General features: G+C 39.4%; 52 protein-coding genes (1 of these 52 running past the window's edge). 17 read left to right on the forward strand and 35 right to left on the reverse strand.

Annotated features, from left to right (window positions below; translation table 11 throughout):
* Nucleotides 1-29: 29 nt before the first annotated feature.
* Complete coding sequence (locus O0V13_RS16705) at nucleotides 30-368, reverse strand: nucleotide pyrophosphohydrolase (RefSeq protein WP_268036117.1); 339 nt, start codon at nucleotides 366-368, stop codon at nucleotides 30-32.
* Between the two features lie 120 nt (nucleotides 369-488).
* Here O0V13_RS16705 and O0V13_RS16710 point away from each other — a divergent pair, with 120 nt between their 5' ends.
* The 3 genes from O0V13_RS16710 to O0V13_RS16720 are packed head-to-tail and all read left to right on the forward strand — an operon-like array spanning nucleotide 489 to nucleotide 2006.
* A complete protein-coding gene (locus O0V13_RS16710; RefSeq protein ID WP_268036118.1) occupies nucleotides 489-1115 on the forward strand; it encodes a MarC family protein in 627 nt (208 codons plus the stop codon).
* Between the two features lie 14 nt (nucleotides 1116-1129).
* The gene (locus O0V13_RS16715) at nucleotides 1130-1618 is read left to right on the forward strand and encodes a hypothetical protein (protein WP_268036119.1); all 489 of its coding nucleotides are present in this window, start codon (nucleotides 1130-1132) and stop codon (nucleotides 1616-1618) included.
* Nucleotides 1619-1631: 13 nt separating this feature from the next.
* Entirely contained in the window at nucleotides 1632-2006 is a 375-nt protein-coding gene (locus O0V13_RS16720; protein WP_268036120.1) for an iron chaperone, read from the forward strand.
* Here the strand turns inward: O0V13_RS16720 and O0V13_RS16725 are convergent.
* The 7 genes from O0V13_RS16725 to O0V13_RS16755 form a co-directional block, all read right to left on the reverse strand.
* Complete coding sequence (locus O0V13_RS16725) at nucleotides 1987-3255, reverse strand: aminotransferase class V-fold PLP-dependent enzyme (RefSeq protein WP_268036121.1); 1269 nt, start codon at nucleotides 3253-3255, stop codon at nucleotides 1987-1989. The genes O0V13_RS16720 and O0V13_RS16725 overlap by 20 nt on opposite strands.
* A gap of 172 nt (nucleotides 3256-3427) precedes the next feature.
* On the reverse strand, nucleotides 3428-4903 hold the full coding sequence (locus O0V13_RS16730) for an ATP-binding cassette domain-containing protein (RefSeq protein ID WP_268036122.1): 1476 nt from the start codon (nucleotides 4901-4903) through the stop codon (nucleotides 3428-3430).
* Nucleotides 4904-4941: 38 nt separating this feature from the next.
* Nucleotides 4942-5394 carry a D-aminoacyl-tRNA deacylase gene (gene dtd / locus O0V13_RS16735; protein WP_268036123.1) on the reverse strand — a complete coding sequence of 151 codons (453 nt, stop codon included), beginning with the start codon at nucleotides 5392-5394 and terminating at the stop codon, nucleotides 4942-4944.
* Nucleotides 5391-6110, reverse strand: a complete 720-nt coding sequence (locus tag O0V13_RS16740; RefSeq protein WP_268036124.1) for an oxidoreductase — start codon at nucleotides 6108-6110, stop codon at nucleotides 5391-5393. The genes dtd and O0V13_RS16740 overlap by 4 nt, the downstream gene beginning before the upstream one ends.
* Nucleotides 6107-6730, reverse strand: coding sequence for a thioredoxin family protein (locus O0V13_RS16745; protein ID WP_268036125.1), 624 nt, complete (start codon nucleotides 6728-6730; stop codon nucleotides 6107-6109). Before O0V13_RS16745 ends, O0V13_RS16740 begins: the two co-directional genes overlap by 4 nt.
* A gap of 32 nt (nucleotides 6731-6762) precedes the next feature.
* A complete protein-coding gene (locus O0V13_RS16750; RefSeq protein WP_268036126.1) occupies nucleotides 6763-7176 on the reverse strand; it encodes a YkvA family protein in 414 nt (137 codons plus the stop codon).
* A 4-nt stretch (nucleotides 7177-7180) separates the two neighbouring features.
* Nucleotides 7181-7702 (reverse strand): DUF7935 family protein, encoded by a 522-nt coding sequence (locus tag O0V13_RS16755; protein ID WP_268036127.1) that lies wholly within the window; start codon nucleotides 7700-7702, stop codon nucleotides 7181-7183.
* A 110-nt stretch (nucleotides 7703-7812) separates the two neighbouring features.
* Between O0V13_RS16755 and O0V13_RS16760 the strand changes: the two genes are divergently transcribed.
* On the forward strand, nucleotides 7813-8127 hold the full coding sequence (locus O0V13_RS16760) for a HesB/IscA family protein (RefSeq protein WP_268036128.1): 315 nt from the start codon (nucleotides 7813-7815) through the stop codon (nucleotides 8125-8127).
* A gap of 32 nt (nucleotides 8128-8159) precedes the next feature.
* Entirely contained in the window at nucleotides 8160-8666 is a 507-nt protein-coding gene (locus O0V13_RS16765) for a DUF6265 family protein (protein ID WP_268036129.1), read from the forward strand.
* A gap of 105 nt (nucleotides 8667-8771) precedes the next feature.
* Here O0V13_RS16765 and O0V13_RS16770 read toward each other — a convergent pair whose 3' ends face one another.
* The 8 genes from O0V13_RS16770 to O0V13_RS16805 form a co-directional block, all read right to left on the reverse strand.
* A complete protein-coding gene (locus tag O0V13_RS16770) occupies nucleotides 8772-9113 on the reverse strand; it encodes a HepT-like ribonuclease domain-containing protein (protein WP_268036130.1) in 342 nt (113 codons plus the stop codon).
* On the reverse strand, nucleotides 9106-9405 hold the full coding sequence (locus O0V13_RS16775) for a nucleotidyltransferase family protein (RefSeq protein ID WP_268036131.1): 300 nt from the start codon (nucleotides 9403-9405) through the stop codon (nucleotides 9106-9108). Before O0V13_RS16775 ends, O0V13_RS16770 begins: the two co-directional genes overlap by 8 nt.
* A 641-nt stretch (nucleotides 9406-10046) precedes the next feature.
* Nucleotides 10047-10964, reverse strand: coding sequence for a transposase (locus O0V13_RS16780; protein ID WP_268036132.1), 918 nt, complete (start codon nucleotides 10962-10964; stop codon nucleotides 10047-10049).
* 122 nt (nucleotides 10965-11086) lie between these two features.
* Nucleotides 11087-11578 carry a transposase gene (locus O0V13_RS16785; protein WP_268036133.1) on the reverse strand — a complete coding sequence of 164 codons (492 nt, stop codon included), beginning with the start codon at nucleotides 11576-11578 and terminating at the stop codon, nucleotides 11087-11089.
* Between the two features lie 246 nt (nucleotides 11579-11824).
* On the reverse strand, nucleotides 11825-12283 hold the full coding sequence (locus O0V13_RS16790) for a DUF4268 domain-containing protein (RefSeq protein ID WP_268036134.1): 459 nt from the start codon (nucleotides 12281-12283) through the stop codon (nucleotides 11825-11827).
* Nucleotides 12284-12286: 3 nt separating this feature from the next.
* Nucleotides 12287-12652, reverse strand: a complete 366-nt coding sequence (gene folB, locus O0V13_RS16795) for a dihydroneopterin aldolase (protein ID WP_268036135.1) — start codon at nucleotides 12650-12652, stop codon at nucleotides 12287-12289.
* Entirely contained in the window at nucleotides 12652-13629 is a 978-nt protein-coding gene (locus O0V13_RS16800) for a DivIVA domain-containing protein (protein ID WP_268036136.1), read from the reverse strand. Before O0V13_RS16800 ends, folB begins: the two co-directional genes overlap by 1 nt.
* The gene (locus O0V13_RS16805; protein WP_268036137.1) at nucleotides 13626-14549 is read right to left on the reverse strand and encodes a WD40 repeat domain-containing protein; all 924 of its coding nucleotides are present in this window, start codon (nucleotides 14547-14549) and stop codon (nucleotides 13626-13628) included. The genes O0V13_RS16800 and O0V13_RS16805 overlap by 4 nt, the downstream gene beginning before the upstream one ends.
* Before the next feature lie 35 nt (nucleotides 14550-14584).
* Here O0V13_RS16805 and O0V13_RS16810 point away from each other — a divergent pair, with 35 nt between their 5' ends.
* Nucleotides 14585-15214 (forward strand): 4'-phosphopantetheinyl transferase family protein, encoded by a 630-nt coding sequence (locus O0V13_RS16810; RefSeq protein WP_268036138.1) that lies wholly within the window; start codon nucleotides 14585-14587, stop codon nucleotides 15212-15214.
* A 1-nt stretch (nucleotide 15215) separates the two neighbouring features.
* Entirely contained in the window at nucleotides 15216-15785 is a 570-nt protein-coding gene (locus tag O0V13_RS16815; RefSeq protein ID WP_268036139.1) for a redoxin domain-containing protein, read from the forward strand.
* Here O0V13_RS16815 and O0V13_RS16820 read toward each other — a convergent pair.
* The 5 genes from O0V13_RS16820 to O0V13_RS16840 all read right to left on the reverse strand — a co-directional run bounded on the left by O0V13_RS16820 (nucleotide 15782) and on the right by O0V13_RS16840 (nucleotide 21119).
* Nucleotides 15782-16624 (reverse strand): transglutaminase-like domain-containing protein, encoded by an 843-nt coding sequence (locus O0V13_RS16820; RefSeq protein ID WP_268036140.1) that lies wholly within the window; start codon nucleotides 16622-16624, stop codon nucleotides 15782-15784. The genes O0V13_RS16815 and O0V13_RS16820 overlap by 4 nt on opposite strands.
* Nucleotides 16625-16701: 77 nt before the next feature.
* Complete coding sequence (locus O0V13_RS16825; RefSeq protein WP_268036141.1) at nucleotides 16702-17169, reverse strand: hypothetical protein; 468 nt, start codon at nucleotides 17167-17169, stop codon at nucleotides 16702-16704.
* 1 nt (nucleotide 17170) lies between these two features.
* Nucleotides 17171-18436: a sulfite oxidase gene (locus O0V13_RS16830; protein WP_268036142.1), complete on the reverse strand. Its 1266-nt coding sequence runs from the start codon at nucleotides 18434-18436 to the stop codon at nucleotides 17171-17173.
* 91 nt (nucleotides 18437-18527) lie between these two features.
* The gene (locus tag O0V13_RS16835; protein WP_268036143.1) at nucleotides 18528-20144 is read right to left on the reverse strand and encodes an acyl-CoA carboxylase subunit beta; all 1617 of its coding nucleotides are present in this window, start codon (nucleotides 20142-20144) and stop codon (nucleotides 18528-18530) included.
* A 171-nt stretch (nucleotides 20145-20315) separates the two neighbouring features.
* The gene (locus O0V13_RS16840) at nucleotides 20316-21119 is read right to left on the reverse strand and encodes an N-acetylmuramoyl-L-alanine amidase family protein (protein WP_268036144.1); all 804 of its coding nucleotides are present in this window, start codon (nucleotides 21117-21119) and stop codon (nucleotides 20316-20318) included.
* Between the two features lie 109 nt (nucleotides 21120-21228).
* On the opposite strand from O0V13_RS16840, the gene O0V13_RS16845 reads away from it, so the two are divergent.
* Entirely contained in the window at nucleotides 21229-23907 is a 2679-nt protein-coding gene (locus tag O0V13_RS16845; protein WP_268036219.1) for a putative LPS assembly protein LptD, read from the forward strand.
* Between the two features lie 40 nt (nucleotides 23908-23947).
* On the opposite strand, the gene kdsB is transcribed toward O0V13_RS16845, so the two are convergent.
* From kdsB to O0V13_RS16860, 3 genes are read right to left on the reverse strand one after another with little or no spacing between them, the layout of a single operon-like run.
* Nucleotides 23948-24670 carry a 3-deoxy-manno-octulosonate cytidylyltransferase gene (gene kdsB, locus O0V13_RS16850; protein ID WP_268036145.1) on the reverse strand — a complete coding sequence of 241 codons (723 nt, stop codon included), beginning with the start codon at nucleotides 24668-24670 and terminating at the stop codon, nucleotides 23948-23950.
* A 9-nt stretch (nucleotides 24671-24679) separates the two neighbouring features.
* On the reverse strand, nucleotides 24680-27139 hold the full coding sequence (locus O0V13_RS16855) for a GumC family protein (protein ID WP_268036146.1): 2460 nt from the start codon (nucleotides 27137-27139) through the stop codon (nucleotides 24680-24682).
* Between the two features lie 5 nt (nucleotides 27140-27144).
* Nucleotides 27145-27966 (reverse strand): polysaccharide biosynthesis/export family protein, encoded by an 822-nt coding sequence (locus O0V13_RS16860; RefSeq protein ID WP_268036147.1) that lies wholly within the window; start codon nucleotides 27964-27966, stop codon nucleotides 27145-27147.
* Between the two features lie 254 nt (nucleotides 27967-28220).
* Between O0V13_RS16860 and O0V13_RS16865 the strand changes: the two genes are divergently transcribed.
* The gene (locus O0V13_RS16865) at nucleotides 28221-29153 is read left to right on the forward strand and encodes a GNAT family N-acetyltransferase (protein WP_268036148.1); all 933 of its coding nucleotides are present in this window, start codon (nucleotides 28221-28223) and stop codon (nucleotides 29151-29153) included.
* A 68-nt stretch (nucleotides 29154-29221) separates the two neighbouring features.
* Here O0V13_RS16865 and O0V13_RS16870 read toward each other — a convergent pair whose 3' ends face one another.
* The 6 genes from O0V13_RS16870 to O0V13_RS16895 all read right to left on the reverse strand — a co-directional run bounded on the left by O0V13_RS16870 (nucleotide 29222) and on the right by O0V13_RS16895 (nucleotide 38550).
* Nucleotides 29222-30907, reverse strand: a complete 1686-nt coding sequence (locus O0V13_RS16870; protein ID WP_268036149.1) for a SusD/RagB family nutrient-binding outer membrane lipoprotein — start codon at nucleotides 30905-30907, stop codon at nucleotides 29222-29224.
* 19 nt (nucleotides 30908-30926) lie between these two features.
* A complete protein-coding gene (locus tag O0V13_RS16875) occupies nucleotides 30927-34322 on the reverse strand; it encodes a SusC/RagA family TonB-linked outer membrane protein (protein ID WP_268036150.1) in 3396 nt (1131 codons plus the stop codon).
* A 31-nt stretch (nucleotides 34323-34353) separates the two neighbouring features.
* A complete protein-coding gene (locus tag O0V13_RS16880; RefSeq protein WP_268036151.1) occupies nucleotides 34354-34551 on the reverse strand; it encodes a hypothetical protein in 198 nt (65 codons plus the stop codon).
* A gap of 197 nt (nucleotides 34552-34748) precedes the next feature.
* Nucleotides 34749-36035, reverse strand: a complete 1287-nt coding sequence (locus tag O0V13_RS16885) for a hypothetical protein (protein ID WP_268036152.1) — start codon at nucleotides 36033-36035, stop codon at nucleotides 34749-34751.
* 63 nt (nucleotides 36036-36098) lie between these two features.
* Nucleotides 36099-37268: an AraC family transcriptional regulator gene (locus O0V13_RS16890; protein ID WP_268036153.1), complete on the reverse strand. Its 1170-nt coding sequence runs from the start codon at nucleotides 37266-37268 to the stop codon at nucleotides 36099-36101.
* 4 nt (nucleotides 37269-37272) lie between these two features.
* Nucleotides 37273-38550 carry an MFS transporter gene (locus O0V13_RS16895; protein WP_268036154.1) on the reverse strand — a complete coding sequence of 426 codons (1278 nt, stop codon included), beginning with the start codon at nucleotides 38548-38550 and terminating at the stop codon, nucleotides 37273-37275.
* A 168-nt stretch (nucleotides 38551-38718) separates the two neighbouring features.
* Between O0V13_RS16895 and O0V13_RS16900 the strand changes: the two genes are divergently transcribed.
* From O0V13_RS16900 to O0V13_RS16915, 4 genes are all read left to right on the forward strand, one after another.
* Nucleotides 38719-39780 (forward strand): polysaccharide deacetylase family protein, encoded by a 1062-nt coding sequence (locus tag O0V13_RS16900; RefSeq protein ID WP_268036155.1) that lies wholly within the window; start codon nucleotides 38719-38721, stop codon nucleotides 39778-39780.
* Nucleotides 39780-40976, forward strand: a complete 1197-nt coding sequence (locus O0V13_RS16905; RefSeq protein WP_268036156.1) for a sialidase family protein — start codon at nucleotides 39780-39782, stop codon at nucleotides 40974-40976. Before O0V13_RS16900 ends, O0V13_RS16905 begins: the two co-directional genes overlap by 1 nt.
* Nucleotides 40976-43189 (forward strand): hypothetical protein, encoded by a 2214-nt coding sequence (locus tag O0V13_RS16910; protein WP_268036157.1) that lies wholly within the window; start codon nucleotides 40976-40978, stop codon nucleotides 43187-43189. Before O0V13_RS16905 ends, O0V13_RS16910 begins: the two co-directional genes overlap by 1 nt.
* A gap of 220 nt (nucleotides 43190-43409) precedes the next feature.
* Nucleotides 43410-43937, forward strand: coding sequence for an RNA polymerase sigma factor (locus tag O0V13_RS16915; RefSeq protein ID WP_268036158.1), 528 nt, complete (start codon nucleotides 43410-43412; stop codon nucleotides 43935-43937).
* A 108-nt stretch (nucleotides 43938-44045) separates the two neighbouring features.
* Here the strand turns inward: O0V13_RS16915 and O0V13_RS16920 are convergent, their stop codons facing one another.
* A complete protein-coding gene (locus O0V13_RS16920; protein WP_268036160.1) occupies nucleotides 44046-44978 on the reverse strand; it encodes a glycerophosphodiester phosphodiesterase family protein in 933 nt (310 codons plus the stop codon).
* 181 nt (nucleotides 44979-45159) lie between these two features.
* Here O0V13_RS16920 and O0V13_RS16925 point away from each other — a divergent pair, with 181 nt between their 5' ends.
* Together O0V13_RS16925 and O0V13_RS16930 are read left to right on the forward strand one after the other, a co-directional pair.
* Nucleotides 45160-46470, forward strand: coding sequence for a purple acid phosphatase family protein (locus tag O0V13_RS16925; protein WP_268036161.1), 1311 nt, complete (start codon nucleotides 45160-45162; stop codon nucleotides 46468-46470).
* Nucleotides 46448-48076, forward strand: a complete 1629-nt coding sequence (locus O0V13_RS16930; protein WP_268036162.1) for a calcineurin-like phosphoesterase C-terminal domain-containing protein — start codon at nucleotides 46448-46450, stop codon at nucleotides 48074-48076. Before O0V13_RS16925 ends, O0V13_RS16930 begins: the two co-directional genes overlap by 23 nt.
* A 3-nt stretch (nucleotides 48077-48079) precedes the next feature.
* Here the strand turns inward: O0V13_RS16930 and O0V13_RS16935 are convergent, their stop codons facing one another.
* A complete protein-coding gene (locus O0V13_RS16935; protein ID WP_268036163.1) occupies nucleotides 48080-49480 on the reverse strand; it encodes a sulfatase family protein in 1401 nt (466 codons plus the stop codon).
* 217 nt (nucleotides 49481-49697) lie between these two features.
* Between O0V13_RS16935 and O0V13_RS16940 the strand changes: the two genes are divergently transcribed.
* Entirely contained in the window at nucleotides 49698-50528 is an 831-nt protein-coding gene (locus O0V13_RS16940; protein WP_268036164.1) for a VOC family protein, read from the forward strand.
* A gap of 53 nt (nucleotides 50529-50581) precedes the next feature.
* Here O0V13_RS16940 and O0V13_RS16945 read toward each other — a convergent pair whose 3' ends face one another.
* The 3 genes from O0V13_RS16945 to O0V13_RS16955 all read right to left on the reverse strand — a co-directional run bounded on the left by O0V13_RS16945 (nucleotide 50582) and on the right by O0V13_RS16955 (nucleotide 57046).
* Nucleotides 50582-52342, reverse strand: coding sequence for a RagB/SusD family nutrient uptake outer membrane protein (locus O0V13_RS16945; RefSeq protein ID WP_268036165.1), 1761 nt, complete (start codon nucleotides 52340-52342; stop codon nucleotides 50582-50584).
* 13 nt (nucleotides 52343-52355) lie between these two features.
* Entirely contained in the window at nucleotides 52356-55868 is a 3513-nt protein-coding gene (locus tag O0V13_RS16950; protein WP_268036166.1) for a SusC/RagA family TonB-linked outer membrane protein, read from the reverse strand.
* Nucleotides 55869-55999: 131 nt separating this feature from the next.
* Nucleotides 56000-57046: a FecR family protein gene (locus O0V13_RS16955; RefSeq protein ID WP_268036167.1), complete on the reverse strand. Its 1047-nt coding sequence runs from the start codon at nucleotides 57044-57046 to the stop codon at nucleotides 56000-56002.
* A 201-nt stretch (nucleotides 57047-57247) separates the two neighbouring features.
* Between O0V13_RS16955 and O0V13_RS16960 the strand changes: the two genes are divergently transcribed.
* Nucleotides 57248-57671 carry the 5' portion of an RNA polymerase sigma-70 factor gene (locus tag O0V13_RS16960; protein WP_268036168.1) on the forward strand. Its footprint extends 167 nt past the window's final position, so only the first 424 of its 591 coding nucleotides appear in the window; it begins with the start codon at nucleotides 57248-57250; its stop codon lies beyond the right edge, outside the window.

Genomic DNA, 57671 nt, shown 5'->3' on the forward strand with positions numbered 1-57671 from the left:
CAAAATGCCCGGTTTAGACCGGGCATTTTTTATTTCAGCTTTTCATTGTCTTTATGTCGGGTGGCATCTCTGATATTTTTCTTATCCATATTATTTCTTAGAGCTTCTGTTAAATCCACTCCTGTCTGATTTGCCAAACAAATCAATACCCATAGGATATCGGCCATCTCATCTCCTAAGTCCTTTCCTTTATCGGACTCTTTGAAGGATTGCTCACCGTAAGTTCTTGCCATCAATCTAGCCAACTCTCCCACTTCCTCCATCAAAATGGTCATATTGGTCAACTCATTGAAATAGCGAACTCCCACGGTTTTGATCCAACGATCTACCAATTCTTGAGCTTCAGATATAGTGATTTCATTTTTCATTTGAGCTTTTGTTAGCTTTTTAGCATTTTGGAAATGCAATTATTCTAGTTTCTAAAAATCTATTGTAAACTTATTAAAATTGATTGCGGATAAACAAGTTTTTATTCTAATTCCAACCATTTGAGTCCAGACTTACTACCATTTGCTCTCTCTGTTTTTACGGGCTTTTTTGCCATCATGAACCCCATAGCGAATATTCCAATATTTTCTTCTTTAGTAGAAGACGCAGATAAACAGACTAAAAGAGAGATCAGCCGCAAGGCTACCTGGGTGGCTTTCTTGATTGTCACTGTTTTTGTGATTTTGGGAAAATTCATTTTTGAACTCTTTGGAATCACTATTCCTGCATTCAAAATCACAGGAGGTATCCTAATCTTTTTTGTAGGTTTTGAAATGCTTCAATCCAAAAAGTCAAAGGTCAAAACAATTGAAAAACCTGTCTTCGATGAGGACATTGCCATTTCACCATTGGCGATCCCAATCTTAGCTGGACCCGGTACTATTGTAACAGCCATGAACTTCGCAACGGGTTCCTATATCCATATTGGTATTGTAGTCTTTACTTTCGCTTTGATGTGTATTTTGACTCACTGGGCTTTTCGTATCAGTGATCGAGTCATTCAAAAACTAGGGAACAATGTCATAACCGTCGTCGGTAAAATCATGGGATTGATCATTGCTATTATCGGGACCTCAATGATTATTGACGGGATCAAGCTTGCTTTTGATATTAGCCCTAAAAGTTAAATTCTAGTTGTATAATGAAACCTCCATTTTTCAAAATAACGCTAATTCTCTGTTTACTTTTTATCTCTATAAAGGGTTTTGCCTGCCATTGTACTCTAAAAGGAGAATTTACTATCAAAGAAGTCGATAATTTTGATTATGTCGCTTTGGTAAAAATAAACAACAGCTCTCCAATGGATACTACCGGTGGAATTTCACATGAAAGGCCTTGGTTTTTTACAGCCGAGATCCAGGAGCTCCAAGTATTCAAAGGTTCCTCTGTTACAAGTCTTAAAATCATACAGGGAAAAAGGAAGTTTGGATACTTCACCTCCTGCGACCAAGGAATTGATACAGGAGAAGAGTGGTTGATTTTTGGAAATATAAATAATGACCAGGACCAGATAGAAGTTAATAGTTGCACACCAACTTCTCAGTTTAAGATAGCTGGTGGTAGAATGGATTGGCAATACGATGGTACTCTAAAGAAAATAAAGGTTTTAGAAAGTTTACTTGAAGAATAAATAACCTAAACGCATGAACCCAAAACCATCCTCAATCGAAGAATATTTCAGCTGGTTTAGTCCGGAAGTACAATCAAAGCTTCAGGAGATTAGAAGAATTCTTCAAAAGGCATTACCAGACGCAAAAGAGGTGATCAGTTATCATATGCCTGCATTTAAGACTTCTGAAGTTCTGGTGTATTATGCAGCTATGAAAAATCACCTAGGCTTCTATCCGACCAATTCGGGAGTCAGCGAATTCAAAGAAGAATTAAAGGATTACGTAACCAGCAAAGGGGCTATTCAAATTCCATATGATTCTCCTTTGCCTGAAAAGCTAATCAGTGATATTGCTCAATTCAGAAAAGCTGAAGCGGAGGATCGAAAGGCTAAGAAATCGAAGAAATAATCTTTTTGACCTCAGAGACGAACTTATCTATCTCCTTTTTGGAATTATAAATATGGGTAGAAACCCGAACAGCATCCAGTCCAGCCTCATAGATCCCTCGCGTTCTAAATCTAGCAGTGCCGAGTTTTCTTTGTAGCTCTAAATAATCTATCCCATTCACCTTAAAAGTCACTACAGAGATTCTAGACTCTTCTTCTTTAGGTGTCAGAATTTCAACCTCCTTGAATGAATCCAATCCTTTCCATAAGTAGGAAGACAATTCTCGGACTCTTTTTTCAACCCTCTCCTTGCCTATTGCCAAATGAAAATCCACTGCTGCGCCCATCCCCAATCGTTGTGGTGTACTCTGAGTACCATAATCGTAGCGATGAGCTGAATTTACTAAGGGTTCCAAATGTTGATAATTGGGTTCTAAAGTCCATCCATCGCTCGAATGCGCTCCGATTTGAATTGCCTGGACTTTATCAATCATATTTTCTCTTACATAGAGAAAACCTGTCCCAGCAGGACCCAACATCCATTTATGAAAGCATCCAGCATACATATCACAACCTAAATCATGTAAATCCAAATCAAATGTACCTGCTCCATGGGCCCCGTCTATGGCTGTAATAATTCCTTTGCTTTTTGCAAATTCTGCTATTTCTTTAATGGGAAAAACTAACCCCGTTGTGCAGGTTATATGAGGAATAGCGATCACTTTGGTCCTTTTGCTGACTAAGCTTTTGATCAGTTTTAAATTCTCTTTTGCAGTTAGTTTAGGATCAAAAACCACCAATTTTATCCCATCAAGCTTCTCTCTATTCAACCATGGGAACGCATTTCCGGAATGATCATGAGAACATAAAATCACCTCATCTCCTTGCTTCAAGTCTATCCCCCAAGCCATGATATTAATCCCTTCGGTGGTATTATGTGTAAGACAAAGCTCCTTCTCTTCAATACCCAAAAATTCTGCAATTTTAGGCCTTACTGCATCATAGTTTCCGTATTCACCACTTGCGCAAGTTTTTTGAAGTCCCTCACTTACAGCATCGATAACTACCTGAGGACAAGGCCCAAAAGTTCCATTATTCATATAAACTCTATTATGAGTTAAGGGGAATAATTTGCGGATATCATCCCAAGATTTATCTGCTAAAGAATCTTTCGAAAAATTCAATGATTCAGAATCATTGGCAAGTTTAATAAGTGATGGTGATAAAGCCCCAAGTCCTAACTTTTGAATAAAAGACCTTCTAGAAGTCATGCATTAACAAAATTCAAATTCCTAACTGATTTCGAAATACGAAAATTAAGGCTTTGTGAATAATTTTAGACATAAAATGGAAAAAATTTAAAAAATCTATGATGAATATTAAATTCATTCAATTGATAAATAAAATTTTATAAAGATTCCACTATCTTTTTTCTTAAAATCATCAATTAACCAAAGAGAACTTCTGGTTAACCTCATCTGGGACATCTTCATCGTAATGACTCACATAAATCAGCGAAATCGCAGAATTTTCACAGATTTTTTGTACGGTATCCTTAAAAAGTGTTCTCTGAATTTCATCCATTCCTTGCGAGGCCTCATCCAAAATCAATAATTGAGGCTTTTTAATCATTGCCCTAGCCAAAAGTGCCCATCGTTGCTTTTCCATGGATACTCTAGAAAGTAATTGATTTGCTTCCCTTTCCAATTCGAACAATTCAATCCATTTATCAGCTAACTCATCTTGTTCTGTATTGACCTTCTTGAACAAACCCATCGTATCAAACAATCCTGATAAAATCACCTTTCTTACTGTCTGATTTGCAGGAAAGAAACGAGCTAATTCAGGGGCCACAAAGCCAGTAGGACGCTTCACATCCCAAATACTTTCCCCTGTCCCCCTTTTCCTTCCAAAAAGCCAGAAGTTTTGGGAATATGCCTGAGGATTTTCCCCAATCAATAAGGAAATCAAAGTAGACTTACCAGAACCATTTGGCCCCTTTAGCTGCCATTTTTCACCTGCCTTCACCTCCCAGTTCACTTGATTCAAGATTGGCTTATGATCATAGGTAATGGTCACCTTTTCCAAGCGAACCGGTGAAACCACTGGCAAGTCGCCATTTGACAAGAGGCTTATCAACAAGTCCCATTTCCATTCTTTTTTGACAATTACCTCCTGCTGATCAGAAAAAGATGTTGAAGAAAAAGTCTTTTCAACCCCTTGGGAATTAAGTAAAGCCACATCTGTAATCCCTTCTGGAACCTCACCTGCCGCACAGGTCAAAATTACATGGACTCCTTGGGAAATGATTTCTTTGAGAACTTTGCCAAAATTGATTCTACTAGCCACATCCAAACCTGTAGTGGGATGATCCATCAAAAACAATTTGGGCTGTCTTAGAAGGCCTGAAGCTATAGCAAGACGGCGGGTTTCTCCATTGGACAACTTCAGGAGGGATTCTTCTTTCAACCTTTTCAAATCCAATAAATCCATCACTCCAGACACCGTCCATGGACCTGGAATCTTGGATTCAATTGCCTGAAGGTATTCTTCCACGGTCAATGTTTCACCGGACTCCGAAGAATTAAAGCGCTGCTGAAAGTAAAAATTCTGTTGATTGAATTTATTTCTAAACTCGTACTTCTGAGAAACGTAGGCAATCAAGTCACGAAAGCTATGCATCTCTTTTTGAGCACTTTTTTCTTGAATATATGTAGATGCGAAAGGTCTTTCTACATGGCCTTCTGGAATGACGGTATTGCCTCGAATCGTCTCCAAAAAAGCAGTTTGCAACCAACCTGACTCAGCAATGATAGCCCAATTCTCGTTTTGATTCAGTGAAAAATTAAGATTTTCAAAGGCATGATTTCCTTTGAACAATACTTTTGAATTCTGGATTAGTAAGAGGTTTTGAGGCATTCGACAAAAATAAAAGGAAAATTAGGAGCGCAAATGTCCTACACCTTATTCTTCGAATCAATTATTATGGTTACCGGGCCATCATTGACCAAGGAGACTTTCATATCCGCTCCAAACTCGCCGGTTCCAATGCTTTTTCCCAATTCTTTTTCAAGACTTGAGATCATTTGATTGTACAGAGGGATTGCCGTTTCTGGCCTTGCTGCTTTAATATAGGATGGACGGTTTCCCTTTTTGGTACTGGCATGCAGTGTAAACTGAGAAATCAACAAAATCTCTCCATCAGCATCCAAAAGGCTTTTATTCATCACACCGGCCTCGTCTGGAAAAATTCGCAAATTGATGATTTTACGGGTCAGCCAATCAATATCTTCTTGCCCATCTGCTTCCTCAATTCCCAATAAAATCATCAATCCATTACCGATTAAAGCTTTGATTTTTCCTTCGATTTTTACTGAAGCTTCAGAAGCTCTTTGAATTACTACTATCATTTACTTAAATCTTGCATTTCTCCAGAGGAGATTATTTCAATCCCTTTTCTGCCTTGATCTAAAGCTACAGAAACCATGGCTTTCGCCACCTGATAATCATAGATTGGCCGAAGATTCTTAAACAATTTCAACCAGACCAAAGGCTTCATCACAATAGTGGCTACCTTTTCTCCAAAACGGAATTCGTGGCGGTTTCCAAGCAATAAAGAAGGTCTAAAAATCCCCAAATGATCAAAACCCAAGGATTTTAAATCCTCTTCAGTTTGACCTTTTACTTTGGAATAAAAGACATTGGAGCTAGTGCTTGCTCCCATCGAGGAAACATAGAAAAACCCAGATGCACCCATTTTTTTGACTGATTTGGCAAAATAGAGAACCAAGTCATGATCCACTGCAAAAAACTTCTCTTGGGAACCAGCCTGTTTGATGGTAGTCCCTAAGCTTGAAAAAGCATGAATGGTAGCATTTCCATTTTCCAGATTTTCTACCAAGCTATAATATTCTCCTCCCAACGACTGCTCATTGATCAATTCGGAATAATTCCAGAACTCCAATTGAGTCATATCTCCTGAAAGTTGAATTAATTTTGGATGTTTCAGAGCCAGCTTTCTTCGACCGATACTCAATACATACTCATATCTATCGGCTTGAAGTAATTGGTGGAGAAGTTGCATCCCCACCAATCCTGAGGTACCTGAGATCAGGGCTATTTTCATCCTACGAATGCTTCGTTGATTTTATCTTTCATTTCTTTCTCTAAAGATTGGTTTTTATCACGAGCATACCAAAGCTGAACACTTTCATTGTATTCTTTCGAAGTTTGACCTTGAGGATCTGCTTTGAAAGCTTTGAATTTATCGATCAGAAACTGTGGTTTTGGTCCCCAAACAAAATACTCAGTTTCCAAATCTGGACTCAATGAGATTAATTTAGGGATAGATCTTGCACCATTTGTCAAGTATCGATCCATTACGTCAAGATTTTCATCTCGAAGGATAATTCGTAATTGAATTCCGGGATTTAGCTCAGCTAATTTATTGATATAGGGAAGACTTTGTCCTGCATCTCCACACCAGGCTTCGGTGATTACAAGCCAAGTTTGAGATGGAAGGCTTTGTACTAGCTCTTTCATTTCCTCTGAAACTTGAGCTGTTTTATCCCAACGGTTCATTCGCTGGTTGGCCATTTTTGTATATTCCAGATATGCATCAGTTTGAAATGGTCCTGTCGTTTTTCCTTCTTGGACAAACGTTTGCACCATTTCTCGATATTCAGTATAAGTCTGGGAAATGGCAATGATCTGGGGGGTGATAGTTTGGTTTAAATTTTCTGTCATTACTCGGAAACTTTGGGCAACAACAGTCTAACCTACAATTGAGTTCGTTCCCAATCTAAAAAATCGTCAATTTCATCTTTCACTTTGGCATAAACAGCCAAAATCACAGACAAATCATCCGCAAAACCAAAAAAACCAAGGAAGTCTGGAATGAAATCTATAGGTGAAAGAAAATAAAACAGAGCTAATAGAATCAAGCCTAAGGTTGTATTGGCCATCTTATGTTTTCCAGAAAAATGGGCCTTGACCATCCTAATGAAAATGGTAATGGGTTCTATGAGCTTTTGAATTCTAGAATTTGTTTTCAGACTTGAAAGCTTGTTCACCACGCCGGAAAGAAGTTCCTTCACCTTGCTTTCCTGTCTGGAAATAGCCTCTACTTTTTCACCATAGAACTCTTTGGCTCGATCTAGAATTTTGGCACTTTTGGATTTCTCTTTTCCCATATTCTTAGAAATAAATTTGAATCTCAGACTTGACCTTTTTTAAGGCAAAAGCTAATGCATCGTTTTTTCTTTCCAAGGACTGAGTGAATATAGCTTTAGCCAATTCCAAACCAGAAGCCTCTTCTCCCAAAGTCTGCCTACTGAGATTTATAATTGTAGTTACTTCTTCTACTGCACGTTTTACTGCCTCCCAGGTTTCATCTGAGAAATAAACTTGCTGAGAAAAATTGTGATTGAACTCCTCTCTAACTTCGTGAAGAAGAATCCCGTGAAGTTCATTCGCACTTATTCCACCTGCATTGGATCTCCTCACCAAATTGTTTGGAGTAATTCTTTCCAGCAAAAGACAAAGTCTCTCTCCTGCCTGAAGTCTAACAGGCAGAATTGTTTTGGAATTTTGGGTCTTAAGTTCCACTAGCATTTTTTCACGCTCTTTGGAAATAAAAGAAACTACCACCAGATACATCCCATATAATACTGCTGCAGCAGGAAGTAAGATTTTCAATAAGTCAACTATGTAGTCCATAAAATTTAAATAAAGCCGAATATCTAAAATTTATCCATCCCTCGAAACGGAAGATGATGTAAATTTGGTTTCAAAACGAACCAATTTCCTGCCAAATTCATTCGAATTGCATGCTAGTACCAATTACTATTACAGAAAAAGCTGAAGCTGAGATCAAAAACATCATCGCTCACAAAAATATTCCTCAAGAATATCATCTTAGAGTGGGTGTCAAAGGTGGTGGCTGCGGTGGAATGTCTTATGCTTTGGGATTTGATAAACCCAAAGAAGACGATCAGCAATTTGAAGTAGCGGGAATCCCTGTCTTGATTGAAAAAAGACATTTCATGTTTCTGATGGGGATGCAGATAGATTTTTTTGAGGGGGATGAGGCCAGAGGATTTACCTTCATCAATCCTGACCTTCCCAAAAGACATGATCAGTGATTTTTTCTTAGCTTAGGATAAATTCCCAAGCCATGAAGAAACTGATGCTTTTAACACTATTCCTCCTAAATGGAGCGTTCCTGTTTTCTCAGGAAGTTAAAACCCTAAAACAGGATGAAAAACCTGGAAATGGAAACATTGAAGACCTTGCTTGGATCCCAGGCTATTGGGCAGGACCCGGATTAGGAGGAGAATGCGAGGAAGTCTGGTTACCGGCCAAAGACGGGCAGATGATGGGAACCTTCCGTTTTTGGAACCAAGGAAAATTACTCTTTTCCGAATTCTTCCATTTGATTCAGGATGGAGAAAGCCTGACGCTTAAACTCAAACACTTTAGCGGAGATCTTTCAGCCTGGGAAGAAAAAGATGAATGGGTTGAATTCAGACTTGTGGAGATGGGCGAAAACATCCTGTATCTGGATGGATTGACGATGGAAAGAATAGGGGACAAAATGAATGTCTATGTCAATTTAGGCGAGGATGGGCAGACTCAAATCGAAAAATTCGCCTACACGAAAATGACCATGCCTTCCCATTAAATTTCGACTAGGTTTTGATGGGCTATTGACGAAGAAAGCAGAAAAGCCAAAACCTAGCGGATTTCCGTCAGCCCTCCTGAAGCATAGTTTTTGCCAGGCAACGTGTTATTTTAAGAGTAAATCCACTTCCGCTTTTAATTTCGGTAGATGATTGATCAAAATCGACCAAATGTTTTCATCAGATATACTATCGTAAGCGTGAATCACTTGATTTCTTAACCCCACAATTGCACGAGCATCTTTTATTTTCTCTTCAAATGAATCATCCCTTTTTAAGATTCGATTAACTGCTTCTCCAATGATTTCAAGGTTACGTTCAACCGCCCTTTTCAACATTGTATTTTCCTTATAATCGAAAAAGTTAAACTCTTCTTCTGGAAAAAATGATTCAATTTCCTCAATTGAAAGTTTGATGTCAAACAACCACTTTTCAATTCTCTCATCCATAGATCAATTGTTTTGTTCTTTCTATAGAGCGGATCAAAACAGGGTTTTTTAAAGTTTGTTCTTCAACTAAATCGACTTTCCGTTTCAATAAGCCCTCAAGCTTATTTTTAAAGTCCATGTAGTTTTCAAAATAACGACCTAAATCAAATTTACGGAAGCTAACAAGCAAGTCCACATCACTTGATTCTGTAAAAGCATCAGTTTCAGCAGAACCAAAAAGGTATAGCTTATCCACTTCGTGCGAAGAGCACAATTGGATAATTTTATCAATATTGTTTTTTACTATACCCATATCTCAAAAATACGAAAATGATTGAAAAAGGAAGCTAAGGCTAAGATAATGTTGCCTAACCTCGCTAAACCCAAGACCTGACTTCTTATTGCGTTTATATTTGCATAGTCCACAAGTCTTTCGGAGGTCCTCGATACCAAATTTAGGATTTCGTCCATCCTATAATGGTTAATTGGAACATATTTTTTTTTAAAGACCCTCATATAGGACAAAAACCTTCGGTTAATCACCTAAAATATTAGGATCAAGTAACTTTGAAATGCTGGTTGAGAAAATCTTTCCTAAAGGGAAAGCAAAAAGGCAAAAAACTAAACGACCCAAGCAAGGGAAACAAAACCTAGGAACAACAAAATGAGGCCTAGTTATTCTCATCAACTCAGAACCAGAATCACAGCAATAAGAAAAACCTCTAGCAAGGAGTTCCATCCCAAAGAGGTAATAATCTACTCCCTACAAATCCCAACTCTTACGTTTGACAAGCTCAAATATGAGATAGTCTCAGAAACCTAAACACCTAGAACCCTAATTTTAAAGCTGATTGTGGAGTATTATGAGATTTTACGGCAGTTTCATCTACCCGTTTCAGCGGAAAAAGAATCTTACCCGCGCAAAGAAAACCTAGTTAGGGTCTGCTGAAAAACTCAGGCAATTTTCATTGAAAAAACCAGTCCATATTCGATTATTGGACTGGTTTTATGTTTTAGAGGTTGTATGAATGACTTCAAGATGCATTTTAGGCATTCATTCCACTTCTCCCATGCTGAAAAACTTAGGCACACCGGTGCCATCCCGGCCAATTTGACCAGGTTCAGCACTAGGATAATGGAGGCGATCCACGATTGACTGGTATTCTTAAGTCTTGCTCTGATCCGGTTCATTCCGTATCCGTTTTTGGCCTGACCAAATTTCCCTTCAATCGGGTTCCTCTCTCCGGGTCTTACGTGGTTTGCCACTGCCTTTGCCGATGGACGTCCCAAAGGTTTGGCTGCCAGTTTGATCCCGTGGTCTGTAAGCCACTTCCTGTTCTCTCTGGTGCAGTAGATCTGGTCTGCCAATACTTTTGCAGGGTAGAAACCAAAGCGTTTTCTGTAGTTCTCCACGTATTCCTTCAGATGGCTTCCTTCATTGAAGGCATCCCAGGAAATGGTGTCCAGAAACGAAAACCCATCCACCAGGCTCAGATGGATCTTGGCCCCAAACTCGGTCTTTGCCCGGGCTTTTCCCCTGACGATGGGACGGACATGAGGTTGGTCAATACTGACGATCCGATCCTCGACCTGGTGGGTTCTGGCTTTATACATGGTCTGCTGCTGGTCATAAACCGTCTGGATGATCCAATACTTGCGCTGCAGTCGGTGAGCGAGAGGAAAAACGCTGAAACCATTGAGTTGTTTTTCAATCGTTTTGAAGTTCCTTCTCAGGTATTGAAGCTGGGACTTGATGCCCTTCCGGATGGTTTTTCTGGATGGATTCTTGTTTTGGGCTACCTTCAGGTAGCGTTTTCGGGCTACTTTTCGGTAAGTCCTTGGCTTCTTCCCCTGAGGGCTCTTCGCATGCAATTCATCAATGATTGCTTCTGTGATCTCTCTGGATTTATTCAGTAAACCGATATCGGTGGGATAAGCGATGTCCTGGGGACAAGCCGTGGCATCATAGATCACTTCTCCCTGGTTAGGGACTGCTACCAGATCTCCAGAGGAATCGGAAGTGGTTTTATCTTTTTTTTTGATGGTGCCGATTTGGAGAACTCATGGATCTTCTCATTCATCTCATGGATCAATTCCTCTCCCAGTCGTTTGCGGATATCCACGAAAAGAGAGGCATCGAAAGGAGCTCTTTTGATATAGGAACTGTAGCCCAAAAAATATTGAAGATACATGTTCTCTCCAATCTGCAAGACTGTTTCCCGATCATCCAGATTCAGTAGATGCTTGATGATCACTGCTCCGATCAACACCCGAGGATTCAGCCCGGGCCTCCCCGTTTTTTTGGGAGGATTTCGTTTGTTGAACAACAGGACCAGTTCATCCCAGGGAATCTGAGAGCTGAGGACAACCCAACGGTTCTCCGGATCCAGACCATTATAAAAAGGAGTCTCAAATCCGGTAAAGGATAACTGATTTTGAGAGGTATATTCGGTGCGTGGTGCACGCCTTTTGGAAGTCTTTTGCATAGTTCCTTGCACTTGGCTCCCTATAATTTCTGAATTTTAACTACTACTTGTATCTATTTCAATGTTTTTTATTTTCTAAGCAGGCCCTAGTTATCTCGTATCGTGTTTCCTTTTTATCTTTTGTTTATTACTCATAAAATGGTCTTCTTTCCCTGTCTTTGACAGGAGTTATTTTCGAATTTATCAGAAAGAAATGTCTAATGGAAAAAAATTGAAATAGAGCTATCCTATCATCTCCTAAGTAAACTACAGATCCTCAAATCCTGGTTTAACCAAGTCCCAAAATTGATCCAGGGCAATAATTCTAGGTTTCAAAAATGAAATAATGGAGGCCCAGTCCTTTTCTTCCATCACATTGAGACCCTTCTTCACTTTTTCAATCTTGGAGACAATTTGCCCTACTTCATTTTCATGATGCAATACCCAATCCCATTCTTCTTGGGTACAGGACTCCAAAATCTTTGTGAGCTGGGTAAAATGATCAAAAATCAGTTCTTGATATTCGGCATCTTTATGAGCTATTTCGATCCCTACTGAAACAAAACCTCTTTCAGCTTTCATCCGAAAGTAAATATCCTTAATCCCTGTTTTATAATTGGGCCAATTGATTTTTCTTCCTTCTGCATTCGGAACGGGCTTCATAAATTGGCCAAACTTGATCCAAAATTCCTTGCGAATCCTTGCCGTCTCAGCTCTTGAATACATGTTTTATTGATAATCTTCGGGATACTGGATCTGCACAGCAGAATATTTCACCAAACCACCTAAGGCCGGCCCGTGTTTTTTTAGAGTAAGTCTAATTTGTTTGGTATCTGGATATACTTCCAAGATGTCAGAAACAATCATATGCCCCAAATGTTCCAACAGTTTGACTTTGACGTCCATTCGAGCTTTGATGATTTGATACAATCTTGAGTAATCAACAGTCGCATTCAAATCATCATGAATCATGGCATCCTTGAAATCGGTTTCCAATTCCAGATCCAAGGTAAACCTATTTCCTAAAATGCTTTCTTCTGGATAAGCTCCATGGTAAGCATGAAACTCAATTCCTTCAAGTGCTACTTTGCCCATTAGTCAAACTGGTCAAAAAAGGATCCTGATTGCTTCTTCGGGTCTTCTTCTTTAGAAGGCTCAGGATGAGAAGCTGCAGGCGTTTCAGGAACCTCCGGTTTGATATTCTCTTCTTCGGCTACTACCTCTTCCTGTTTCTCTTCGAAAGGAGGTTCTTCTGCAATTATTTCCTCTTGAACTTCCTCCTGTACCTCTTCTTGTATATCAGGTGTGGAATCATGAACTTCCAGCTCGATATCCTCTTCAATCACTTCCATCTCTGCCATAGGATCTTCAGCCGCTGGCTCTGGAGCAAATTCTTCTTGCAATTGAGGAGCTGGTACCTCTCCAACCTCCTCTGCCAACGCAGCTAAATTTGCAAAGGTGAATTTTTGTGATCTACTCAATTCTTCAATGGCCCGCTGATGGGATTTTGCATCGATTCTGGCAAAATGGGCATCTGAGAGATCTATTTGATTCAAGGTATCCTGAGAAATCCTCCTCAGACTTTTCACCAAAGCTTCTCTTTGTTCCACAAGGCTTTCATAAGACCTAACCAATCCTTGCATACTTTCCCTCAACTCAACGATAGTGTCTTTAGCTTTTGCCTCAGCAGCTCCAATGATAATAGCTGCTTCAGATTCAGCTTTTTGCTTCGCTTCAGCCATCAATTTATCGGCATGGGCAGTTGCATTTTCAGCAGTCTGGTTTGCCTCAGAAATAATCTGATCTGCTGCTTCATTCGCTTCTTCAATGATACTCGCTCCCGTATCTTCAGCAGTTTTTAATGTTCTAAACAATGAATCCTCTACATCTTTGAGCCTTTTTGCCTCATCTCCTACCTGCTGAAGCTTGCTTTTCAATTCAAGGTTTTCCTGATTCAATGCCTCCACGACCTGGCTTACCTCATCCAGAAAAGCGGTTACATCTTTTTTTTCATAACCACGAAAAGCGGTTTCAAATGACTGGGAACGAATAGCTGCAGGTGTTAATTTCATGTATGTTGAGGTTCGGTTATTTTCCAAATTGAAATAGTTCGGTCGTCTGAAACAGAGATCACTTCTTGTGAATAACTACTCCAAACAACCTTGTTGATGCTGGTACCATGCCCGGCATTTCTCGCTTTGTCGATGACTTTAAGCAATTTTTTGTTTTCTACATCCCAAATCTTGATGGATTTGTCCATGGAGCAAGAAACGAGGTATTTTCCATCCTCCTTGAAAGATATATAATTGATGGCATACATATGCGCCACCACATCTTCTTCCAGTTCATAATTTTCAGTATTCCAGAATTTCAAGTGGGCATCTCTGGAGCCACTGGAGAGAACGCTTTCATCAGGTGAATAGGCCAACCCAAAAACTGAATTGCGGTGTCCAACCAAATTAGCTATTGGCTGAAAATCATTGTTCAAATCCAAAATTTTGATCGAATGATCAGATAGTCCAATCGCAAGGTGCATTTTCTGTAAAGCAATATCCATCACCCGGATACTTTTGGAAGATAATTTCACATGTTTCTTGATGGATTGGGTAGGAATATCGATCACAATCAGCACTCCATCTCCAGTCCCAACGAATAATTGATCTCCCCAAACTTTAATATCAAATATGGCCTGATCAGTCACTTTCAAAGACCAAATTTCTTTATTGTCATGCAAATCGATGACATGAACTCCTTCAAAATTATGACCGATGATCAATAGATTACGAAGACTGTCCACAGCCAGTGCATAGACTGAATGAGGCAATTTTGCGATTAATTTACCGTCTTTGGGAGCATCTAAGTCCCATTCTACTACCATACCATCCCCAGCACCTGTATAAAAGAACCGAGGGTCCGATCCTTCGGTCAGTGCATATATGCAATCATTATGACCTGTGAGCGTATGAGATTTATTTACTTGGATTTTTACCATATATTGCCATTTGCTTAAGGATGCACTTTTGGCCCATGCAAACAAAAATAGAAAAAATTGACTCTTCATCGGCTTTAGCCATAAAGATAATTAGTAACCAGTCCCGGCAGAATCTTGATTTCTTGAGCTTTAGAGAAAAACTCTCTTTAGCAAATATTTCTCACCCCGAGAAAAAACAAGAATGGATTACGGCAAGATTGGCAATCAAAGAAACTCTGGACTCTTTATCCATCCCCTACCCAGGATTTTTCAAAGACGAGCATGGCAAATCTCATTCAATGAATGGTAACGGATATGTATCCTTGAGTCATACCATGGGTTATGCTGGTGCCATTTACCATAGAGAAAACCCCGTAGGCATGGACATGGATTTGATCAGAGAAAAAATCCTGAGAATAGGCTTTAGGTTTTTAGATTCTTCTGAGTTGGATTTCCTTTCTCAAGATCCTTTACATTATACAATGGCATGGTCTGCGAAAGAATCTATTTTTAAATGCCAAGGTAAAAGAGGTGTTTCCTTCAGGGACAATATTCTTTTAGAGCCATTTTGTGTTGGGGATAAAATAATACGAGGAAAAATTCGAGGAACAGATTTTGCAGATCATCACTATCAGGTCGAGAGTCAGTTACTCGGAGACGTAGTGCTCACCTACACAATTTGGTAAAATGAAAAACCTACTCGCTTTATTTCTATTCATTGCTTCTATTTCCATTTCGCAGGCACAGATATTCCAGTCCCTGGAAAGAATTGATGCGGTGACCGGAAAAAGTGTTCAGGTAGAATCTTTAATTCGAGACAAAGCCCTGGTTTTGGTTTTTCATAGCCTGAAATGCCCATTTGCCAACATGTACCAAGACCGAATCATTGATTTGAAAAACAATTACTCAAGCAAAGGGGTAGTTTTTGCCCTGGTAAATCCAGAAGTTACAAAAGATCAAGCAGCGGAATTGAGAAAATTCATAGATGATTCCGGTGTAAATACCAGCTATCTAATTGACGAAGAGCAATCTCTAGTCAAGCAATTGGGAATTACAAAAATCCCTGAAACAATTATTCTTGTTCCAGGCGAAAACGGACTAGAAATAGTCTACAAAGGTGCCATTGACAACAATCCCCAAGCTGCCAACTCTGTTTCGGAAAGAAGTTTGGAAAGAGCCATCAATCAGATTTTGAGGGGTGAAAAACCAAGTCCTGCTCAAATCAGGGCCACAGGATGTAATGTCAAAAGTTTCTAATCACTCAGAATTGCTATCAATTCTTTGATTTCCTCAACTTTCTCAGCCTCGCCCAGTTTTTCAAATGAGTTCGTCAGATTTCGAAGAGATCTCAAAATAATCTGAAGGTGGGTTGTAGGCTCAAAGTATTCCTCTTTGGGTTCTATCTTTAAATGATTGAGATAATTACTCACATCTTTTCTACTGAAAACCAAACCTTTATTAAAGGCATTGATGTAGAAAGTACTTTCCTCCGATTTATAAGTCAAGACAAATAAATTGGGCAGATTAACCCCAAAGATTGGTAATCCTAATTTTTTAGCCACCAGCATATAAATAGCACAAAGAGAGATTGGATTTCCCTTTTTTGTATCCAAAACCGTTGAAAGCATGCTATTGGCCGGAGAATGAAAGTTTTTGGTATTGGCAGAAAACCGTAAGGAATTAAACAGAACGTTGTTTATGATCCGTATTTGATCGTAAGGTGCCAAATCATTGTTGAAAGCCGTCCAAACCTCAAAATAGATTTGGTGCATTTCGGCATTGAGCTTTTCAAAATCTAAGTCTGGATATTGGTAGGTATTGATGATCCAAAGTCCTGTTAATAGATCCTGATCTTCGGATTTCTTCCAATTTTCCAATCTAGTTTTTAGGAGGGAAAATTGAAGGTCATGAACAAGAATCTCTATTTCTTTCTGGATCTCGGGATTAAAACTATGCTCCCACTTTTCCTCTAAAAAAGGGATTATTTCTGTACCTAATGAGCTGATTCGATCACGAACATGATTTCTCACTTCTTCATCTGTATCATCCAAAAGAGAAACTAGCGCATTTAATTCACCTTCTGTTAACTCAGCCATTCAAAATCAATCTTTATTCAATATACCCAAATTCAATGGATTTAACTTCCAATTTTATTCTTCAGGAACCCGGGTAATCAATCTTCCAACTCATACCACTGCACACCGCTGAGATTAGCTCTCCTTCCTTCTTGGACAGGAGCGTAGTTTTTAGACAAATAATCCAGAATTTTTTCCTCACTATCCCCTAATTCCCACAGTCCCTGGGTGGTCTGCATCCAGATAATCAAACTCTTCCAATAATCACGATTTCCACGGTTCTGAGTCACCAGATTAGCAGAATGGCATTTGGTACAATTTGCAATGATCAATTGGTAACCATCATCGGCAACTAGGCCAGACTCCAAATGAATTCCTTCCTCAGTTATCCCTGATTCTGGTTCTAACTCTTCAGATTCAGATAATTCAACTGAGTCTGACTCCCAACTGAAAATTTCCGGATTTTGGTTCCAAAAAAACAACCCTATCACCAAAATCAATAAAAGGACTGCAATGCTTGCTAATCCAATCATCAGCAGTCTGAACGCTTTCAATAAATCATCCATATCAGCCTACTTTTACTGCTATGCGGTGACAGGCATTATTGAGGTAGCCTTTGGGGTTCCAACCAGGCACAAGCATGGGCTGAGACGTTCCGTTTGTATCTGTTGCTTTGGCCCAGACCTCGTAATACCCCTCTTTTGGAAAATTCAGAATGGTTTTAAAATGCTGCCAAGCCAATCTATTTACGGGAGGGTCTAGCAGGCAATCCTGCCAAGTCGCCCCAAAATCAATAGAAACTTGAACTTTTTTGACTTCAAGCTCACCTGCCCAAGCATGTCCTCGAATCTCTAATTTCTTATTCATCGGGATCATTGCTCCAGATTTTGGATAAGTAATCAATGATTTGACTGGCATGGATTCGATGATACACATATCCTCATTAGACACCTCAGTACCTGGAGCCACTGGATTACAAGGAACCCTGTAAGATGGAGCCTCCATCTTTGCTCCATCATGAATTATATTTCTCACAGAGATTCTATTGAGCCATTTCCCTGATGCTGAAGCAGGAAATCCTCCAGCAACAAGGCGGAGAGGAAAACCATGTGCAATTGGGATAGGTGACCCGTTCATTTCAAAAGCAATTAAAGTTTCATCTTGAAGGGCCTTAGCAATCGGAACTCCCCTAGAAATTGGCTCTTTATTTGGGTCATTGCTTAAATGAGAATCAGCCGAATGGTACCCTATATAAACCGCATCTGGCTTAAGGCCTACATCTTTCAAAAGATCTTTCAACCTGATCCCAGTCCAATTTGCACAGGAAACAGCCCCCACTTTCCATTGATTACCACTTGCGGGTGGGAAAAATTCGCTTCTCCCATTTCCTCCACATTCTAAAGTAAGTTGATACGTGTAATTCTTGAATTTACTTTTTAAATCTGACAGAGAATAAGTCTTCGATTGGGAGACTGACTCCCCATCTACGGTTAAAGTCCAAGTATTTACATCAACATTTTCGGGAATCAACCCATTGTTTCTGACGAACATCTTATCTGCTGGAGTGATTTTATCATCCAACAAATGCGGAGGAGTTTCTAGGTTCCAAGGCTTATTGTTTAATACAATTAGCTCTTTATTCTTATTAAAAAGCTTAAAAGGATCTGAATCCTGAAAAGCTAAAGGAACATAGTTAGTTGGGAGTTTGGCTGCATGAACAATTTCAATACCCAAAGAGGCTGCCATGACTGCCATGCTAGATTTTTTCAGAAAATTTCTTCTTCCATTTGACTCTTGTTTATGGGAAGAATTTGGGGCAATGTGTTTTTTCATCCTGGATCTTTTTGGGGGATGATTGAAAAATAATTTAACGTTTGAAATTAATAGGAATGATTGAACCGATCATTACCATTCAAAGATTGAATCAGGTCTGGATTACTCCCACATTGAATTTTTCGGTGATCGGAGAATGATTTGCAGCCTGAATCCCCATCGAAATGACCATCCTTGTTTCTTCAGGTCTAATCACTCCGTCCACCCAAAGCCTCGCTGCAGCGTAATAGGGTGATAGTTCTTCTTCATACTTCGAAGTAATCTCTTCCAGAAGCTGCTTTTCTTCCTCAGCACTGATGTCTTTTCCGGCTTTTTTCAAAGAGGAAACTTTGATTTGCAATAAAGTTTGGGCAGCTGAAGCACCCGACATTACCGCCATTTGAGCAGTGGGCCAAGAGTAAATCAATCTCGGATCATAGGCTTTTCCACACATGGCATAATTTCCAGCACCATAGGAATTCCCAACAATGATGGTAAATTTTGGAACTACAGAATTAGCCATTGCATTCACCATCTTCGCTCCGTCTTTGATGATCCCTCCGTGTTCGGCTTTGCTACCAACCATAAAGCCACTGACATCCTGGAAAAAGACCAATGGGATTTTCCTCTGATTGCAATTCATGATGAATCGGGCCGCTTTATCTGCGGAATCAGAATAGATCACTCCTCCCATTTGCATTTCCCCTTTGGCAGTTTTGACTACTTTCCGTTGGTTGGCCACAATCCCTACAGCCCAACCATCAATACGTGCAAAGCCACAAATCAATGTTTTACCATAGTCAGGCTTATATTCTTCCACAACACCCTCATCCACAATACCAGCTAACACCTCCAGCATATCATAGGGTTTGACTCTTTCGACAGGAAATGCTTCCAACAGCTGTGCACTCGAAATCCCTGGGTCTTTAGGCCCTACCCGATCAAATCCCGCCTTTTCAGAGGCTCCGATTTTATCAAAAATCTTCTTGATTGCATCCAGACAATCTTGATCCGAATCATATTTATTATCTGTCACTCCAGAAATCTCACAATGAGTTGTCGCTCCTCCCAAGGTTTCATTGTCGATAACTTCCCCGATTGCAGCTTTTACCAAGTAGGATCCTGCCAAAAAGATGGATCCTGTTTTATCCACGATCATAGCTTCATCAGACATGATGGGTAAATAAGCTCCTCCTGCAACACATGAACCCATAATTGCTGCAATTTGAACAATCCCCATTGCCGACATTTTCGCATTGTTTCGAAACTGCCTTCCAAAATGCTCCTTATCCGGAAAAATTTCATTTTGCATTGGCAAGAAAACTCCTGCACTATCCACCAGATAAATGATTGGAAGCCTGTTCTCCATGGAAATTTCCTGAGCTCTTAAGTTTTTCTTCGCTGTCATAGGAAACCAAGCACCTGCCTTTACGGTCGCATCATTGGCCACTACGATACACATTCTTCCCTGCACAAAACCAATCCCTGTAACCACTCCGGCAGATGGGCATCCTCCCTCCTCCTCGTACATTCCATCTGCAGCAAATGCCCCTATCTCCAAAAATTCAGAATCACTATCCAACAGATAAGCGATCCTTTCTCTAGCTGTCAGTTTGCCTTTATCGTGTTCTTTTTTATTTCTTTTGGGGCCACCTCCCAATTTGACAGCATTGTACTTTTGCTCTAAATCGATTAATAAGTCTTGAATCTTTTCTGAATTTGAACTCATGGATACTATTGGGTTTATGATATTCTATTCCCAATCTACAATAGCTCAAAGAAAATCCAATAAAGAACGCTTCTTGAAAAACTAAGATTTCGATTTTGATCAAATAAAAAATGGCCCATTTGGGCCAAAATTTCATATCCTTGAATTGGGTATAACTAAATTTAACAAAGTTTAATTCGTTCCCTCAATCTCATTTTTATAGTCGCGAATTGATCTAAAAATCGCAGAAGCCATATACTCTTGCCCTTTCTGACTCATCAAAAAAGTCTCTTCATTGGTGTTAGAAAGGAAACCTAACTCCACCAATACTGAAGGCATAGATGGGGTCCATAACACATAAAAGGGACCTTGTTTCACTCCTCTACTTTTTCGGCCTACACGGTCCTTAAACTGCGTTTCAATGTTGTCAGCCAAAGAAATTGAGTTATCTACAAAGGCTTTGGACATCAAATTAAACATGATATAAGACTCTGGAGAAGATGGATCGAAGCCTTCATATCTTTCTTTGTAATCTTCCTCTAGCATCATCACAGAGTTTTCTCTTTTGACGATATCAAAGTTTCCTTCGAAATGCTTCATCCCCATTACAAAAGTTTCAGTGCCATATGCAGACTTACTAGGAGCTGAGTTGGAATGGATTGACACAAACAAATCAGCTTTGTTCACGTTGGCAATCTGAGGACGTTTTTCTAAGGTTGGGAAGCTATCATCCTTTCTGGTGTAAATAACTTCCACATCTGGTAAATTTTCTTCGATATATTTACCGACTAACAGAGTCACAGCTAAATTAATATTCTTCTCTCTTGATCTCGAACCTAAATTCCCAGGGTCTTTCCCACCGTGTCCGGCATCCAATACGATCTTTTTCATTCGAAAAGAAGGCATCATTGTTTCGTTGGGAATAAAGCCACCAAACACAAAAGGAATTAGGATAATTAGAGAAAGAAGAATTTTTTTGTTTTTGGACCGTTCCATGAGGGCAATAAAATTAACTTTACGCGAAATTTCACTCAATATAAATAAAGCGCAAGTAGCTGTGCAGGGAAGTAGACTCCTTTTTTTAAGTATTTTCATTTCGCTGATTATGCCTTTGATGGCTAATGCTCAGCAATCTGGTAGAGTTCAGGAACGTCGATTGACACCTCCTGACACGCTCCAAGTTCCTCCTGTAGCAAACTTGGACACTATTCCCATTACTGCAGATACACTTGCTATACAAGATTCGACAAAAATTGTGCCTTCTGGTCCGATTACCACAGAAATTGATTATTACGCTGAAGACAGTATCGTTACTGACTTCGAAACCAACAAAGTATACCTTTACAATCAAGCCTGGTTTGAATACGGTCAAATGAGATTGGACGCCGACCGGATTGTAATCGATTGGGAAAATAATGAAATCTACGCCTCAGGTGTAACTGATAGTACTGGAACGATTAGCGGAAATCCATTTTTCAAGGACGGTGAAGCTGTCTATGAAATCCGTAAGGAAATGCGCTACAATTTCAAAACCCAAAAGGCAATCATTAAGGATGTTGTGACAGAACAGCAAGATGGAATCCTGAGAGGGGAAACGATCAAAAAGACCAAGGATGGTAGTATTTATCTTGATCATGGATATTATACAACCTGTAAACTCACCGAACCGCATTGGCATATTTCATCCAATAAACTGAAGTCCATAGAAGGAAAGCAGGTAGTTTCAGGGCCTTTCAATTTATATTTCAATGGAATTCCAACACCATTGGGATTACCCTTTGGAATCATACCGAATACACCTGAAGAAAAAGCTTCGGGAATCATTTTCCCAAGTTATGGACAAGAAAAGGTAAGGGGTATTTATTTAAGAGATTTCGGATATTATTTCGCCTTAAACGACTACATACACGCTAGAATTACCGGTGATATTTATTCAAAAGGTGGTTGGGGAGTCAAATCCCAATCTGTCTATAAAAAGAGATATAGGTTCAGCGGGGGTTTTAATATTGACTTTCAAAAATTCAAATCTCCAGAGACAGAATTAAATCCTGTTGATTACAACACATTTAGGGTTACTTGGAATCATACTCCTGAAACCAGAGGAACAGGAAGATTTTCAGCCTCAGTCAATGTGGGTAGTACCAGCTATTTCAACACAGTAGTCAACCAAAATTTCCAGAATAATATCACTTCGGATTTGCAGTCCAGTGTCAATTATTCCAAGACATTTTCAGGCACTCCTTTTTCCATGTCTTTTGCGGCACAGCATTCGCAATCCATTTCAACAGGTGAGGTTCGGTTGAGATTACCGTCTATGAATGTGAGCATGAATCGCCAGAAGCCATTTGAAAAACTAACCAGATTTGAGCCTTTACGAACATTGAATATTGCTTGGACATTTGATTTCCAGAATTCCATCAATAATAAAATTCAAAACACCTCGCCTATCGATGAAGAGCTAGGAGGAACAACCAGTTCAGAGTTGATTCCATTTACACCTAGTAACTTTGCACTTTTGCTAAAAAATGCGAATAATGGTTTTCAGCACCGAATCCCTATCAGTTCCAACTTTACCCTTTTCAAATATTTTACTGGTACTGGCTCCTTCAACATAGATGAAAAATGGTATTTCCAGAAATTGAAATATTTCTATAATCCGGTTTCTGAGCGAGTGGATCAAGTGGTAGAGAATGGATTTAATAGAATCTCCACCTATACCAGTTCATTCAACATGAACACCAACATCTATGGTTTCTTCAACTTCAAAAAGGGGAAAATTGAAACCATCAGACAGCATATTCAGCCATCATTTGGCTTTAGTTATACACCTGATTTCACTGGTGAGTCCTACGGCTATTATCAGAATGTTCAGATCAATGAAGAAGGTGACACTAGACTTTACAGTAGACATTCTGGATTCATCTATGGAGGTGCTCCTTCTGGAGAGTCTAGATCTTTGACGATGAGTTTGAGGACTGTATTGGAGGCAAAAGTAAAAAATGCCAAAGATAGCACAGGAGATAACCCCACTAAAAAGGTACCTATCCTGGAAAACTTGGATATGAGTTCCTCCTACAACATGGCGGCAGACTCTTTCCAGTTGGCGCCAATTCGAATTTCTGCTAGAACGAGCTTTTTCCAGAGGAAGCTCTCTATGGCTTTAAGCACCACATTGGATCCCTATGCCACAGCTCCTTCCCTAAATTCATCGGGAACGGAAGTGATCAGAAGGATCAATGAATTTGCTTGGAAAAATGGCCAGGGAATTGGTACTATTCGAAATGCATCCTTAAACCTAAATGCCTCTATCAATCCGAGTAATAGTGCTCAAAACCCGAATGAAGTCAGGGATGAGTTGACAAATCAATTCCTTCAGCAAGGAGGTATAATGGATGATTTTGTAGAGAGTCAAATCAATCAAATTGTCAATGACCCTAGCCAATACATTGATTGGAATATTCCTTGGAACTTATCTTTCGGATACAATTTAGCATACAGCAAAGCTCCCTCTGGGACTACCAATATTACTCAGGCAATTCAACTATCGGGTGACTTATCTCTTTCTGAAAAATGGAAGATCAATTTCAATACAGGTATTGATTTGCAAGCAAGAAATATAACTCAATCCATGATTGGGATTGCCCGAGATTTACATTGCTGGCAGATGAATGTCAATTGGGTACCTTTTGGTCGATTTACGTCTTACAACATTGATATCCGGGTGAAATCAAGCATACTTCAAGATTTGAAAGTATCAAGAAGAAGAAGCTTCTTCGACCGGTAATAGAGAAATAAAAAAGGGAAGCGATGCTTCCTTTTTTCTATTAATCCATATCCAATAATCTCCTAGCCCTCGCTAAGTCCTCTGCTGTATCTATGGCGATAGGCTGATGCTGAGTTTCAACCATTCGAATTTTTATTCCAGATTCGAGCATTCTTAGCTGTTCGAGCATTTCTATCCCCTCCAACTCACTTTTACCCATGCCAGTATATTCCAATAGGGTTTCTCTTCTGTATGCATAAATTCCGATGTGCTTCCAATAGAAAAGATCCCTGATTTTATCTCGGTTATAAGGAATCGGAGACCTGGAAAAATATAAGGCATCCCCATTTTTGTCCGTTACCACTTTGACAAAATTGGGATTGTGCGCCTCATCCTCAGAAATCTTTGTCTTCAAGGAAGCTACTCGAATAGAGGAATTCTGAAATACCTTCACCAAATCCTCTAGAGATTGTTTGTCCTGAAAAGGTTCATCTCCCTGCACATTGATGACTACATCTGCATCCACCTTTGAAAGAGCCTCTGCGATTCGATCTGAGCCACTTTCATGTTCCTTTTGGGACCGGAATACATTTCCACCAATTGCATCAACCTGAGCCTGAATTTGATCATGATCCGTGACTACCCATACTTCATCGAACAGTCCCGTTTCTAAGGTACTCTGATAGGTTCGTTGGATAACGGATTTTCCATGAAGGTCCTGAATCAATTTTTCAGGCAATCTAGTGGAAGCAAATCTTGCCGGAATAAGGGCTGCTATTTTCATCTGTATTTTTTACCGGGTACGGAAGAGCTTTTTGATTTTTTTCAAATAAGAAGTCTCCTTCTTTTTTATTTTCTTTTTCTTCTCCTCCAAATCATCCCCGTAATAATTGTACATGTATTTATTGTTCTGAGAATACAAATAGGTGTTTCCATAACCATAATTATATCCTTCATAATGGTATCCAGAATTGATGATTCCATTAAATACGCCATAGACATTTTTCACTTGTTTATTATTAAACAAGTCATTGATCATAACCAAGTGGTCCTTTACTGTATAATTCTGCCTAACTACATATAAATTGATATCAAACAATCTCATCAAATCGATGGTTTCAGAAACCAATCCCATAGGTGGGGTATCAAAAATGATTACATCAAATCTTTCATCTAAGTATTGCAAGAAATCTTTCAATCTCTGGGTTTGTAATAACTCCGCTGGATTGGGGGGAATTATCCCTGAAGGAACATAAGATAAAAATTCCTGATCGGTCTCCTTTACAATATCCTGTGCTTCAACTTTTCCGATCAAATAAGTTGACAATCCAACTTTTTCTGAATCACCAAAATAAGTGGCTAATTTTGGTCTTCTTAAATCCCCTCCGACTACTACCGTTCTTTTGGATCCCAAAGCCATAGCTGATGCCAAATTCAAGGAAGTAAATGTTTTACCCTCTCCAGAAACCGAAGAGGTTACTAGAATTCTTTTTGTGTTTTTTCCACTTGCTAAATATGTGATAGCTGATCGTAAAGATCTAAAAGATTCTGCCACAGCAGATTTTGGATGTTCTAAAACAACTTTGTTGGTTTCCTTTTGAGAAAAACCAATCACACCCAATTGAGGAATCATGAAATGTTTTTTAAGATCCCTTTGGTCCTTAATGCTATCGTCAAACATATCTCTGACTACAATAAAACCAAAAGGTAAAAACAGTCCCAAAATGATGGCCAGCGCATAGTTTTGTTGCTTTTTGGGAAATACCAAAGTACCTCTTTTAGCTGCATCCAAAATGGCATTATCAGAAACATTTGATGCTCTTGCAATTCCCGCCTCCGCACGCTTCTCTAAAAGATAAGTATAAAGAGATTCTCTTAGTTTGAATTCTCTGAAAATCCCGGTGTATTCAGATTCTGATTCTGGCAATGTTGAAAACTGAGCATCATAAGTTCTAATTTCTCTTTGAATTCCCTGTTGTTGTTTTCTTGTATTTTCAATAAGGTTGACCACATTTTCAAACAAGCCATCTTGAACTTTCTCCATCTGGACATCTATTTTGATGACTTCAGGATGGTTTTCATTGACTGTTGCAAGAAGTTTTCGTCTCTCTTGAGAAAGTCCTACCAAGGTTTGAATCAATCCGTTTAATAATGGATCCGGAACTCCAATTACAGAGGGTGCGATTACATCGGAGAAATCCTTACTCTTTCGCTCCATATAATCCCGAATCTCTTCAAAATACTTCAATTGGTAATCCAGCTGGGCATTTTGTTCATCAAGTGCATTCATCTTTGATAGAATGTTGGAAAACTCTGCTGAAACATCCAATAATTTATTTTCAACTTTGAACTCCTGTAGCTCACGCTCTTTGTTTTTCAAAGAGTCCTCCAAAAAACCTAATTGTTCCTCAATAAATGCTATTGTATTCTCCTGGATTTTATTCTTTTCATTTAAGTCATAATCAATATACGACTCCATCAGGGCATTAATATAATCTCTACCTTTTTCCACCACCTTGGTGGTAGTGCTTAATCGAAGGACTGAACTATATTCATTTTCTGTATTCACATTGACTGCTCTAGCCCAGCTTTCTTCTAAAGCAGACGGATTTTTCAATTGAAAAACAACTTCATCACCAACCCTACCAGGATTTACTAAGTAGACTGTGAATTTTGATCTAGCTGATTCAATTTCTTCTCCGAAAGTATATGTTTTATCATAAATGGATTCGTCCCCTGCTGCCTGCGCAGAATTGATATCCAATAAGCTTTCTGAGAATGGTACTAGTTTAAAATTATCCTCAGAAAGGATCTGAAGTTCCACTTGAGTATCAGCAACCTGCAAATGATCCCAATCTACTTTGATTCTGATTGGAGATCTATCATAAAGCTCAATTGCTTTGATATTAGTTTTCGCAAAATATTCAACATCAAAATGAACCTTTTTCAATGCCTCCCTCGCCAAATTTTTTGACCGAAGTCTCAGGATATCATTTTCTAGGTTAATTCCCGAATTGAAAATATTGGATCGGTCTAAAATTCTCGCTTCAGGAGAAGTATTGGTTTTAATTACCATTGAACCAGTCACTTCATACTCATCTACTGTATAGCGATGAAACAAAAAAGTTGCTATGAGAAAAATCAGCGTGAATAATACATACCAAGGCCAATAACGAATATATTTGGCCACGACATAACGAATCTCTAATGCCTTCTCCTCATTATCTAACTGACTGAGATCTAACTTTTCCATAAAGGTTAATTCCCTTGAGTGACCAAATTAATTATCAATAAAGTTGAGGCCAACAAACCTGCAAAAAGTGCCATTGAAGCAGTCAAATTATCGGCTGTTCCAATTTGTCGGATTTTCATAGGCTCCATATACAAGATATCATTTGGTTGGATAAAATAAAAGGGGCTAGCCAAGATCGCCCGATCATTCAAATTTATTTGGTGGATCTTTGATCCTCCATCATATTGCCTTACCACAAATAATTTATTCTTTTTACCCAAAATCGTCGTTTCACCGGAGTTGGCAAGAGCATCGAATACCGTAGCTCTATTTTTATAAATAATTTGAACTCCAACGTTATTAAATTCACCTAAGGTAGTATACCGAATCCCGGCAATTCTCAGCTTAACATAAACTTCTTCTTTAAAAAATTCATTGATTTTATTCTGGATCAAATTTTTCGCATCCTCCTCGGTCAATCCCGCAATCTTAGTCTTACCCAGTTTCGGAACCTCCACTTCTCCATTCTGGTCTATCTTATACCCTCTAAAATACAATGGATCTGACCCTTGTCCACCACCACCACCTGACCTTGCCATATTCGTATTGGACCCAGAGTTTTGAAAAGAAAATGCCTTTGTCAACTCTTCATCAGATGAAGCAAAATCTATTTCAACCATATCATATGGCTGAAGAATATACTCATAGTCTACTTCCGCAAATGGGATAAATTCATTTAGTTCGTAAGATGTACTATCTGTCAAGTTTTGTAAATAGGTAATCCGCTTATTACTAATACAGCTTGAAGCCATCAGCAGAAGTAAAAAGAATGCGGGGAGAATTCTCATAAATTAAAAGGAAAAACCAATTCAAATATATACAAAATGTTGAGGAGGGATATTTTTAGTTGAAGAAATCTAAAATCCAATCTGACATCGACAATAGATTCGCATTTGAATCAGGTTGAAACTCAATAAAAAACCTTCAATTGTGCTTGTTAAAAAAGGAAGTCTCGCTGATAAATTGAATTTTTAAGAAAATCTAAATAAAAAGAATGTTTTTAAAACTGGTATTATAATTTAGGAAATCCCAAAAAAAATATATGACCCCACGTCAAGCCAAAGAAGAAGATATTCCTGCTATTGTTGACTTATTAAAATTATCCTTGGGAGAGAGTTTAACTCCAAAAACCATCTCTTTTTGGAAATGGAAACATCTCGAAAATCCTTTTGGAAAGTCTCCTGTTCTCCTTTTGGAGGAGAATGGAAAAATTGTTGGAGTAAGAGCTTTCCTCCAATGGAGATATTTGATTAATGGGGAAAACATGTTAGCTGGAAGGGCTGTCGATACTGCGATTCATCCTTCTTATCAAGGAAAAGGTCTATTTACGAAATTGACTAAAAAACTTTTGGACCAAGTTGAGCAAGATGGCTTTCAATTTATCTTCAATTCACCAAACAATCAAAGCCTTCCGGGTTATCTAAAAATGGGTTGGGAAAGATGGGGAAAATTACCTCTAAAAATTCAATTGAACCCTTTTCCAAAAAAAAATAAAGGTCTAAGTAAACCAGATTGGAGACTGTTGGATCCCCTAATTGAGAATATAGAAAATTCACAAGGTTTAGAGTCTGAAATTCAAACCAAACTTGAAAAGGGATTCATCAATTGGAGATATGAACACTGTCCAATCGTTGATTATTTTTGGATCAGTGATCAAAGCACCTATTTAATGATTTTTCGCCTTAAAAAAAGTCGGGTTGGGACAGAATTTAGAATAGTTGAATTTTATAAAACTCCCGAATTTTCTGAATTTGGAATCGAACAAGTAAATCAACGACTTAAAAACAAAATCACGGAAACAGGAGCAAATTTCATAAGCTTCTCTGGGTTACAGTTTCCAAATTCACATTTGAAATTGGGTATTTTACCAATTATTAATCAAGGTCCTTTGGTGACATTAAGAAATCTAAACAGTAAAGCATCCCCACTGGATCTCCCATGGTCCTGGAGTTTGGGTGATCTTGAGCTGTTTTAACTTTTACTCAACAAAAAAGCTGACTCCATTTCTGAAGCCAGCTTTTCTTATCTATCAACAATATTATTTTACCAAGGAACTGTCGTGCCTTGATACAACCAGGATTTCGACCACTGACTATCCTTTCCAAAGTTTCCGGAATACTCGGTCAATTCCAATCTATCCAAGGCCCCGTTAATACTTGAAGAGTTATTGTTATACTCATCATTTCCATATTGGAATCTCAACGCAACAACCGGCTGAGGTGAAAGAGGACCTGCTTGAAGGGCTGGATAACCTGTTCTTTTGTAATCAGCAAATGATTCGGCAGCAGCAGTCCAGCTAGCTACCCATTTCTGAGTAATCACTTGCTCCACAGAATTATCGAAGACAACATCATCCTGAGCAATAAACTCATCGTAACCATCTTCATTACCCCAAGTCTCAAGAGAACTCAAAATTCCAGCATAGTAATGATCTTCCGCAGAACCTACACTCCATCCTTTTAAGGCCGCTTCTGCCAAGATAAAATGAACCTCAGCCGCGGAAATCAATCGGGATTTCAAAATACCTCCACCTTCATTCATATAGGTATCAGCCAATTGAGATACGTGTTGGTTTTGAGTACCCTGTCCAGGTGAAGGGTTCCCATTATAGGAAGAAGGAACAGCGATAGCTGGAGGAAGACCTACATACATATCGTCATTGTACTCCACTTCATTCGGATTGAATTTTCTGGTGAAATCATAGCCTGAATAATTGTCTACAAAATCATCAAAAGCATAAGTAACTACTTCTAAAGGCTCTCCATCCAATCGGATAAAATCTTCAGAAGCTGTAGCCAAAGACTCATCTGCAACCCAACGTACTCTCACTGGAGCAAAGAAGGTAGAAAGTCTAGGGTCACTAGTTCCCATCAATTGATCAATGAAGGTCTGACATGCCTGATACCTTTGGAAATCATCTGGGTTCAAAGGAACGTGTCTGGTAATCCAGATATCACTAGCCCCACCTGTATAATCCAATACTGCATCCTGAGAAGAGCTTTGGATAAAATCACCTGATGAGTAGATAGCCTCAATCCCAGCTTTGGCAACATCTGGCTTCTTGCTAGAAATTCTCATGTAATATCGAAGTAGCAAAGAATTGGCAAAACGCTTCCACTGATTAACATCTCCATTAAAATACAAGTCATTTTCTGGTAATACACCGACATTCGAGGCATTTTCAAACAAGGCTACTGCACTTTTAAGATCCGCGATTACCCCATCATAAATTACCTCTTGATTATCAAAAGAAGGAAATTGAAGTTCTAAATCCGGCTGATCTCCTTGAAGTGCATTTGTATAAGGTGCATCTCCCCATAGATCTGTAATATTTCCAAATACAAATGATTTCATAGTCAATGAAATTCCTTGGAAGAAATCATTATCCAATGCGACTGCTCTTTCATAAAGCAGATTGTTGTCTCTAAGGATACTGTACCAGCCTCCCCATCCTGAGTTTTCCCATGAATAATAGTTATGGCCATCAAACCAGCCATTCTTCTGGGTATGCTGAACTGCTCCAGCCAGATTATTTACTCCCAAATCAGTGTAGGACTGAGCAGAGGAAGCTAGGATACCCGGTAATAACAGATTTGGATTTACTTCTGTTGGATCAATACCATATGGATTGATATTTAACTCATCGAGTTTATCGTCACAGGCGGTAAACCCAACCCAGCAAACCAAACCCAGAAACAAACTTTTATATAGTTTAGATGAATTTTTCATGATTCGTTGATTTGAGGTATTAAAGATTAAAGTTCAATTTGAAGCCTACAGGAGCTGTCCAAGGCATCACATTTTGTCTTTCGATTCCTTGACGGAACTGGGAAGATGTATTTCCTTGATTTCCGCTATTCGCCCAGAATGCTCTTTCAGGGTCGATACCTACTTGAGCTTTGGTCCAAATCATCAAGTTTCTAGTGTAAACAGAGAATGTGATGTTTTTGAATGCTCCCATATTTGGAAGTCTATATCCCAAAGACAATTCTCTCAGCTTGATAAAAGTGGCATCAAAAGTCACTTGCTCATTGAAACTCCAAGGATAGGTATCAGTGATTGGATAAAAGTTCGTGCCTTCACCACCCAAATGCTCCTCGTACACGTCATCTGAATAATCATCAGGAGTATCCTGTCCAGCTGTCTGAATTACACCTGGTACGAATGCTCCGTCATTTCCATTCTCATCTATATAGTAACCTCCTGTTTCGGCTGTATGCCCACCAACTCTTGGGAAATCTCCCGGTCCTGGTATGATATATCTATCTGGATCTGACTTTAGCAAAGCGATCAGCTCATCTTGTGAATAAAGAGAACCAGGGATCAACATATCCAATTGTCTTTGAGATTTCCAATCAGATTCACCATACCTATAGGTAAATGACATGAATTCACCACCTTGTCTCCAATCGATGCTGGCACTGATTACAAATCTTTTGATATTCAATGTAGACTGGAAGCCCAGCATAAAATCAGGATTGAAATTCCCAACTTTTCTTAAATCCTCGGTATTGGAAAGGCTTTGCCATTCTCCATTATTTGAAAGGATCGGCCACTTATAATAAGGAGAGCTAGGATCTTCTACCTGCGCAAAGCCTCGACTGTACATATCACCGATTTGCTCACCTACAAAAGTGATAGCACCACCTCCGTTTTCACCCCAAAGGGTGATTCTATCCAAACCATCCGTCAGTTCCTTTACGGTAGTTCTGTTTCTACTCCAGTTAAAGTTCACATCCCAAGTCAAATCTTGCTTTTGCAAAACAGTACCCCCTAAAGCCAATTCCAAACCTTTACTTTGGATCAGACCGGCGTTAATCAATCTTCCGGTATAGCCTGAAGAGGCTGGAAGATTTACTGAGAAAATCTGATTCCTGTTATCAATGATGTAATAAGTCCCTGAGAATCTTACTCTGTTATTGAACATATTCAAATCAATACCCCCTTCATAGGAAGTAGCTTGTTCCGGTTTCAAATCTGGATTCAATAAACCAGACTGCATACTTGCGGTATTGATGCTATTATAAAGCCCTGTATTTAAGTTTGGAACCAAGTTGTAAGGTCCAGTATCGTTACCTACTTGAGCCCAACCAAATCTAAATTTGAACATGTCAATTTTATCAGACATACCCAATGTATAATTTGCCAACCAGCTCAAAGAGGCTGAAGGGTAGAAATAGGATCGATTTTCTCTTGGCAAGGTAGAAGACCAGTCATTTCTAGCTGTCAAATCCAAGTACAATTGATCAGCATATCCAAAAGAGGCTAATCCATAGATTGAATAAATTGCTCTTTTATAATAGGAATTTGAAATTGATCTGTTGTCAGCAGGAATATTCTGAACGTTATATATACCCGGAATCACCAAGCCGTTATTTCTATTTCCACCTACACCAACATTGGTTCCAAAACCATGTCTTGTCATGATGTTACCCCCTACTGAGGCATTGACATCTAGCTTTCCAAAATCTTGATTCCAAGAACCCAGAATATCTGCATTTGATTCTTGAGTGGAAATATCTGAAACATAATATCCCCCTCTTGCCATTCTACTATAACTAAAAGGAATCTTGGTTTCCAAGGTCTCGTCTGAACGATCCAACGAATATCTAGCTCTCACATTGAAAGATTCAGAGAATTGGTAATCCAATGAAGCATTTCCATAAATTCTATCTCTGACAAAGCCATTTCTAATTCCCAAAGCAATAAAATATGGATTATCACCTTGTTCTGTTCGAACTTGCTGAATCTCTTCCTGACCTGGAACCCAATAATCTTTCATTTGCTCATAGTCGATATATGGAGAACCATAAACTGCTTCCAGAGGATTCGCCCTTCTATCACCGGTACTTGGTCTGTTATTTGACTTACTATTCACATAATTAATATTTGAATTGAAAGTCAACTTATCTGTGATTTTATAGGATAAAGAGGTTCCAAAACTATTTCTAAACAAATCAGAACCTGGAATGATACCTCTGTTCAACATATTAGAGTAGGAAGCTCTAAATGAACCCCGATCATTTCCTCCATCTACTGAGACATTATTGGAAGAAGTGATTCCAGTTTGCATAAAGTCTCTCATTGCATTAGGATATGCAATCAATTCAGTGGCTATTGGGTTTCCGTTTGCATCTAAAGGGCTATTCCACTGAATCGCTGTATTTCCTGCATTCAATTCTGGACCACCCCAATAGGCAGACCCTTCATTAAACACACCTTCTCTATTACCATTGGCATATTTGTAATGAAAGTCTAACAATTTGGTAGCTTGCTCAAATACGTTACTTGTGGAAAATGAAACTCCAAGGGATTTTTTATTACCACCGGATTTGGTAGTAATGATTACCACACCATTACCTGCTCGAGTACCATACAATGCCGCAGCACTAGGCCCTTTCAATACGGAAATACTTTCAATATCATCGGGACTTATATCCGAAATAGCATTACCATAATCGACTTGATTACCATCCCCATTTTGTCTTACGTTATTCAGGGAGTTGGACATTGGAATCCCATCTACTACAAATAGCGGCTGATTATCAGTAGTCAATGAAGTAGCACCACGGATTACCATGCTAATGGAAGATCCCGGGCCTGAAGTCTGATTAATCTGTACACCTGGCATTCTACCTGCCAAAGAACCCAAAACGTTTTCTTGAGATACTTGAGTCAATTCTTCACCTTTTACACTCGACACATCATATCCTAAGGAACGCTGATCTCTTTTGATACCAAAAGCTGTCACAACCACCTCAGACATATCTGTAGCAGTTTCCGACATGGTCACATCGATAGAGGACTGATTTCCTACCGTAATTTCTTGAGGATCAAACCCTACATAAGAAAAAACAAGGACTGAAGTCGGACCAGATACATTGATAGAGAAAGTCCCATCAATTTCTGTTACTGTACCATTGGTAGTACCTTTTTCAAGTACTGTAACCCCAGGAAGAGGAAGTCCATCCACGCTGGAGACAATTTTACCTCTCACCTGCTGGGCCTGCATGGCTTCTTCCATCGGAGTGAGGGTAGGCGAAATCATGGCTGATGCCTCAAAGAGAGGGATCATGGCCATTCCAAAAATCATGGGTACTCCCCACAAAATCTTGGTCTTTCTGTTTTTGGAAAAATGTTTCATAAGCAAACAATTGTTAATCGAGTTTTCAGATTTACTCTATTGGTTTTTGGTTGGAAGATTCGTTTTTTACTTGCTTTTCCACTGAATCAAAAAATTCCAGAAAAGCATGGTCCAACTCAGATGATCCTTTTGCTTTTTTCACTTCTTGTAAAAAAAGATCAAATTCATCTCTGGATATTTCTCCCTTGGACAACTTTCCAAGCAATTCCTTGATAGTTGGATTTTTCATAGGCTGCACCTTCAAATTCAATACCCTATACTTTTAAAAATGGACTACCTAATTACTGATTACCAGATTGTTATTTTGAATTCCATAAAAACAAATCAGGCTTAACAATTAGGAAATATTAGTTTTTTAGCATTTTACTAAGGACCTCAAAATCATCGAATTCTGAATTCCACTGGCTCTTTTTTATAAAAATCATTTTAAAACCTCATCTGTGCCCCTGGAATCGGACCATGAGAAAAAGCCGCAATGGTCGCCACAACCAAAATCACTAAGAAGGCTATCAATCCAACCTTCGAAGGTGAATACATAGACAGTGGACTATCTTCAGGTTTATTTTTTAACCTTGACATCAAATAAACAATAACTATGAAATTCAAGAGGTAGAGATATTGCTCTATTCTACCAATGCTAATAAATGCACCCGTTATTAAAATAGAATAACACATATAGGCCAGAAACAAAGTCAAACCTATCTGCTTCAAAAAGGGACCATCTCCGATCAAGCCTTTATTCAATTTTTTATAGCTACCAAAAGAGATCATTTGCATCAGAACCCAAATAATAAAAGCCAGGATCAGGGTGAAACTCGCCCAATAAGATGGATTGGAAAGTCCAAAATTTTCAAAAGTTGGAAGAAGATCTCTTTCCACGAATGACTGATGAAAGACTATCAGAGGAATGATTCCAACTAATCCGATCAAGGACCACTTTAATCGCGGATTGAATTGGTTCTGTTCGGAAGCTTCTGTTTTACCTGAATTCTTAAAACCAGTCAAGGTTCCATAGGCCATTCCCAAACCTCCAAAGAATCCCAAACTATACTCCATGACATTCCAAAAGTTGAAGTGGATCTTCGATAGAAAACCCATCACTTGAAGGAAATCTCCAAAAGCAAATCCCAACCCTCCACCAATAGCTGAAAACAAAGCAGTTCTCAAGGCACCTGCGTGATGGTTTCGTACCATATAATAAAGCATGGCTATCCCTGCTCCTGCACAAACTCCCCAGGCCTCAGATCTTGGAGGTGTCATCAAGATTCCCAATTGCTCTATTATGAAAAAATAAAAAATCAAGGCTCCTGCTGTCATTTCAACAACCAGTTGAGGCCAGGCTATTTTCTTTCCAGAACTTCCTTCTTCAAGGCCTAATCCGAACAAGCCTCCTCCCAGCAATCCATACAAACCACCAATCACTCCCAACATCAAAAGGCCATAGGTTGCATTTAGCCAATCCTCAGATCGACCATATCCAACGACTACTCCATAGCTCATCATACCCCCCATACCCCAACCGATCGCTCCCATCAAAGAAGCTTTCACCCCGACTATCATCCATTTGGGATTTCCTATACTGAAAATCAATAATAAACAGGCTATCCCTCCAGCCCAAGCAGCTCCCTGCTCATGACCGAATTGACCTCGAATGGCCCAGGTAGTACCTAAGGTTAGGGCCGTCAGTAAGATGATGATTTTGTTTTTGCTCATTTCCTACTATACCCTAAGGGATATAAATAGGACTATTTGGGGAACTAAAACTTAAATATACCCTTAGCCAATAAGAGAACTATTGCCGAATTTCTTCCTGTACTCACCGGGAGCATAGCCTGTCATTTGTTTGAATTGTCTGGCTAGATTTTTACTATCCTGAAACCCCAGGTCCACGGCTATTTCAAAAACACTCTGATCCGTATCCAAAAGTTTCTGGGCGAGCTTTTCCATTCTCACCTTTGTAATGTACTTGTAAACCGGCTGTCCCGTTATTTGCAAAAACCGCTTTTCCAAAGCTCTTCTAGAAAGTGGAACTTCCTTTACAACCTGATCCACCACCAGGTTTCTATCAATATTTTTATGAATATACGTTAATGCTTCAGCCACATATGCATCGGCAGATGCAAACATATCTGTTGAAGATCTTGTGATCACTTTGACCGGACCAACAACAATATCCCTATTATCCTTTTTCCCTGTCCGAATCATCTCATCCAATACCTGAGCAGATTCAAAGCCTGCTCGCTCGATATCCAAATCAATGCTCGATAATCTAGGGTCAGAAAGTTCACAAAGCGTCACATCATTATCAACTCCCAAAATTGCCACATCCTGAGGTACTCTGATTTTGTTGTGAATGCAAGCTTCTACAATATGGACTCCTTGATTGTCATCGCAGGCCATCAAAGCTACCGGCTTTGGCAGGTTTCGAAGCCACTTACTCAGAGATTTACTTTTATAATACCAGATATCGGTTGATCTGGATTTCTTGTGTTCAAAATAATTCACTTCATATCCGGCCTTGCGAATAGTATCTTCAAATCCTTCGGCCCGTTCCCTTGACCATACGATATTATTGAAGCCATAAAAAGCAAAATTGTAGTATCCCTTGTTTAAAAAATACTCGGCACCAAGTACACCTGTTTCCCAATAGGATCCCGTGATATTAGGGATTTTAGAAAACCGTTCTTTGAAATCCTGTGCAATTACTGGTAACTCTCCTTCAAAGAACTCCTCCTCCATTTCGTTGTAAAGTTGCCCGATGATTCCGTCTGCTTTCCATTCTTTAGCCCATTTCAGAATACCCTTCACACCCATCATTTCACGATAATACAAAGGCATCCGGCAAAATGTCCATTGCCCATTTTTACTGGAATAGGCACTGATTCCTTTCAAAAGGGACTTGCTATACTCTTCCGCAAAATCTAACAGTAATATTACCCGATGCATCTGATTAGCTAAATAATTCTTTGAATGATTTAACTCTTGAATTACTGACCAAAGGCTTTGCCCAAATCCCTATGAATAGAATGTATCCAAGAGGGATGAATAAGAAAAACATGGCTGTTTGCAAACCAACTATATCTGCCAAAGCTCCGATAATTAAAGGCACAATAGCTCCGCCTATGATTCCTGAACATAGTAATCCTGCGAATGTACCATGTGCAAAATCTACTGAATTCAGAGCCAAAGAGATCAAAATAGACCACATCACTGAAAGACAAAATCCTGAAAATGCAAAAGCAATCAAAACCAGATTCCCTTGTCCCAATAAGCCTGTCAACAATGAAATAATGCCACCAATTGTAAATAGGACCAGCACTAATTTACTATCCATGAATTTCAACAAAACCAGACCAAGCAAACAGCCTAAAGTCAAAAGCCCCCAGAAATAGGAAATGACTTGTGCCCCTCCCGTGCTTGGGTCTACTCCATGATAATCTTGTAAAAATTGGCTTACCCAATTGGCTATCCCCTGCTCAGTTCCCACATAAGAAAATATACCTAAGAAATACAACCAGACCATTCTTTTGCTCAAAAGGCTTTTCAGTGTTTTGCCCAATTCAACTTTCTCATCTTCCTTTAATTCCACCTTTGGAAAGTTGGTCAAACCAATCAGTATCAGCATCACGCATGCAAGTAATGCAAAAACAAAATATACAGACACCCATTTCATATCCTGAGGAACCCATTGCTCAAGTATTTGAATCCAAGAAGGAGCTCCTGCTGTAAATAAGGATTGATCCATATAGCTATAAAGCATCGGGCTTAGGAAAGAAGCTGCTCCAAATGCCAGTTGCCCCAAAACTGAATTGAATGCGAAATGCTCTTCTCCTCCAGTAACCCGCAAAAGAGGATTAATGACTACCTGAAGCATGGCCATTCCCATTCCAATGATGAACAAGGAACTCAATGCCGATCCAAAACGAGGATTGAATCCAAATAACAAAGCGCCAATTGCCGCCAAGCTAAACGCCAATAAAAGAACTGGCTTTTCTCTCCATCTCTCAACCAATAAGCCGGATGGTAAAGACATCACTCCATAAGCTACAAAAAATGCAAAGGGTAAAAACCCCGCCAGACCATAACTTAGGGAGAAACTTTCAATGATTCCCGGAATGATTGGGCCAAGGATATTGGACATCAGGGAAATGACAAAAAAGATCAAGAAAATCAGTAAAAGGATTTTGGTTTGCTTCTTCCTGTCAAAATCTAAATTAGGTCCGGGCATATTAATTTTTAAAATTATATTCTCAATTCTATAAAAAAGACTACTAAAAACTAAATTATTAACAGATTCTTCATGAAATAGAAATAAAAACAATCTGTTAGTCCATTTCCAAAATAGGAAGGTAACATCAGTAAATCAAACCAGTGGTAACATCCCACCTTAAATCATATGCATTCTTTCAAAAAGCCACTTTTTCTCCTGCTTTTTTGCTCCTATGTCTGCAGTAATTCTTTCTCCCAAAGTCTTACTTATGCAGAAAAGTTAGGTTACCCAAAAGGCAAAAAGGTTGTCATCTTTCATGTAGATGATGCCGGGATGTCTTTCGAATCAAATGAAGGAACTTTTCAAGCGATGCATGATGGGGTGGCTAGTTCTTGCAGTGTCATGATGCCTTGCCCTTGGGCTGGAACCTTCTTGAGATTGAGCAAAGACACACCGGGAATGGATATCGGCCTGCACTTGACTTTGACCTCAGAATGGAAAACCTATCGATGGGAGCCATTGGCTGGAAGAACTGTAGTACCGGGACTGTTGGACCCTGAGGGCTCTATGTGGCCTAGTGTGGAAGAAGTAGTCGCTCATGCTAGTCCAGAAGAGGTGTATTTGGAAATAAAGGCTCAGGTAGATCGCGCGTTACAGAATGGAATTCAACCCACACATCTAGATTCTCATATGGGGACTCTTTTTGCCACTCCTGAATTTCTGCAGGCTTATTTAAAAGTGGGGGTTGAATACGGCATCCCGATCATGTTCCCTGGTGGCAACAATAAGTTGATTACTGAAGCATTTCAAGAAGACATCATCAAACAACTCAAAAAAGCGGGTAAATACTCGGAAGGGATGGAACTACCTGAACCGGATATTCTTCAAGAAGCCGGCCCAATGGGTGAAAAAATCTGGAGTCTGGGACTTCCTGTATTGGATGATTTACATAAAAACAGTGGTGATTGGAGACCTGAAAAAAGCTCATTTACACAAGAAGAATTAACTCAGCATAAAATCAAGATGTTCCAAGAAACCTTGGACAAAATGGAGCCTGGACTGGCGATGATCATCGTCCATTGCAGTGAAAATACAGAGAATTTTCAACGGTTTTCCGGATCAGGCAGGTCTAGACAAGCTGACTTGGAAGCCATGGTATCTCCTGAGCTGAAAGCCTATATCGAAAAAGAGGGCATTATTCTGACTACCTGGAGAGAAGTAATGGAAAGAAGAAAAAATCTAAACTAATGAGCCTGAATACATCTTTAAAAACCGTTCTATCCTTTTTTTTGGGAATATTGATTTTCCCCTCCTTTGTAGCGGCACAAGGAAAACTCGTTCCGAGTTTGGCCAATGAGTCCATTTTCCCAATCCAGGGAAAGCATACTCATGCCAGTAGCATCGTAGCCCTTCCCAATGGAGATTTACTCACAGTCTGGTTTCATGGATCCGGAGAGAGAAAATCCGATGATGTCCTTTTGATGGGAGCCAGAAAAAAGAAAGGACAAGATCAGTGGTCAGAGCCATTTTTGATGGCCGATACTCCTGGCATCCCGGATTGTAACCCAGTCCTATTCCTTAATAAGAAAAATGAATTATTCCTCGTTTGGATAGCTGTAATGGCCAACGAATGGGAAAACTCCATTCTTCGCCTGAAAAGAAGCAAATCATTCAATTCAGAAGGAGCTCCCATCTGGAACTGGCAGGACAATATTTTACTCAAGCCAGGAAAAGAATTTGCCGAAGAAGTAGAAAAGAAATTCAAAGACCTTCCTGACTCACACCTGGGCTGGTCTGCTTATGCTCCAGAATATGAAAAATTGATTTTGGAAGCATCCATGGATTCCAAAAAGACAAGTGTCGGCTGGATGACCCGAATCAAACCTTTGGTTACTTCAGATAAAATCATTCTTCCGCTCTACTCTGATGGATTCAATTTCTCCATGATGGCGATTTCTGATGACCAAGGGGAAACTTGGAAACACAGTCTGCCTTTGGTAGGGAAAGGGCCCATTCAACCAGCTTTGATCCAAAAAGAAAATGGAGACATTATCGCCATGCTGAGAGATTCTGGCGATTCTCCTACGATGATTCAAGAAAGTATTTCAAAAGATCAGGGACAATCCTGGTCTGCAGCCCAAAAGACAAATTTCCCAAATACGGCCAGCGTAGAACTTCTGAAATTGAAAGATGGAAGATGGTGGATGGTTGGAAATGACATCCACGATGGAAGGTATCAATTGGCTTTATGGATTTCTTCGGACGAGGGGAAATCCTGGTCTCAGCCACAATACCTCGAATTGGACCCAAGCAAGCAAGGAGGGTTCTCCTATCCCGCAATTATTCAAGATAACCAAGGCCTCGTTCATCTCACCTATTCCAAACACTTAAAAGAAGGTAAAACCATCCAATACCGAATATTGGATCCAAATCAAATCAACTAATGACGAAATCAAATTTTTATGGATTGACCTTGCTCTTAGCAGTATGGGTTCAGTCCACAGTATTGGGCCAATCTGGCAGCGGAGGCACCTATTACGACACACCTTTTATTCAAGAATACGCGATTATCAATACCAAAGCACTTTCAGGACTTTCTCAGCAAAGCCTGGCAAGCAACCGCTCCAGTTATGTACAGGTTTTGGAAAACAATCAACTATTACACCCGGCAGGAGCTCAATTTCAGGTTTGGGGTACATTAGCTAGCGACCAAACCTATTTGCCAATGGCTGCAAAAAAAGTTCAGGCAATTGATAGCTATCAAGGTGAAATAGTTTACTTGGATGACAAATCAGTTTTCGCCAATGCTTGGGCAGGAACTCTCTTCTTAAAACATCAACTTCCTACAGCCCACATTTTCGAAGGAGGAAGGAATTTTGACTTTTTGATCTCTGATGGAAAGCAGCTTCAATACATTTCTCCTGATAGCGAGGAAGTGGTTAAACTTTCGGCACCTCAAGAGATTTTGGCAATTCAGTATGATCCTATTCAAGAGAAATTCTGGGTATTGAGTCCTTCAAAGCTTTTCCAATTTGACCAAAGAGGGAAGAAACTAATTGAAGTAGCGAGTGGAAAAAACTTAACTTCAATAGCATTCTATTCTCCCAAAAATCAATTGGTTATCGGTTCTGATTCAGGCTATTTCACTTTTGACATTGCTTCGAAAACCCAATCGCCACTGATCACTAAAATCCCCTGGACAGATATCAATGTCGTGGATACTAAAGACAATCAAATCTGGTTTGGAACTTCAAAAGGTGCATTTGCTTTGAATCCAGATGGTGAAATCAGCTATTACTTTTTGGAAAGATGGCTACCAGGAGAGGATGTCCTCGATATTTCATTCGGCAAAGACGAGGTATTTCTTTTGACCGATAAGGGCCTATCCACCATTGTCCAAAAGGAAATGACTTTGGCAGAAAAAGCAGAATACTTTGACGAATACACTCAGAAATATCACCTGAGAAACGGCTTCAATTCCACGTTGAATTTAAACACTCCGGGTAAAATCGAAACGGGAAGACTGGACGATTCAGACAATGATGGACTTTGGACTTCTATGTATTTGGCTTCGCAGGGATTTAAATATGCGGTTACCAAAGACCCTGAAACTCTGGTTCAAATCAAACAGTCGTTGATGGCTATGGATCGTTTGTTCACAGTGAATCCGGTGGAAGGTTTTCCTTCCAGGTCTTTTGAAAGATCAGGATATATCGAAAAGCTATCCGATCCTGAAAGATGGCAACATGCAACAGATCCTGAATGGGATTGGAAATCGACGACCAGTAGTGATGAGGTAATAGGGCATGTTTTTGTTTATGCTGTTTTGGCTGAGTTGGTCGAAGATGATTGGGTAAAAAACAAATCAATTGAATTGATTGATACTTTGATGACTCATATCGTGGACAATGACATGTACCTGATAGATTTTGACGGAAAGCCAACACTTTGGGGAAAATGGAATCCAGACTATGTCAATAACTTCCCAATTCAAGTTGGTGACAGGAAGCTTAATTCCTCCAACATCGTCAGCATGCTTCAGACAGCGTATCATTTTACCGGTAAGGAGAAATTTAAAGAGAAAGCTTTCGAGCTAATGGATGAATATGGGTATTTGGAAAACCTGATGCGTCCAATGGAGATAATAGGTCAAGCCGGAGACGGAAGTGATTCCTACAGCCAAATGCTTTCTGAAGCCTGGAATCACTCTGATGATGAAATGTATTTTGTTGGCTATTGGGGCCTATATAGGTACGCCTTCAATGAGGAGCTAAAAGCGAAATTCAAACAATCCATCGTCGATCACTGGCAAGCAGAAAGACCAGAGAAAGATGGTCTATGGGACATCATGACGGCATTGGTACAGCCTGAAAAATTTGATCTTGAGGAATCCATCTGGTTTTTACAAAAGCATCCAATTGATCTTATAAATTGGAATATTCAAAATAGCCATAGGAAAGATCTTCAAATGCTGGAGCCAAATTTCAGAAGACAAACTACCTCTCAGGTTTTGCCTCCATCAGAAATAAGAGTGGCACGACACAATGCCAATAGATTTGGTCTAGACAGCAATGGAAATGGTCGATCAATGTATAGTCCTGGCGATATTTGGCTCCTTCCTTATTGGATGGGACGCTATTTGGAAGTCATTCAATAAATAAAAAACAAACTCCACTTTTTTAAGGCCCAGATTCATAATCTTGAATCTGGGCCTTTTCTTCTCTTTCCTTAATTAATCGATAACAATTTCATAACGAACTGATTATTAATTGGTAATCTGCCCTAGATTTTCGCAAATTGAGGATTTAAATGCGTGATTTACGTACAAGGTTGGGTTTATTTTTTCAAAATTTATTGAGCAAAGTAACCCAGCCCATATGACAGCACCATCTACACAAACGATTGAAAACTTCAAAAAGGGGGATCAGGAGGCGATTGAGGAAGTTTACTACTTCTACAAGCCTACTGTAGTGAGGTTCATTTTATCTTTGATCAAAGATGCTGAGGAAGCAGAAGTAATTTTTCATAATGTTTTCCTAAAGATTTTGAGAAAGAAGAAGGACCTAGACTCTGAAAAAGGTATTCGCTCTTACATTTTTACGATTTCTAAAAATGAGGTGATTGATTACTTCAACCATCTCAACTCCAACAGGAAAAAGACAGACGAGTATTACAAAAACAGAATTGAAAGTTCCGTTGATATGAAGTTGGAAGAAGAAGCATTGATGATCCGATTGGAGGAGGCGATCGAGTCCCTTACAGACCAAAGAAAAAAGGTGGTCCGGCTCTCCTATTTTGAAAACTTATCTTATCAGGAGATAGCCGACCAAATGCTGATATCCAAAAACACTGTCAAGAATCATTTAATCAAGGCAAGATTAAGCCTGAGAAACTACTTAACATAGATAGATAACATTTTTAAGGACTGGTTGAATGGACCAGCCAAACTATTTTTAGAATTGAATTGGGTGATATAAGTAATTGGATTTTTTAACCTTCATTTTTTCTTCTTTTTACTCCTCACAAAACAGATGACTCAGATGTCTGGGCAAATCTGTTTGGATCACATCAATACCCAACTCCTTCAACTCCCAAATTCCTGCATCATTTCCGTTGATCGCCATAATATCGCGATTTCCTAAAGTGTTGGCCCAAATTCTACATTTTGGCTCTATAGATCTGATTAATTTCACAGCTTCGGGAATATCAAAATTGGAATCATCTATATGAACAATTTTAGGACTGTACTTTCGCAACAAATGCTCTAACTCCTCCATGGATCTGGCCCGAGGCATCACATATGCTTTAGGATTCTTGCCCAATACATAGTCCATATCCGCTTCGTCACAAAAGAAAATCGTCTGGTCAAACATCTTCAATTGCTCCACAGTCGCATAGATCTCTCCGATTTTATCACATTTGATATCCAAATCGATCATCAACTCCCCTTTCAAAGCCGATAACGCCTCATACAGGGTCGGCATCCTCGAATCAGTCAATTCCTGCGTATAGTCATTGACCAGAGGGAAAGACCTAAGCTGCGCATAAGTCATCTCCTCCACTTTCCCTGTTCCAAATGTGGTTCGGTTGATCGTTCCATCATGAATGATCATCAAGGAATCGTCAATCGAATTGCGAATATCAAATTCCACGATATTGGTTCCATTGTCAATGGCGTGTTTAAAAGCCAAAATTGAATTTTCTGGAGCTTCCATATGATCTCCTCGATGGGAAGCAATCAAAACTTGTTTTCCGGCTTTTTTCCTAAAGGACTTCTTGATTCCTTTCAAATTTTTAAAGCATTCTTCAGGCTGATTTAAGCGATCAAAATTCTGAAGATACGTTGCAAACAATTGGGCTTTTTCATCATTCAGTCTTTGAGAAAAGGAGAAAAATGAAATAAAAACAAAACTGACAGATAAAATAATCGGGATGGTACGCTTCATAAAATCATGTTTATTAAAGAACCCAAATTAAGAAGGAAAGGGCTATCCGATCCTTTAAATTTCCATGAAGCTTTGGGGCAAACAGTTTAAGAAATAGTGAAAAAAGAGAATTTCGAGTACCAATTCTAGTCTCAATTCAAAGAGCTCAGGTACTATAATGGAATGAAGAGAAATCTATTTCATGAAAAAATCAATCTTATTTTTCAACCTTTGGATCCTCATCCATTTCTTTCCGGTTTTTGCCCAGAACAATCCAGAACACATCATCCTTACTTGGAAAAATGACCCCGAATCCTCACAGGCAATCACTTGGCGATCGGAAAAACCGCTAGATCATCCAATCGTTGAACTTTACAAGTCAAGTTCTAGCCCAATTGAATCTTCTGTCAAAATTCCGTTCAGTCTTGACTCAAGCAAGGTTTCATTAGCTGATCAAGGTACTTGGTATTATTATTCAGCAAATTTTGAATCATTGAATGCTGGAATTACTTATTCCTACAGAGTCGGTGATTTAAACTCAGAAATGAGTCCATGGGTGGATTTTAAAACTCCTAAAAAAAAAGGCGGGCTTCGATTTCTTTACTTGGGAGACATTCAAAATGAAATCTCCAATTGGGGAACTAGAACCATCCGTGCAGCCTATCAACATTCCCCACATTCCGCATTTATGCTTTTTGCTGGTGACTGTGTCAACGATGGCCATCAGAATTCACAATGGGAAGAGTGGTTTGATGCATTGGGTTTTATCCCAACCCAAATGCCAATAGTGCCAGTGACGGGTAATCATGAGTATGATGAACTTCCTGGAAGCGATGAAGAATCTCTTTCGGCGTTTTGGCAAAGCCAGTTTGAATTACCTCTTAACGGCCCCAAAGGACTGGAGGAAAGCGTTTATTACTACGACATTCAATCCACCAGAATCATCATTTTAAACAGTTTGATGGCTCTTCAATCCGAAGAAGATTTAAGCTATCAAACCGAATGGCTTGAAAAAGTACTTCAGGAAAATCCACAGGAATGGACCATCATTTCCTATCACCATCCTTTGTTTTCTTCAAGAGATGGGAAACATGGACAATACCCTGAATTAAGAGATGCTTGGCAACCGAAATTTGAGAAGTATGGAGTAGACTTGGTACTTCAAGGGCATGACCACATGTATGGCAGATCCAGCAAACTATCCAAAACACTGGAGATCCCAACAGGACAGGCGGGTCCGGTTTATATTGTTTCCGTTGCCGGTCCCAAAATGTACGGGATCAGAAAGGGAGAGCGATGGATGGAGCGTGCAGCAGTCAATACCCAGCTATTTCAGGAAATAAGTATTGAAAATAACAAACTTGAATTTCGAGCATTTACAGTTGAAGGGGAACTATATGATTCTTTCGATTTGATCAAAAACCCAAAAGGCTTTAACTTCTTCAAAGAACACATCAATTCTGAATCCACTCCAGAAAACACTTTTCCAAATGGGACTTACTCCAATAAGTAATTCAATTTACAAACAGATATTGGCAGGCTGTATCATAGGCCTCCTGCTTTTTTTGACTTTCATGAATCCAGCCCAAGCCCAGCTTCAGGCTCGTGGATATGTCTATGAAGACCTAAATAAGAACCAGATCCAAGATCCCAATGAAAAAGGAATCCCTACTGTCTCTGTAAGCAATGGAGTGGATGTGGTACAAACCGATTCCAAAGGTTTTTATGAACTTCCGATTTCAGAAGATGTCATCATTTTTGTCATCAAGCCCAGTCATTTCCAAGTTCCAGTCAACGACTTAAATCAACCTCAGTTCCATTACATTCATAAACCAAAAGGATCTCCGCAATTACTACACCCAGGGGTCTCTCCCACTGGACCTCTCCCAGACTGGGTTAATTTTGGGCTTTTCCCAAATCCAGAGCCCAGTAATTTCACAGCATTACTCTTTGGGGACCCACAGCCAGATGAATTGGAGGATGTACATTCCTTTGAAAAAGCCATTGTTTCTGAATTGAATGGAAATTCTGGAGCCTTGTTTGGCCTGAGTTTAGGGGATTTGGGAAAATTAGACCTATGGCCTGCATACAATGAGGCTGTGGCTAAAGTGGGAATACCATGGTACAATGTTTTTGGCAATCATGACATGAATTCCGATGGCGGGGAAGATTTACTTTCGGATGAAACATTTGAAAGAACCTATGGCCCGCCCAACTATTCATTCAATGTGGCAGATGTCCATTTTATCATGCTGGATGATGTGATTTTCCCAGATCCAAGAGGAGAAGGGTCTTACTATGGAGGCTTAAGACCAGATATTTTAGAATTTATCAAAAACGATCTCCAGTTTGTACCTAAAGACAAGTTGATTGTTTTAGGCTTCCATATTCCACTGGCACAATTTGAGGAACCGGATCCATTCCGTGTTGAAGATCGGATGACACTTTTTGACCTTCTCAAAGATTATCCTCACACGCTTTCTATTTCGGGACACACCCACTCTCAAAATCATCATTTCTATATAGAAGAGGAAGGCTGGAAAGGCTCTGGGTTTCATCATCATTATAACCCCGGAGCAGTTTCTGGAGATGTTTACAAAGGTCCCAAAGACAAATACGGAACTCCTGCAGCTTTTATGCGAGATGGCACACCCAAAGGCTATGCTTTTCTCAATATCGTAGGGAATACTTATTCCTACGAGTATAAATCTTCAGGAGAGTCAGAGAACTATAAAATGAGCATCCACATTCCCAAAATCGTTCCTCAAGCCAAGAAATACAGGGGCGAAATCGTTGTGAATTTCTTTCAGGGAAGTCCCAGAGATAAAGTAGAGTTCCGTGTAGATGATGGAGAATGGCAGGAATTGAAATTGACCCCAAAAATGGACAAATATTTATTGGAACTGGAATACGAATGGGATCATGCTGAGCAGCTTCCAGAAGGTACTCGACTATCTACCCCGCTCATCTCCAATCACATTTGGAGCAAACAAATGCCCTCCCATTACAGTCTGGGAGAGCATATTTTAGAGGTCAGAGTGACTGATTGGCTGGGAAGAGAATATCGAGCCAGCGAATCCTTTGAAATGGTACCAGACCATGGTAAATATGGATTCTAGCTTTTATTCTTGTCCTATGATTTTTTCTAGCTGAGTCTCGCCAAACACCATATTTGACTGATGTGATTCGGCCACTTTCATAATTTGAGCAACTACTTCTGGATGGCTTTCCGCCAAATCAAAACGTTCTGAAGGGTCGGTATTTAAATTAAACAAAGTCGGTGTATCCAACTTTTCTACTTTGGCAGGATAGCCGAATGGATTATTTTTAAAGAAATAGAGCTTATACTCCCCTTTTCTCACTGCAAAAAGTCTATCTCCATGGTAGTAGAACATTTCATCTCTTTTGCTTTTGGATTGTCTATTCCAGGTCTCACTCAAATCAAATCCATCATAAACTCTGTCTGATGGAATTGCAGTACCAGAAAGACTACAAAAGGTAGGTAAAAGGTCCAGTGTACTACCCATTTCAGAAATTACTCCTGGCTGTACATTTCCAGGTCCCCATACAATAGTTGGCACCCGAACACCACCTTCATAGCTTGTTCCTTTTCCTCCAAATAGCCCTCCACTACTTCCACCCTGTTCGTTGTAAACCAGCCATGGGCCATTATCCGAGGTGAAAACAACATAGGTGTTTCGATCCAATCCATTCTCTTTAAGGCTTGAAAGGATTTGGCCTACACTCCAATCAATCTCCTCGATCACATCACCATATAGTCCTCTCGCACTTGTATTCAAAAAGTCAGGACTTGCAAAAAGAGGGACATGAGGTAAAGAATGTGCCAAATACAAAAAGAAAGGCTCATCTTGATGGCTTTCAATGAATTTGACTGCCTCCTGAGTGTATCGTTTGGTAATCGTATTTTGATCTGCTGGTCTTTCAATAATCTCGGTGTCTCGCATGAGAGGAACATTGAAATACTCAAATTTTGGGTCTGCAAAAGCAACTTTGGCTGTGACGTCATTCACTCGGTCCATGTCATTGCTATAGGGAATTCCAAAATAGGAATCAAAGCCATGGGCTGTTGGCAGGTATTGTGGTAAATGCCCCAAATGCCATTTTCCTATTGCCGCAGTAGCATAGCCAGATTCTTTTAGAAGACTTGCAATGGTTTTCTCATAAGCAGGAAGCCCTCCATCTGAATCTGGAAACAATACTCTTCTTTTGTTACTATACATCCCTGTTCGAACCGGAAGTCTACCTGTCATAATCGCCGATCTGCTAGGGGTGCAGACATTGGCAGCAACATAGAAACAGGTCCATTTTTGACCTTCAAATGCCATCTGGTCCAAATTTGGGGTTTTGATAGTAGGATGTCCAAAAACCCCCACATCACCATAGCCTTGATCATCGGTGAAAATGATTATAAAATTGGGTTTAGAAGATTGGGAAAATACTTGAACCCCGGTTATCAAAAGTAGAGAAAGGCCAAAAAGCCAAGATTTTGCAGCGTTTTTCATGGAAATCAAGATACTTTTTTAAGCTCAAAAGACAATCCTGATAATTGAGCTTTTTTGAAATTCAGAATAGGCCATTTTGGATTTTCTATTGAGAACACTTTTTACTTGTTCTTGAGAAAATGAGAATTGTCGGAATTCACCTTTTTCTTGTCTTTTCACCCCCCGCTCATAGCCCTCGGTTTGAGCTAAATTTGAATACTAAAAAAACCAGATAAACATGAAACCCATCTACCCTTGCGTTTGGACAACTAATCAGGCTCGAGATGCCGCCGAATTTTATACTCAGGTTTTTCCTGATTCCAAGATTCTGGAAAGCAATGATATGACGAGCATTTGGTCATCTTATGGACAAACATTCATGTGTTTGAACGGAGGCCCTATGTTTCAACCTAATCCGAGTATTTCATTTTACACATTACTTCCCAATGAACAGGAGATCAACAGAGTTTGGGAAAAGCTAAAAGAAGATGGTGAAATCTTGATGGATTTGGGTGCTTATCCCTGGTCCAATCTTTACGGTTGGGTGAAAGATCGATTTGGAGTGAGTTGGCAATTGGATAATTTTTGTCCAGAAGCAATTGAAGACCGTTTTGCTCCCGCTTTCATGTTGACAGGTGACAATTTTGGAAATGCTGAAGAAGCCATTCAATATTACACTTCAATATTCCCCGATTCTTCTGTTAAATTTATCTCCCGATATGGAGAGGAAGCTGGTAGCCAAAGAGGTAAAATCAACCATGCCCAATTTTTTCTAAATGGACAGCTTTTTGTCATTATGGAGAGCAATATGGATCATCAATTCACCTTTTCTGAAGGCATTTCTATGGTCATTCCCTGCCAAAATCAAGAGGAAATAGACCATTATTGGCATTCTTTGACCCAAGAAGGTGATGAAAGCCAATGCGGTTGGTTGAAAGATAAATATGGGGTTTCATGGCAGGTAGTTCCCCAGAATCTAGGAAAATTAATCCAAGAAAAAGGGCAGCCTGTGATCGATGCTTTTTTAAAGATGAAAAAGTTTGACCTGAAGGTTCTGGAGAACTTATAAAAAAAGGTTCCAGGCAAAACCCGGAACCTTTCAAATCCAAAAACCAGCTACGTTTACTCTAGTGTCGGATTAAAAGTCCCACCCCAATTCATATTTTGCTCGATATTATTATTCTTATCGATAATGGATTGCTGGATAGGGAAGAAATAATATGTTTCAGGTAAGACACTTACTTGAACCCCAGAACGAGGCACCTGCAACAAAGAATACTTGAAATTCTCTTCTACAAGACTATAGGTATTTGCCAATTCTCTCGCTTCGGAAAGTGGTTGCTCTTCTCCATCAGCTTCAATAGCAATCGCTTCTACACCATGTTTGGAGGTTCCATCCAGACGATCCAGCATTCTCAATCTTCTCAAGTCCCAGAAACGATGCCCTTCAAAGCTAAATTCGATGTTTCTTTCTGCTAAGATTGCTTCTCGAACTTCTTCTCTAGAACCAACAGACATTCCGAATAGTCCATCCTCACCAGGCATAATACCGGCTCTTTCGCGAATTTCTTTGAGGATGCTAATAGCTGCTGCTTGATCTCCGGTTTCATTGGCTGCTTCAGCGTAATTTAACATGACCTCTGCAAATCGCATCACCACATAGTCAACATCATACTGCTGAACTTCCGGCTGAGCTAGATTCAATAGACTGTTTTTCAAGATAAAGAACCCAGTATACCGATCCAGGTTGGTCGAATTGGTAGCAGCTTTTGGATTGATTCCAAAGTCATCCAATTCATGAGCAATACCTAAAGAGGTGTATTGTCTCTTACCTGCTTTACCAGAAACTTCATAAATTTTACCGTTCCAAACGATGGATTTCTCAAATCGAGGATCTCTATTTTCCCAATAGTTCTGCAGAAACTCTTCTTCAGTCATATAATACTCACTGCTTGGGTCATTGTACATTTTCCCATCTATCATTGGAAACTCCTGTACATATTCCCAAGTCGGACATGCAGAAGCTGGACCTCTACTTTCAGAACCCGGTCTGACACCATGATCCCATGCCGCAGTTTTGTTTGGATAGGAATTGATCACTGAGAAAACGACTTCAGGATTTCTCTCTGATAGAGCGATATCACTGTAGTCATCCACTAATCCATATCCAAGTCCTTTCAATGACTCATAGGCATCTTTATTTGCCTGATAAGCTTCTTGCCAATAAGCATTGTTCCAAGGATTGGAAGGATTGAATTGTGGAGAAGCTTTATACAGCAAAACTTTTGCTTTGAAAGCCTTCGCAAATGCGGCATCAATTCTACCATAGTCACCAGAAGCTGTTCCAATAGACTCTGGCAGCAATGCAATCGCTTGATCCAAATCTTCGATTAGAAAGTCAAAGCATTCTTCAGTAGTATTTCTTGCTACATACAAATCATCTTCATAGCGATCCTGAGGCTCTTTGATATAAGGCACACCTCCATGGTAATTAATCATTCCAAAATAGGTGAATGCTCTCATGAACAAAGCTTGACCGGTGATGTTATCCTTCACCTCTTGCTCAAGTGAACCTGCATTCACATCGATGAGTGCCTGGTTGATCAATCTGATTCTACTGTAATTCCAGTTCTTGTATTCACCATTGGAAATAGTGATTCGATCCGCGTACCAATAAATACCTGCAATTTGTTGACTGGTTCTATCTGCACCTGTATTCCAGTTTCCAAACATAGGATACAAGTTTGTCATATAGGCATTGGCAAGATTTGCATCATTCCAAACCAAATCTGGGCTATAATTATTGATATCATCAATATCCAATACATCAGTACATCTCACAAAAAGAAGCACCATCAAAAGGGGATATATATAGTTCTTCATCTTCTTCATCACATTAAAATTTAACATCCAAACCAAGTGTAAATGATCTCATCAGAGGAAAAGAATCGTAGTTCTTCTGCTCAGGATCGTGGAATTCCTTCATATCGGAAATGGCGAACAAATTGGTGCCATTGAAGAAAAGTTTGGCACTGGACATATTGAGTTTAGAAAGAAGTCCTGCTGGTAATTTATAGCCGATATTGAGGTTTTTCAATCTAAGGTAAGCGCCATTTCTTATCCAAAAGGACGTGGAACCTGTACCTGACTCATACCAGTTTCTACCGATAGGTCTTGGATATTTTGCATCTGGATTTTCAGGTGTCCAAACATCATCAGCCCAAAGTGGATAGTAAGGACGAATCGCACCACCATGCTGACGCATCCCTGCACCTTCTTGATTACTGATGATTCTATCATATACACCGACACCTTGGAAGTGAGCATCTACTGAGAAATTACTCCAATCCAAGTTGAAGCCAAAGCCATAGTTCAATCTAGGAGTAGCATTGGTAGAAAGTAACTGAAAGTCATTTCCATCGATTTTGCCATCAGGACCCGGAGAGTAACCATCTCCTCGGATATCCTCAAAATAGAGACCTCCCAAATATGGATCTCTACCGTACTGCTTGAATCCAGCCTCCAACAATTCATTCAATTGCTCCTGAGTTCTAACAATACCCAAAGCTCTTAATCCAAAAATCCTATTGCTTGGCTGCCCAATGATGGATTCATTTTCTCTGTTTCCACCTTCCAAATAGATTGGGTTTTGATCCAAAACATCCCATTGGTCTTTAGCCAAACCGATGTTTCCATAGACAGAGTAGTTAATCTTTCCGGCATTTGCCTGGTCTCTGTAAAGCAAAGAAAACTCTCCACCTCTCCAGGATCTTTCGGCATAATTTTCCGGTGCCAAAGATTGACCATAATTATCCGGAAGCGTTACAATTCGAGAACCTAGAATATCTACTTCTTTTTTGTAGAAAACATCCAAGGAACCGGAAAGCTTGGTATTCATCAATTCGAAATCCAATCCGGCATTGTATGTGGTAGAAGTAGCCCAGGTCAAATTAGGATTTGGAGTTGAACCTGGCGCAATTCCACTATATAGGTCATCCCCGAAAATATAATTACCGCTATTTCTGTAAGTGTAAACATAAGAGAACGGAGAAATTCGATTGTTATTTACATCCAAGTCATTACCCGTAGTCCCGTATGAAGCTCTGATTTTCAAATCATCCAACCAGCTTGACGTACCAGACATAAAGTCTTCATCTCCTATTCTCCATGCTGCCGAAACAGAAGGGAAAAAGCCCCAACGGCTTTCTTTAGGGAATAAGGTATTTCCATCATATCGGAATGAAAACTCTGCGATATACTTTTCATTGAAGTTGTAATTGGCACGACCGATCAAAGATCTTCTCGCTCCAATGGATTCATAACCTCTCCCGTATCTTCTTTCCGCATCCTGAGAGTAAACAAAGTCCTGATCATAGTTTGTCAAAGGATCCTCAGCTTTTGCAAAGGCTCCATAAAGACCGCTTTGAGCCTCTTCATACACAACCATGGCATTAATTCCATGCTTGTCAAAAGTTCTATTGTAATTTAAAAACCAGTCGAACTGATAGCTCCAGGCCGTTTGCAATTCATAGCTTAGAAACTCCTGATTCTGGCTAAAACTGAAAATATTGGTTCGATTTGGATCAGGAGCTGCCGGCAAAAATCTGTTCCCATCAGGATCAGCCTGAATAAAGACATAATTCTTTTGATAGGTCAAGTACTTCTTTCTCATGTAATCTTTTGCCAGGTAATTACCTGTCACTTTTGTAGAAAGTCCCTCTACCAAGTCACTCAGGTCAAAATTCAATCCCAAGATTGTATTCACTTGTCTCTTTCGGGTTTTGATATAGCGATCACCAACGATCTGATCAATCACACTCCATGCTTGCCAGCTACCCATAGGTGTCTGAACCGGATAATCCGTTACATAATCAGCGGGAGTACCATCTGCTTCCAAATAATAAGGGTAAACTTTAGGCCAGTTGAAACTCACACGATACAAATCGGAGACATCGTAATCATCATCCCCTGAGAATGGCCAGTAGAAACGATCATGGTTCTGTTGAGTAGCAGAAACATTCAAATCAATCGTGATTCGATTGGTGATTTTTGCCGAAACGTTAGTTCTTAAATTAAACTTTCCATGATCCACAGATTTATAGGATCCTTTTTCACCCAAATAACTCAATAAAGAGTAATAGGTCACTTGATCATTTCCACCCGTTACACTCAAAGCATAATTCTGATTGAAAGGATTCTGCCAGATGAAATCATTTACGTTATAACTTCTGTTTGCAAAATATTCGAATTCTTCAGGGCCATTCGGAGGAGTTGTTCCCAAATATTCAGCAACTCTATTTTGGTAAATCAACTCATCTGTCGCAGTGGTTTTATCTGAAAGCAATTCCTGAGTCGGTCTCATGGTAGTAAATGTTGAAAGCAGATTGACCGTCATTTTTTGCTTTTCACCTGTTTTGGTTGTCACCAAAACAACCCCATTACCAGCTCGGGAACCATAAATTGACGCAGAGGCTGCATCTTTCAAAAAGGATATTTGATCTACCTCATTGGCATTCAAAGCATCAAAGGCCTCTTTGTCTCTTACGATCCCATCGATGACATATAGCGGATCCCCAAAGCTTCCTCGAATCCGGATTGAGGATGAAGAACCTGAAAGTCCAGAGGTGCCCGTTACATTTACACCTGGTGCCCTACCTGCCAAGGTATTGGATAGATTGGTCGTCGGAATTTCATTGATCTCTTCAGAATTCACTGGAGTAATCGCCCCGGTCAAATTGACTTTTTTCTGAGTACCATACCCAACGATGACGATTTCATCCAATGACTTGGTGTCCTCACCCATGGAAATATTGATCTCACTTCTATTTCCTACCTCTACTGTCTGGCTTTCATAACCAATAAAGGAAAATACCAAAGTGGCATTTTCTTCTACGGAGATGGTGTATTTTCCATCTACATCAGTTACAGTTCCTTTGGTAGTTCCAGAAACCGTGATCGTAACCCCAGGCATGGGTTCCTGATTTTCATCCAATACGGTTCCTGTCACGGTAACTTCCGCTTGCCAATTTTCAGACTTTGTTTCAACAGACTTGACTCCAACATGGATCAAATTGTTGACCTGTCTGAACTTTAAATTTGTGCTTCTAGAAATATCTTCAAGAAGGCGTTCAATCGAAATCCGGTTGAGGTTTTCGGAGGCTTGTAAAACCTGTCCTTTTACATCGGAGCTTCTATACGAAAAATCAAAATCAGTCTCTTTTTCAACCTTCTTAAAAAGATCAATTACCTGAAGACTACCCTTGTTGATCGAAATAAAAGTCTCATCCAATTTGGATTGAGCCTTCCCCGTCTCGGCTAACATAGTGCTATAGAAAAAGCACTGAAGAATCATACCGAACAAGGTGTATTTTCCCATTGTTACAACTTTTTTCAGTAACTTTGTGTTCATAATAATGCTGTTTATGGATAATATTTTATTGTCTGTAATCATTTAGATCATTGGTCATTGCTGCACGGCCAAATCCAGCTTTGATCGATGATCTTTTTGCTTTCAAGTCATTTTTTCATTTTTCATAGGCTTTAGTTTTTAAGGATGGCAATTCGGTTTTTTTCTATTTTATAATTGAAATCATAAATGAAAGAAAGCCCAATAAGGACCTCCTCAAGTGTCTGGTTTTCAAATTTTCCAGAATAATCTTTTTCGGCGTTAAAGTTTTTTGGAATTGAAAATTCAACCCCATACCAAGTTTCTAGGCGTGAAATAATCTCTTGAAAAGTGGCATTTTTGAAACTGATCACATTGTCTTTCCAGGCAAAGACATCATCATAATCAATCCTCTTTTTCAGCATTGACTTATTCTTAAAATCAAAAGACGCTGCGTCCATTGGTTCCAAATCAACTTTCCTGACATCAAAACCAGTTGCGGCATCTTGAATGGAAACTTGAACTTTACCTGTCAATACAGCCACCAAACCAGCGGGATTCCCTTCTATTTCTTTTACTGTAAATGAGGTCCCCAGCACTCTGGTTTGAAGGCTTTTTGTATGGACTATGAATGGTCGGTTTGGATCAGGTTTTACATCAAAAAATGCCTCCCCTTCCAAAAACACTTCTCTTTGGTCAGAGGAAAATTTCTCAGGGAATCGAATAGAGCTTTCAGTATTCAAGTGAACTTCGCTCCCATCTCCCAATTTTATCTTTAGCTTTTGTCCTTTTGATACAGATCTTTCAATAAAATTAACTGCTTGAGAAACTTGCTTATCCTCTACCTTATTCTCAAAAACATTCATTTTGGAGGAAAAGAACCATAGAGCGCAAAAAGTAAAACAGGCAGCGATAGCAATTTTCAACCCGGAATTTCTTCCTCTTTTAGAAATTTTAGCAATGTCATCTACCTTCCTAGAATCATTTTCCTCTGCAAGATTAGGGAGATTGATTTTCTCAAAAACACTTTCCTTTATTCTTTCACTTGTATGTTCGTCCAGATCAATTTCATCCTGAAAATCCTCCATTAACTGCTCCATTTCCTTTTGACCTTCAGGGCTATTAATCCAAATCAAAATCTGATGGACTTCGTCTGGATTTGCCTTCCCACTAAAGAATTTTTTCAGGATATCAGAATTCATTTCTTGTGCTTTTAATAATAGATACTGAAAAAGGCTCCATTCCCCCCAAGCACTTTTAAAAAAAAAATGATTTTTTTCTGCAATTATATTTTTAACCTATAATTAACTTGAATCTTTATAGCTTTTATAAAATTTTATACTATCTTGGTTTAATTTTGTAAAATATTTTGTCGATATAATTAGAAAAAGTCCTCCTCTCGAATGAACTGTTTAGGACCAGAAATAGCTCAAAATCTTCAGAACGGGTGTCAAAAGGCATTCGAAGAGGTGTATACCCAATACCATAAAAAGATTTTTGGTTTTTGCATCAAGTATGGTCTCAATGCATCAGAAGCTGAAGAAATTACTCAGGTTGTTTTTATTAAAGTCTGGGAAAATCGAAGTAAAATCAATCCGGAAAAGCAACTTTACTCCTATATCCTGACAATCAGTAAAAATATCATCATAGATAGCTTCAAAGCGAAAATCAAATATCAGGCAGCCAAAGAATATCAAATGAATTTCATGAAGCCTGTGAATAATGTGGAGCAAAACATGAACCTATCCGAGCTCCAAAGTACTGTGGAGGAGGCTTTGACAAAACTTCCCGAAAGGAGAAGAGAGGTTTTTGAACTATCAAGAATTC

Source organism: Algoriphagus sp. PAP.12 (assembly GCF_026652115.1).
Lineage (GTDB): Bacteria > Bacteroidota > Bacteroidia > Cytophagales > Cyclobacteriaceae > Algoriphagus.

Excerpts from the sequence above, each read along its gene's own strand:
- O0V13_RS16705 (WP_268036117.1), bottom strand. The coding sequence starts at position 368 with ATGAAAAATGAAATCACTATATCTGAAGCTCAAGAATTGGTAGATCGT.
- O0V13_RS16715 (WP_268036119.1), top strand. The coding sequence starts at position 1,130 with ATGAAACCTCCATTTTTCAAAATAACGCTAATTCTCTGTTTACTTTTT.
- O0V13_RS16720 (WP_268036120.1), top strand. The coding sequence starts at position 1,632 with ATGAACCCAAAACCATCCTCAATCGAAGAATATTTCAGCTGGTTTAGT.
- O0V13_RS16725 (WP_268036121.1), bottom strand. The coding sequence starts at position 3,255 with ATGACTTCTAGAAGGTCTTTTATTCAAAAGTTAGGACTTGGGGCTTTA.
- O0V13_RS16730 (WP_268036122.1), bottom strand. The coding sequence starts at position 4,903 with ATGCCTCAAAACCTCTTACTAATCCAGAATTCAAAAGTATTGTTCAAA.
- dtd (WP_268036123.1), bottom strand. The coding sequence starts at position 5,394 with ATGATAGTAGTAATTCAAAGAGCTTCTGAAGCTTCAGTAAAAATCGAA.
- O0V13_RS16740 (WP_268036124.1), bottom strand. The coding sequence starts at position 6,110 with ATGAAAATAGCCCTGATCTCAGGTACCTCAGGATTGGTGGGGATGCAA.
- O0V13_RS16745 (WP_268036125.1), bottom strand. The coding sequence starts at position 6,730 with ATGACAGAAAATTTAAACCAAACTATCACCCCCCAGATCATTGCCATT.
- O0V13_RS16750 (WP_268036126.1), bottom strand. The coding sequence starts at position 7,176 with ATGGGAAAAGAGAAATCCAAAAGTGCCAAAATTCTAGATCGAGCCAAA.
- O0V13_RS16755 (WP_268036127.1), bottom strand. The coding sequence starts at position 7,702 with ATGGACTACATAGTTGACTTATTGAAAATCTTACTTCCTGCTGCAGCA.
- O0V13_RS16760 (WP_268036128.1), top strand. The coding sequence starts at position 7,813 with ATGCTAGTACCAATTACTATTACAGAAAAAGCTGAAGCTGAGATCAAA.
- O0V13_RS16765 (WP_268036129.1), top strand. The coding sequence starts at position 8,160 with ATGAAGAAACTGATGCTTTTAACACTATTCCTCCTAAATGGAGCGTTC.
- O0V13_RS16770 (WP_268036130.1), bottom strand. The coding sequence starts at position 9,113 with ATGGATGAGAGAATTGAAAAGTGGTTGTTTGACATCAAACTTTCAATT.
- O0V13_RS16775 (WP_268036131.1), bottom strand. The coding sequence starts at position 9,405 with ATGGGTATAGTAAAAAACAATATTGATAAAATTATCCAATTGTGCTCT.
- O0V13_RS16785 (WP_268036133.1), bottom strand. The coding sequence starts at position 11,578 with ATGCAAAAGACTTCCAAAAGGCGTGCACCACGCACCGAATATACCTCT.
- O0V13_RS16790 (WP_268036134.1), bottom strand. The coding sequence starts at position 12,283 with ATGTATTCAAGAGCTGAGACGGCAAGGATTCGCAAGGAATTTTGGATC.
- folB (WP_268036135.1), bottom strand. The coding sequence starts at position 12,652 with ATGGGCAAAGTAGCACTTGAAGGAATTGAGTTTCATGCTTACCATGGA.
- O0V13_RS16800 (WP_268036136.1), bottom strand. The coding sequence starts at position 13,629 with ATGAAATTAACACCTGCAGCTATTCGTTCCCAGTCATTTGAAACCGCT.
- O0V13_RS16805 (WP_268036137.1), bottom strand. The coding sequence starts at position 14,549 with ATGGTAAAAATCCAAGTAAATAAATCTCATACGCTCACAGGTCATAAT.
- O0V13_RS16810 (WP_268036138.1), top strand. The coding sequence starts at position 14,585 with ATGCAAACAAAAATAGAAAAAATTGACTCTTCATCGGCTTTAGCCATA.
- O0V13_RS16815 (WP_268036139.1), top strand. The coding sequence starts at position 15,216 with ATGAAAAACCTACTCGCTTTATTTCTATTCATTGCTTCTATTTCCATT.
- O0V13_RS16820 (WP_268036140.1), bottom strand. The coding sequence starts at position 16,624 with ATGGCTGAGTTAACAGAAGGTGAATTAAATGCGCTAGTTTCTCTTTTG.
- O0V13_RS16825 (WP_268036141.1), bottom strand. The coding sequence starts at position 17,169 with ATGGATGATTTATTGAAAGCGTTCAGACTGCTGATGATTGGATTAGCA.
- O0V13_RS16830 (WP_268036142.1), bottom strand. The coding sequence starts at position 18,436 with ATGAAAAAACACATTGCCCCAAATTCTTCCCATAAACAAGAGTCAAAT.
- O0V13_RS16835 (WP_268036143.1), bottom strand. The coding sequence starts at position 20,144 with ATGAGTTCAAATTCAGAAAAGATTCAAGACTTATTAATCGATTTAGAG.
- O0V13_RS16840 (WP_268036144.1), bottom strand. The coding sequence starts at position 21,119 with ATGGAACGGTCCAAAAACAAAAAAATTCTTCTTTCTCTAATTATCCTA.
- O0V13_RS16845 (WP_268036219.1), top strand. The coding sequence starts at position 21,229 with ATGCCTTTGATGGCTAATGCTCAGCAATCTGGTAGAGTTCAGGAACGT.
- kdsB (WP_268036145.1), bottom strand. The coding sequence starts at position 24,670 with ATGAAAATAGCAGCCCTTATTCCGGCAAGATTTGCTTCCACTAGATTG.
- O0V13_RS16855 (WP_268036146.1), bottom strand. The coding sequence starts at position 27,139 with ATGGAAAAGTTAGATCTCAGTCAGTTAGATAATGAGGAGAAGGCATTA.
- O0V13_RS16860 (WP_268036147.1), bottom strand. The coding sequence starts at position 27,966 with ATGAGAATTCTCCCCGCATTCTTTTTACTTCTGCTGATGGCTTCAAGC.
- O0V13_RS16865 (WP_268036148.1), top strand. The coding sequence starts at position 28,221 with ATGACCCCACGTCAAGCCAAAGAAGAAGATATTCCTGCTATTGTTGAC.
- O0V13_RS16870 (WP_268036149.1), bottom strand. The coding sequence starts at position 30,907 with ATGAAAAATTCATCTAAACTATATAAAAGTTTGTTTCTGGGTTTGGTT.
- O0V13_RS16875 (WP_268036150.1), bottom strand. The coding sequence starts at position 34,322 with ATGAAACATTTTTCCAAAAACAGAAAGACCAAGATTTTGTGGGGAGTA.
- O0V13_RS16880 (WP_268036151.1), bottom strand. The coding sequence starts at position 34,551 with ATGAAAAATCCAACTATCAAGGAATTGCTTGGAAAGTTGTCCAAGGGA.
- O0V13_RS16885 (WP_268036152.1), bottom strand. The coding sequence starts at position 36,035 with ATGAGCAAAAACAAAATCATCATCTTACTGACGGCCCTAACCTTAGGT.
- O0V13_RS16890 (WP_268036153.1), bottom strand. The coding sequence starts at position 37,268 with ATGCATCGGGTAATATTACTGTTAGATTTTGCGGAAGAGTATAGCAAG.
- O0V13_RS16895 (WP_268036154.1), bottom strand. The coding sequence starts at position 38,550 with ATGCCCGGACCTAATTTAGATTTTGACAGGAAGAAGCAAACCAAAATC.
- O0V13_RS16900 (WP_268036155.1), top strand. The coding sequence starts at position 38,719 with ATGCATTCTTTCAAAAAGCCACTTTTTCTCCTGCTTTTTTGCTCCTAT.
- O0V13_RS16905 (WP_268036156.1), top strand. The coding sequence starts at position 39,780 with ATGAGCCTGAATACATCTTTAAAAACCGTTCTATCCTTTTTTTTGGGA.
- O0V13_RS16910 (WP_268036157.1), top strand. The coding sequence starts at position 40,976 with ATGACGAAATCAAATTTTTATGGATTGACCTTGCTCTTAGCAGTATGG.
- O0V13_RS16915 (WP_268036158.1), top strand. The coding sequence starts at position 43,410 with ATGACAGCACCATCTACACAAACGATTGAAAACTTCAAAAAGGGGGAT.
- O0V13_RS16920 (WP_268036160.1), bottom strand. The coding sequence starts at position 44,978 with ATGAAGCGTACCATCCCGATTATTTTATCTGTCAGTTTTGTTTTTATT.
- O0V13_RS16925 (WP_268036161.1), top strand. The coding sequence starts at position 45,160 with ATGAAAAAATCAATCTTATTTTTCAACCTTTGGATCCTCATCCATTTC.
- O0V13_RS16930 (WP_268036162.1), top strand. The coding sequence starts at position 46,448 with ATGGGACTTACTCCAATAAGTAATTCAATTTACAAACAGATATTGGCA.
- O0V13_RS16935 (WP_268036163.1), bottom strand. The coding sequence starts at position 49,480 with ATGAAAAACGCTGCAAAATCTTGGCTTTTTGGCCTTTCTCTACTTTTG.
- O0V13_RS16940 (WP_268036164.1), top strand. The coding sequence starts at position 49,698 with ATGAAACCCATCTACCCTTGCGTTTGGACAACTAATCAGGCTCGAGAT.
- O0V13_RS16945 (WP_268036165.1), bottom strand. The coding sequence starts at position 52,342 with ATGAAGAACTATATATATCCCCTTTTGATGGTGCTTCTTTTTGTGAGA.
- O0V13_RS16950 (WP_268036166.1), bottom strand. The coding sequence starts at position 55,868 with ATGAACACAAAGTTACTGAAAAAAGTTGTAACAATGGGAAAATACACC.
- O0V13_RS16955 (WP_268036167.1), bottom strand. The coding sequence starts at position 57,046 with ATGAATTCTGATATCCTGAAAAAATTCTTTAGTGGGAAGGCAAATCCA.